The organism is Longibaculum muris (assembly GCF_004343035.1).
Classification (GTDB): Bacteria; Bacillota_I; Bacilli_A; order Erysipelotrichales; family Coprobacillaceae; genus Longibaculum; species Longibaculum muris.
In genome coordinates this window covers 1-57,671 of sequence record NZ_SMCQ01000011.1, presented here as the reverse complement: position 1 = coordinate 57,671, position 57,671 = coordinate 1, and the positions used below count along the sequence as shown (strand labels likewise).

56 protein-coding genes and 1 tRNA gene (1 of these 57 running past the window's edge) are annotated in these 57,671 nt (G+C 30.4%); 43 read left to right on the top strand and 14 right to left on the bottom strand.

What is annotated here, in order from left to right; genetic code table 11:
* Together EDD60_RS08710 and EDD60_RS08705 are read left to right on the top strand one after the other, a co-directional pair.
* A protein-coding gene (locus EDD60_RS08710) for a glycoside hydrolase family 1 protein (RefSeq protein WP_066449844.1) crosses the window boundary here: on the top strand, positions 1-60 show its final stretch. It extends 1,359 nt beyond the left edge of the window; only the last 60 of its 1,419 coding nucleotides appear in the window; its start codon lies beyond the left edge, outside the window; the stop codon is at positions 58-60.
* Positions 44-1,078, top strand: coding sequence for an NAD-dependent epimerase/dehydratase family protein (locus EDD60_RS08705; RefSeq protein WP_066449847.1), 1,035 nt, complete (start codon positions 44-46; stop codon positions 1,076-1,078). Before EDD60_RS08710 ends, EDD60_RS08705 begins: the two co-directional genes overlap by 17 nt.
* A gap of 6 nt (positions 1,079-1,084) precedes the next feature.
* On the opposite strand, the gene EDD60_RS08700 is transcribed toward EDD60_RS08705, so the two are convergent.
* The gene (locus EDD60_RS08700) at positions 1,085-2,116 is read right to left on the bottom strand and encodes a LacI family DNA-binding transcriptional regulator (RefSeq protein WP_066449855.1); all 1,032 of its coding nucleotides are present in this window, start codon (positions 2,114-2,116) and stop codon (positions 1,085-1,087) included.
* Positions 2,117-2,382: 266 nt separating this feature from the next.
* Between EDD60_RS08700 and EDD60_RS08695 the strand changes: the two genes are divergently transcribed.
* From EDD60_RS08695 to EDD60_RS08645, 11 genes are all read left to right on the top strand, one after another.
* Positions 2,383-3,795: a glycoside hydrolase family 1 protein gene (locus tag EDD60_RS08695; RefSeq protein WP_066449868.1), complete on the top strand. Its 1,413-nt coding sequence runs from the start codon at positions 2,383-2,385 to the stop codon at positions 3,793-3,795.
* Positions 3,796-3,861: 66 nt separating this feature from the next.
* Positions 3,862-4,512: a ribulose-phosphate 3-epimerase gene (locus EDD60_RS08690; protein WP_066449871.1), complete on the top strand. Its 651-nt coding sequence runs from the start codon at positions 3,862-3,864 to the stop codon at positions 4,510-4,512.
* 10 nt (positions 4,513-4,522) lie between these two features.
* Positions 4,523-5,977, top strand: coding sequence for a glycoside hydrolase family 1 protein (locus EDD60_RS08685; RefSeq protein WP_132226370.1), 1,455 nt, complete (start codon positions 4,523-4,525; stop codon positions 5,975-5,977).
* 12 nt (positions 5,978-5,989) lie between these two features.
* A complete protein-coding gene (locus tag EDD60_RS08680; protein WP_066449880.1) occupies positions 5,990-6,289 on the top strand; it encodes a PTS sugar transporter subunit IIB in 300 nt (99 codons plus the stop codon).
* Positions 6,290-6,300: 11 nt separating this feature from the next.
* Positions 6,301-7,248 carry a DUF7916 family protein gene (locus EDD60_RS08675; protein WP_066449887.1) on the top strand — a complete coding sequence of 316 codons (948 nt, stop codon included), beginning with the start codon at positions 6,301-6,303 and terminating at the stop codon, positions 7,246-7,248.
* Positions 7,249-7,265: 17 nt separating this feature from the next.
* On the top strand, positions 7,266-7,721 hold the full coding sequence (gene rpiB, locus EDD60_RS08670; protein ID WP_066449890.1) for a ribose 5-phosphate isomerase B: 456 nt from the start codon (positions 7,266-7,268) through the stop codon (positions 7,719-7,721).
* Complete coding sequence (locus EDD60_RS08665; RefSeq protein ID WP_132226369.1) at positions 7,718-8,371, top strand: DUF4867 family protein; 654 nt, start codon at positions 7,718-7,720, stop codon at positions 8,369-8,371. Before rpiB ends, EDD60_RS08665 begins: the two co-directional genes overlap by 4 nt.
* A 10-nt stretch (positions 8,372-8,381) precedes the next feature.
* Positions 8,382-9,086, top strand: a complete 705-nt coding sequence (gene deoC, locus EDD60_RS08660; RefSeq protein WP_066449896.1) for a deoxyribose-phosphate aldolase — start codon at positions 8,382-8,384, stop codon at positions 9,084-9,086.
* Entirely contained in the window at positions 9,079-10,434 is a 1,356-nt protein-coding gene (locus tag EDD60_RS08655; protein ID WP_132226368.1) for a glycoside hydrolase family 1 protein, read from the top strand. Before deoC ends, EDD60_RS08655 begins: the two co-directional genes overlap by 8 nt.
* 1 nt (position 10,435) lies before the next feature.
* Positions 10,436-11,407 (top strand): Gfo/Idh/MocA family protein, encoded by a 972-nt coding sequence (locus EDD60_RS08650; protein ID WP_132226374.1) that lies wholly within the window; start codon positions 10,436-10,438, stop codon positions 11,405-11,407.
* Positions 11,397-11,903, top strand: a complete 507-nt coding sequence (locus EDD60_RS08645; protein WP_066449899.1) for a VOC family protein — start codon at positions 11,397-11,399, stop codon at positions 11,901-11,903. Before EDD60_RS08650 ends, EDD60_RS08645 begins: the two co-directional genes overlap by 11 nt.
* Before the next feature lie 91 nt (positions 11,904-11,994).
* Here EDD60_RS08645 and EDD60_RS08640 read toward each other — a convergent pair whose 3' ends face one another.
* Together EDD60_RS08640 and EDD60_RS08635 are read right to left on the bottom strand one after the other, a co-directional pair.
* Complete coding sequence (locus tag EDD60_RS08640) at positions 11,995-13,086, bottom strand: glycoside hydrolase family 10 protein (protein ID WP_132226367.1); 1,092 nt, start codon at positions 13,084-13,086, stop codon at positions 11,995-11,997.
* 551 nt (positions 13,087-13,637) lie between these two features.
* Complete coding sequence (locus EDD60_RS08635; RefSeq protein ID WP_066449905.1) at positions 13,638-14,423, bottom strand: MurR/RpiR family transcriptional regulator; 786 nt, start codon at positions 14,421-14,423, stop codon at positions 13,638-13,640.
* A gap of 196 nt (positions 14,424-14,619) precedes the next feature.
* Here EDD60_RS08635 and EDD60_RS08630 point away from each other — a divergent pair, with 196 nt between their 5' ends.
* Genes EDD60_RS08630 through EDD60_RS08620 form a run of 3 tightly spaced genes read left to right on the top strand, consistent with a single transcriptional unit; the run spans position 14,620 to position 18,117 of the window.
* Positions 14,620-15,639, top strand: coding sequence for an oxidoreductase (locus EDD60_RS08630; protein WP_066449908.1), 1,020 nt, complete (start codon positions 14,620-14,622; stop codon positions 15,637-15,639).
* A 1-nt stretch (position 15,640) separates the two neighbouring features.
* On the top strand, positions 15,641-16,651 hold the full coding sequence (locus tag EDD60_RS08625) for a Gfo/Idh/MocA family protein (RefSeq protein ID WP_066449911.1): 1,011 nt from the start codon (positions 15,641-15,643) through the stop codon (positions 16,649-16,651).
* Positions 16,651-18,117, top strand: a complete 1,467-nt coding sequence (locus EDD60_RS08620; protein ID WP_132226366.1) for a glycoside hydrolase family 1 protein — start codon at positions 16,651-16,653, stop codon at positions 18,115-18,117. The genes EDD60_RS08625 and EDD60_RS08620 overlap by 1 nt, the downstream gene beginning before the upstream one ends.
* A gap of 27 nt (positions 18,118-18,144) precedes the next feature.
* Here EDD60_RS08620 and EDD60_RS08615 read toward each other — a convergent pair whose 3' ends face one another.
* From EDD60_RS08615 to EDD60_RS08585, 7 genes are all read right to left on the bottom strand, one after another.
* The gene (locus EDD60_RS08615) at positions 18,145-19,128 is read right to left on the bottom strand and encodes an exosporium glycoprotein BclB-related protein (protein ID WP_066449915.1); all 984 of its coding nucleotides are present in this window, start codon (positions 19,126-19,128) and stop codon (positions 18,145-18,147) included.
* 86 nt (positions 19,129-19,214) lie between these two features.
* On the bottom strand, positions 19,215-19,718 hold the full coding sequence (locus EDD60_RS08610; RefSeq protein ID WP_066449918.1) for a hypothetical protein: 504 nt from the start codon (positions 19,716-19,718) through the stop codon (positions 19,215-19,217).
* Between the two features lie 62 nt (positions 19,719-19,780).
* Positions 19,781-20,962, bottom strand: coding sequence for a collagen-like domain-containing protein (locus EDD60_RS16585; RefSeq protein WP_276330911.1), 1,182 nt, complete (start codon positions 20,960-20,962; stop codon positions 19,781-19,783).
* A 69-nt stretch (positions 20,963-21,031) separates the two neighbouring features.
* Positions 21,032-22,108 carry a glycosyltransferase family 2 protein gene (locus EDD60_RS08600; RefSeq protein WP_066449921.1) on the bottom strand — a complete coding sequence of 359 codons (1,077 nt, stop codon included), beginning with the start codon at positions 22,106-22,108 and terminating at the stop codon, positions 21,032-21,034.
* A gap of 71 nt (positions 22,109-22,179) precedes the next feature.
* Complete coding sequence (locus EDD60_RS08595) at positions 22,180-22,809, bottom strand: ATP-binding cassette domain-containing protein (RefSeq protein WP_066449924.1); 630 nt, start codon at positions 22,807-22,809, stop codon at positions 22,180-22,182.
* Between the two features lie 3 nt (positions 22,810-22,812).
* The gene (locus tag EDD60_RS08590; RefSeq protein ID WP_066449927.1) at positions 22,813-24,792 is read right to left on the bottom strand and encodes a hypothetical protein; all 1,980 of its coding nucleotides are present in this window, start codon (positions 24,790-24,792) and stop codon (positions 22,813-22,815) included.
* A 106-nt stretch (positions 24,793-24,898) separates the two neighbouring features.
* Positions 24,899-25,339 (bottom strand): hypothetical protein, encoded by a 441-nt coding sequence (locus EDD60_RS08585; protein WP_066449929.1) that lies wholly within the window; start codon positions 25,337-25,339, stop codon positions 24,899-24,901.
* 682 nt (positions 25,340-26,021) lie between these two features.
* Here EDD60_RS08585 and EDD60_RS08575 point away from each other — a divergent pair.
* Positions 26,022-26,339, top strand: a complete 318-nt coding sequence (locus EDD60_RS08575; RefSeq protein ID WP_066449935.1) for a PadR family transcriptional regulator — start codon at positions 26,022-26,024, stop codon at positions 26,337-26,339.
* A gap of 992 nt (positions 26,340-27,331) precedes the next feature.
* Here the strand turns inward: EDD60_RS08575 and EDD60_RS08570 are convergent.
* The 3 genes from EDD60_RS08570 to EDD60_RS08560 all read right to left on the bottom strand — a co-directional run bounded on the left by EDD60_RS08570 (position 27,332) and on the right by EDD60_RS08560 (position 29,670).
* Positions 27,332-27,706 carry a DUF6120 family protein gene (locus EDD60_RS08570; protein WP_066449937.1) on the bottom strand — a complete coding sequence of 125 codons (375 nt, stop codon included), beginning with the start codon at positions 27,704-27,706 and terminating at the stop codon, positions 27,332-27,334.
* The gene (locus EDD60_RS08565) at positions 27,699-28,028 is read right to left on the bottom strand and encodes a PadR family transcriptional regulator (RefSeq protein WP_066449940.1); all 330 of its coding nucleotides are present in this window, start codon (positions 28,026-28,028) and stop codon (positions 27,699-27,701) included. Before EDD60_RS08565 ends, EDD60_RS08570 begins: the two co-directional genes overlap by 8 nt.
* Positions 28,029-29,594: 1,566 nt before the next feature.
* A tRNA-His gene (locus EDD60_RS08560) sits at positions 29,595-29,670 on the bottom strand.
* Positions 29,671-29,852: 182 nt separating this feature from the next.
* Here EDD60_RS08560 and EDD60_RS08555 point away from each other — a divergent pair.
* From EDD60_RS08555 to EDD60_RS08540, 4 genes are read left to right on the top strand one after another with little or no spacing between them, the layout of a single operon-like run.
* On the top strand, positions 29,853-30,167 hold the full coding sequence (locus EDD60_RS08555; RefSeq protein WP_066449945.1) for a PadR family transcriptional regulator: 315 nt from the start codon (positions 29,853-29,855) through the stop codon (positions 30,165-30,167).
* A 58-nt stretch (positions 30,168-30,225) separates the two neighbouring features.
* On the top strand, positions 30,226-30,927 hold the full coding sequence (locus EDD60_RS08550; RefSeq protein ID WP_066449948.1) for a DUF2812 domain-containing protein: 702 nt from the start codon (positions 30,226-30,228) through the stop codon (positions 30,925-30,927).
* Between the two features lie 22 nt (positions 30,928-30,949).
* Positions 30,950-32,182, top strand: coding sequence for a DUF2812 domain-containing protein (locus tag EDD60_RS08545; protein WP_066449956.1), 1,233 nt, complete (start codon positions 30,950-30,952; stop codon positions 32,180-32,182).
* Positions 32,182-32,631, top strand: coding sequence for an S-ribosylhomocysteine lyase (locus EDD60_RS08540; RefSeq protein WP_066449959.1), 450 nt, complete (start codon positions 32,182-32,184; stop codon positions 32,629-32,631). Before EDD60_RS08545 ends, EDD60_RS08540 begins: the two co-directional genes overlap by 1 nt.
* Before the next feature lie 20 nt (positions 32,632-32,651).
* On the opposite strand, the gene nrdD is transcribed toward EDD60_RS08540, so the two are convergent.
* Positions 32,652-32,936 (bottom strand): anaerobic ribonucleoside-triphosphate reductase, encoded by a 285-nt coding sequence (gene nrdD / locus EDD60_RS08535; protein WP_066449960.1) that lies wholly within the window; start codon positions 32,934-32,936, stop codon positions 32,652-32,654.
* Positions 32,937-33,048: 112 nt separating this feature from the next.
* On the opposite strand from nrdD, the gene EDD60_RS08530 reads away from it, so the two are divergent.
* From EDD60_RS08530 to EDD60_RS08425, 22 genes are all read left to right on the top strand, one after another.
* Positions 33,049-33,840 (top strand): zinc ribbon domain-containing protein, encoded by a 792-nt coding sequence (locus tag EDD60_RS08530; protein ID WP_066449963.1) that lies wholly within the window; start codon positions 33,049-33,051, stop codon positions 33,838-33,840.
* Positions 33,841-34,036: 196 nt separating this feature from the next.
* The gene (dapF, locus tag EDD60_RS08525; RefSeq protein ID WP_066449966.1) at positions 34,037-34,879 is read left to right on the top strand and encodes a diaminopimelate epimerase; all 843 of its coding nucleotides are present in this window, start codon (positions 34,037-34,039) and stop codon (positions 34,877-34,879) included.
* Positions 34,872-35,576 carry a 2,3,4,5-tetrahydropyridine-2,6-dicarboxylate N-acetyltransferase gene (gene dapD, locus EDD60_RS08520; RefSeq protein WP_066449971.1) on the top strand — a complete coding sequence of 235 codons (705 nt, stop codon included), beginning with the start codon at positions 34,872-34,874 and terminating at the stop codon, positions 35,574-35,576. The genes dapF and dapD overlap by 8 nt, the downstream gene beginning before the upstream one ends.
* A 2-nt stretch (positions 35,577-35,578) precedes the next feature.
* Positions 35,579-36,697 carry a M20 metallopeptidase family protein gene (locus tag EDD60_RS08515; protein ID WP_066450024.1) on the top strand — a complete coding sequence of 373 codons (1,119 nt, stop codon included), beginning with the start codon at positions 35,579-35,581 and terminating at the stop codon, positions 36,695-36,697.
* 2 nt (positions 36,698-36,699) lie between these two features.
* Complete coding sequence (locus tag EDD60_RS08510) at positions 36,700-37,884, top strand: aspartate aminotransferase family protein (protein WP_066449974.1); 1,185 nt, start codon at positions 36,700-36,702, stop codon at positions 37,882-37,884.
* Between the two features lie 52 nt (positions 37,885-37,936).
* The gene (locus EDD60_RS08505) at positions 37,937-39,955 is read left to right on the top strand and encodes a cysteine peptidase family C39 domain-containing protein (RefSeq protein ID WP_066449981.1); all 2,019 of its coding nucleotides are present in this window, start codon (positions 37,937-37,939) and stop codon (positions 39,953-39,955) included.
* Positions 39,956-39,973: 18 nt separating this feature from the next.
* Positions 39,974-40,435 (top strand): rRNA maturation RNase YbeY, encoded by a 462-nt coding sequence (gene ybeY / locus EDD60_RS08500; RefSeq protein WP_066450026.1) that lies wholly within the window; start codon positions 39,974-39,976, stop codon positions 40,433-40,435.
* A gap of 3 nt (positions 40,436-40,438) precedes the next feature.
* Positions 40,439-40,834 carry a cytidine deaminase gene (cdd, locus tag EDD60_RS08495; RefSeq protein ID WP_066449983.1) on the top strand — a complete coding sequence of 132 codons (396 nt, stop codon included), beginning with the start codon at positions 40,439-40,441 and terminating at the stop codon, positions 40,832-40,834.
* Positions 40,831-41,724, top strand: a complete 894-nt coding sequence (gene era, locus EDD60_RS08490; RefSeq protein WP_066449985.1) for a GTPase Era — start codon at positions 40,831-40,833, stop codon at positions 41,722-41,724. Before cdd ends, era begins: the two co-directional genes overlap by 4 nt.
* Positions 41,708-42,445 carry a DNA repair protein RecO gene (recO, locus tag EDD60_RS08485; RefSeq protein ID WP_066449988.1) on the top strand — a complete coding sequence of 246 codons (738 nt, stop codon included), beginning with the start codon at positions 41,708-41,710 and terminating at the stop codon, positions 42,443-42,445. The genes era and recO overlap by 17 nt, the downstream gene beginning before the upstream one ends.
* 70 nt (positions 42,446-42,515) lie before the next feature.
* On the top strand, positions 42,516-44,330 hold the full coding sequence (locus tag EDD60_RS08480) for a YgiQ family radical SAM protein (protein ID WP_066449991.1): 1,815 nt from the start codon (positions 42,516-42,518) through the stop codon (positions 44,328-44,330).
* Positions 44,331-44,332: 2 nt separating this feature from the next.
* Entirely contained in the window at positions 44,333-45,250 is a 918-nt protein-coding gene (locus EDD60_RS08475; RefSeq protein WP_066449996.1) for an alpha/beta fold hydrolase, read from the top strand.
* 145 nt (positions 45,251-45,395) lie between these two features.
* The gene (locus EDD60_RS08470) at positions 45,396-46,772 is read left to right on the top strand and encodes a glycine--tRNA ligase (RefSeq protein ID WP_066449998.1); all 1,377 of its coding nucleotides are present in this window, start codon (positions 45,396-45,398) and stop codon (positions 46,770-46,772) included.
* Between the two features lie 16 nt (positions 46,773-46,788).
* On the top strand, positions 46,789-48,546 hold the full coding sequence (gene dnaG, locus EDD60_RS08465; protein WP_066450001.1) for a DNA primase: 1,758 nt from the start codon (positions 46,789-46,791) through the stop codon (positions 48,544-48,546).
* Positions 48,543-49,829 carry an RNA polymerase sigma factor RpoD gene (gene rpoD / locus EDD60_RS08460; protein WP_066450002.1) on the top strand — a complete coding sequence of 429 codons (1,287 nt, stop codon included), beginning with the start codon at positions 48,543-48,545 and terminating at the stop codon, positions 49,827-49,829. The genes dnaG and rpoD overlap by 4 nt, the downstream gene beginning before the upstream one ends.
* Before the next feature lies 1 nt (position 49,830).
* Entirely contained in the window at positions 49,831-50,514 is a 684-nt protein-coding gene (locus EDD60_RS08455; RefSeq protein ID WP_132226365.1) for a tRNA (adenine(22)-N(1))-methyltransferase, read from the top strand.
* Positions 50,504-51,250, top strand: coding sequence for a Nif3-like dinuclear metal center hexameric protein (locus EDD60_RS08450; protein ID WP_132226364.1), 747 nt, complete (start codon positions 50,504-50,506; stop codon positions 51,248-51,250). The genes EDD60_RS08455 and EDD60_RS08450 overlap by 11 nt, the downstream gene beginning before the upstream one ends.
* A 16-nt stretch (positions 51,251-51,266) precedes the next feature.
* Complete coding sequence (locus tag EDD60_RS08445; protein WP_318026104.1) at positions 51,267-51,710, top strand: NUDIX hydrolase; 444 nt, start codon at positions 51,267-51,269, stop codon at positions 51,708-51,710.
* Between the two features lie 111 nt (positions 51,711-51,821).
* On the top strand, positions 51,822-52,280 hold the full coding sequence (locus EDD60_RS08440) for a helix-turn-helix transcriptional regulator (protein WP_066450007.1): 459 nt from the start codon (positions 51,822-51,824) through the stop codon (positions 52,278-52,280).
* A complete protein-coding gene (locus EDD60_RS08435; RefSeq protein ID WP_066450011.1) occupies positions 52,273-52,578 on the top strand; it encodes a hypothetical protein in 306 nt (101 codons plus the stop codon). Before EDD60_RS08440 ends, EDD60_RS08435 begins: the two co-directional genes overlap by 8 nt.
* Before the next feature lie 214 nt (positions 52,579-52,792).
* Positions 52,793-55,705: a discoidin domain-containing protein gene (locus tag EDD60_RS08430; protein ID WP_132226363.1), complete on the top strand. Its 2,913-nt coding sequence runs from the start codon at positions 52,793-52,795 to the stop codon at positions 55,703-55,705.
* A gap of 156 nt (positions 55,706-55,861) precedes the next feature.
* Positions 55,862-57,496, top strand: a complete 1,635-nt coding sequence (locus EDD60_RS08425; protein WP_102135713.1) for a GH25 family lysozyme — start codon at positions 55,862-55,864, stop codon at positions 57,494-57,496.
* Positions 57,497-57,671 lie beyond the last annotated feature (175 nt).

Genomic DNA, 57,671 nt, shown 5'->3' with positions numbered 1-57,671 from the left:
TGGTATCAAAAAGTTATCAAAACAAATGGAGAAGATCTAAAAAATGATATTGAATACTAAAACATTAAAAGTTTTATTAATTGGTGGTACAGGAACAATCTCAATGCCAATTTGTGAGAAATTAGCTATAGATCCTTCTATTGATTTATATGTACTTAATAGAGGACATAAACCATTACCAACAGGGGCTACCCAAATTATTTGTGATTTTAATGATACTGAACAATTACAAGATGTTTTAAAACAGTATAGTTTTGATATTGTATGTAATTTCATTATCTATAAACCACAACAAGCTATTCAACAAATAGAATTATTTAGAGGCAAAATACAACAATACATCTTTATTTCAACCGTTGCTACTTATAATCACGAAACAGCCATATGTATTGATGAAACTCAAGAACAAAACAATATTTACTCACAATATGGACAAGATAAAACCAAATGTGAACAATTATTTTTTAAAGCTTATCAGCAATTTGGTTTTCCCATAACGATTGTCCGTCCTTCACAAACTTATGGATATGATCGCATTCCACTAAGTGTAAAAGGTAAAAGCTGTTGGAGTGTTGTTGAGCGTATTTTAAATGATCAACCAGTTATTGTGCATGGTGATGGTAAGAGTACATGGCATTGTACTCATACATTTGATTTCGCTGATAACTTTATCCAATTGATAAATAATGAAAAAACAATTGGCCAAGCCTATCATAATATTAATCCAAGATTTGTGACATGGGATATGATTTATCATGAGTTATATCGCTTGTTGAATAAACAGCCACATATAGTGCATATTCCTAGTGATTTATTAGCGATGTCACAAAAATATGATCATACTACAGCTTTTTTAGGAGATAAACAATATTCTTGTTGTTATGATATGAGTAAAATAAAAAGAGATATTGATCATTTTGATCATCATATCTCAATTGAAAAAGGTTTAGCAATGTATTTAAAATATATGGATGCACATCCTGAATTAAAAATAAAAGATGATGAATATAATGAATGGTGTAACCATCTCATTGATATTTATCATCAAGTAGAAAAAACAGTCAAAGATAATTTATAAGACCCATCATTCTGGGTCTTTTTGAGTTGAATCACGTTGAATCACTTCAACCGGTAATATAAAACGTCTTTCTTCCATTTGAATTTCTTTATCATTCATTAAGTTTAATAATAAACTTGAAGCTTTTTGCGCTAATCCAACTGTATCTTGGCGAATTGTTGATAAGGAAGGATGACATGAATGAGATATAGAAATATCATCAAAACCAATAACTTTGACATCATGAGGAACATTAATATGATTTTCACTTAATGCGACCATAACTCCATAAGCACGCCAGTCATTTGTTGCAAAGACACCATCAAAAGGAATCTTAGATTTAATCAATTGATTCATAGCTTCTCTGGAACCTTCATAGTTAGCTGAAGAAGGATCAAGTAATATTTGTAATTCTTTATATTCTGTTAATCCATAATCTTTTAAAGCTTGACGATATCCTTCTAAACGTTGTTTGTTCACTGATAATGTTTTATTTCTAGAAACAATTGCAATCTTCTTGCAGCCTTTTTTTATCAATTCTTCAGTCGCTAGATAACCACCACTATAATGATTAGATTCAACATAATAAACATTATTATGATCTTTAGGCTTTCTATCAATACAAACAATGGGAATATTACGTGTAATAACATCCGTAGGAATTTCTTCAATTCCTGAAATACACATAATTCCATCAACCAATTTTGAATCTAAAGATTTAAAATAAGCAATTTCTTTTTGTTCATCTTGCGAAGTATTACATATAAAAACCGAATAATTCTTTTCAAAGAAATACTTTTCAATCTCTAAAACCAAATGTGAAAACCATTCATTATCAATATTAGGAACAATCAATCCAACTGTCTTTGATTTAGACATCCTTAAACTCTTAGCTGCCATATTGGTTGTATAACCATACTTATCAATAATATCTTGTACTTTTTTTCTCGTTTCTTCAGAAAAACGCCCATTATTATTAATGACTCTTGAAACAGTAGCTACTGAAACATTAGCTAATTTGGCAATTTCTTTAATCGAGATGCTTCTTTTTTTATCCATAAAATTCACTCCTATCTTTATTATATAGGTTTTTAGCAATATTTTCAAATCATTTTGTGGAAACGATTACTCATATTGTGTATAATAGTGGTAGAGTCATTTGACTCGATAAAAAATAATCTTTGCGATAACGTTTACTCAATAAAGACAGTAGTCTATATATGCTTGTCTTAACAATGGCACAAGGTGTGCCATTCACTTGTGTGGAAACGATTACCCACATGCTTTACAATAAAGCTATAAGATAACAGAAAGAAGGAAACAAAATGGCAAGCAAATTACCTCATACCTTTATGTGGGGAAGTTCGACAAATGCACAACAATTTGAAGGTGCTTGGAATGAAGATGGAAAAGGGGTATCTATTAGTGATACACGTATTTTAAAAAATGGTTATTCCAACTTTCATATAGCGAGTGATCATTATCATCATTTAGAAGAAGATTTAGATTTGTATCAAGAAATGGGATTTAATATTTATCGTTTTTCTATTGCTTGGACAAGAATTTATCCAACTGGTGAAGAAGAAACACCAAATCAAGCAGGTTTAGCATTTTATGATCGTATGGTGGATGGTTTGATTAAGCGTGGAATCACTCCAGTAGCCACTTTATATGCATATGATTTACCTCAAGCTTTAATGGATAAATATCGCGGATTCTTAGATCGAAAAGTGATTGATTTATATATCAAATATGTCAAGACAATCTTTGAACATTTTAAAGGTAGAATTAAATATTATACACCATTTAATGAACCAAATTTATTTCATCTCGATCAAGAATATATTATGGGTGATCCACATCTCACCGATAAAGAAACCTGGCAAGTTGAACATCATTTAACATTGGCTTATGCACGATGTGTCAATGCCTGTCATAAAATTGATCCAGATGCAAAAATTGGACCTAATTGTGCAACTGGCATGGTTTATCCAGCAACATGTAATCCAAAGGATGTAAGAGCTGCAGTTCATCAAATGTATATGACAAACTGGGCATATTTAGATATTTATTGTCGTGGTAGATATCCAAAATACTTCTTAAATTATTTAAAGAGTATTGACTGTATGCCGGATATGCAACCAGGTGATTTAGAATTAATTGCTTCAGTTCAACCTGACTTGATTTCAACAACTTATTATTCAACAAGTGTTGTTAAAGCCCATGAAGATGATGAAGTTTTAAAAGCAGCACCAGCACCAAAAGAAGTTCAAGAAGCTCTTGTACAATATCGTGCAGGTAACTTAAATCCTTATTGTGATGAAACAGAATGGGGATGGATTATTGATCCAGATGGTTTCTATTATCAATTAATGGAAATATATCATCGATATCAATTACCAATCTTAATTCTAGAAAATGGTATGGGAGCAACCGAAGAATTAGATGAAAATCATAAAGTTTATGATGATTATCGTATTGAATATTTAGCAAGACATATTGCCTGTATGAAAGAAGCCGTTGAAGATGGTGTAGATTTATTAGGCTATTTAACTTGGTCTGCTACTGACTTGCATTCAACAAGAGAAGGATTTGTTAAGCGTTATGGATTTATTTATGTTGACCGTTATGAACATACAATTAAATCTATGAAACGTTATCCAAAAAAATCATTTTATTGGTATAAGAAAGTTATTGCTAGTCATGGAGAGGACTTAGAAAACAATGTTGAATATTAGAAATAAAGGTGAAAACCTTTATTTCTTAAAACTTTGAGTAATCGTTTAACTAGGGGAGGAAAATAAATGGAAAAGTTATTATGCCCATCAATGATGTGTGCAAATTTTGGAAATTTAGAATTAGAAGTGAAAATGTTGGAAGAAGGAGGCGTTGATATTTTTCATCTGGATGTGATGGATGGAAGTTTTGTACCTAACTTTGGAATGGGATTGCAGGATATTGAATATATCGTGAGTCATACTTCAAAGCCATGTGATGTTCATCTTATGGTTAATAAAGCGAGTGATTATATTCAAAAATTTGCTGATATTGGGGTTCAGATTATTTATGTACATCCAGAAAATGATCCTCATATTACACGGACATTACAAATGATTAGAGATGCTCATGTTCATCCTGGTTTAGCCATTAATCCAGGAACATCAATTGAAACCATTCAAGAAGCATTGAATCTTGTCGATTATGTGATGGTGATGAGTGTTAATCCAGGGTTTGCTGGTCAAAAGTATTTAAACTTTGTTGATCATAAATTTAAACAGCTTTGTCAAATGAAAGAACAATATGGTTTTAAAGTTATGATTGATGGAGCTTGTTCACCTGAAAGAATTCAAACATTATCACAAATAGGTGTAGATGGTTTTATTTTAGGAACTTCAGCATTATTTGGAAAAGCAAAAAGTTATCAAGAAATATGTCAAGAGTTAAGACAATTATAGGAGGTTAACAATGATTAATAACGATAAATTTTTATGGGGTGGTTCAATCAGTGCTGCTCAATGTGAAGGGGCTTGGGATGAAGATGGAAAGAGTCCTGTACAAGTTGATTTCGGTGATCCTGGAACAACTTATGATCGAAGATATATTCATTATTTAAATGCCGATGGTTCAAGAGGAAAGATGCGTCAATTTGATCTTCTTCCTAAAGGTGCTAAATATGTTTTATTTGATGATGTGAGATATACGAATCATGTAGGTATTGATTTCTATCATCGTTATAAAGAAGATATTGCAATGCTTGCTGAGATGGGATTTACAACTTTTAATACAACTATTTCATGGGCAAGAATTTTCCCACATGGGGTTGAAGGTGGAGTCAATCAAGCAGGGGTTGAATTTTATCGTAATGTTTTTAAAGAATGTCAAAAATACGGGATGGATCCTGTGATCACTTTATACAAATATGATGAACCAGTTTATTTTGAAGAAACTTATGGTGGTTGGACAAATCGTGAAATGATTCATCAATTTGTTGAATTTGCTAAAGTATGTTTTAAAGAATATAAAGATTATGTCAATAAATGGTTAACTTTTAATGAAATTAATATCTTGCTTCATTTTGAAGGAAAAGGTGGTAAACAAGTTGCTTTTGAATCACTTCATCATCAAATGGTTGCTTCAGCAAAAGCTGTTATTGCAGCTCATGAAATTGATGAAAATATCAGTGTAGGATGTATGATTGCTGGTTATTGTTCATATCCATATACTTGTGATCCAAAAGATGTTCTCGCAAATTATAAGGCTTTCCAAGATAAATTTGGATATTGTGCAGATACAATGGTTCGTGGTTATTATCCTGTATATGCTTCAAGATTATGGAAACAAAATAATGTGACTTTAAATATCACAAAAGATGATGAAGAAGCTTTAAAAGCTGGTAAAGCTGATTTCTTAGCTTATTCATATTATATGTCTAATGTTGTCACAACTCATCAAAATGAAGGTGAATCATTGGATGGAGCTGGAACTTCTGAAAATCTTAAAAATCCTTATTTAAAAGCATCTGATTGGGGATGGCAAATTGATCCTATTGGTTATGAATATTTCTTGCACTTCTTAAATGATCGTTATCAAGTTCCTTTATTTGATGTTGAAAATGGATTAGGAGCTTTTGATAAGGTTGAAGAAGATGGAACAATTCATGATGATTATCGTATTGATTATTTAAGAAGTCATATTCAAAGCTTAATGAAAGCAAGAGAAGAAGGCGTTAATATTTTTGGTTATACAACATGGGCTCCTATTGATTTGGTTTCATTTACAACAGGACAAATGGATAAAAGATATGGATTTATTTATGTTGATATGAATGATCAAGGAGAAGGTGATTTGCATAGGGTGAGAAAAGATTCGTTTTATTGGTATAAAAAAGTCATTGCTTCAGATGGTAAAGATTTAGATTAGGAGGAATAAATAATGAATATTTTATTAGTATGTGCTGCTGGAATGTCAACAAGTTTACTTGTTAATCGTATGAATGAAGCAGCCAAAAAGGAAGGTATTGATGTTCATATTGAAGCTCATCCAGTTAGTTCAGTTGCTTCATTTGGGGATGCGGCAGATGTGATTTTATTAGGGCCACAAGTCCGTTTTGAATTAAAAAATGTTATAAAGATGTATCCAGATAAACCTGTGGAAGTAATCAATATGCAAGATTATGGAATGATGAATGGTCAAAAGGTTCTAGATCGTGCAAAAGCATTGTTAAATAAATAGGAGGCTAGCTTATGAAATTAGATTATCGTATTACAAGATTGATTACTGCTAAAGCAAGTGAAGTAGCCAAATATACACCAATGCAATTAAAGGAATCGATTTTAAAATCTGAAGGTCGTGTTATCATGGGACAAACATATCTTAATAATCCGATTTTAATAAATGGGTGTACAAGTACTGAGTTAATGTTTGCTTTTGGTGGCGATATGGTTATGTTAAATGGTTTTCATTTTGATAATCCTGAAGGGGCTAATGGTATGCAAGGTTTATCATTGAAAGAATTAAAGGCTTTGGTGAGTGAAAAACCAGTAGGAATTTATATGGGATGTCCTAAAGCAGATGATCAGGAATTGGCAATGGATCCTAAAAAGGCTGAAATGAGAAGTATGATGTACTCTAAAGAAAATGTTTTAAAAGCAAAAGAGTTAGGGGCTTCATTCATTGTTTTAGGAGGAAATCCAGGAAGTGGAACGTCAATTAAGGATGTCATTTTGGCAACTAAAGAAGCAAGAGAAATTCTTGGTGAAGATATGCTCATCTTTGCTGGAAAATGGGAAGATGGGATTGTTGAAAAAGTGTTAGGAGATCCATTAGCTGATTATGATGCGAAAGAAGTTATTAAAGAATTAATTGATGTAGGGGCTGATGTGATTGATTTACCAGCTCCTGGTTCAAGACATGGAATTACTGTTGAAATGATTCGTGAACTCACAGAATTTACTCATCGTTATAAACCTGGAACATTGGTTATGTGCTTTCTTGATAGTAATGTGGAAATTGCTGACCAAGATACAATTCGTCAAATTGCTATTTTGATGAAACAAACCGGGGCAGATATTCATGCGATTGGTGATGGTGGTTTTGGTGGTGGAACTTGGCCAGAAAACATTTATCAATTAGCTATTACAATGAAGGGAAAAGCTTATACTTGGGCAAAGATGGCAACCCCAAAAAGATAGATAGGAGAGAGATAAGAATGAAAATAGGAATTGGAAATGATCATGTAGCAGTAGAATATAAAAAAGAAATTACACGTTACATTGAAGAAAAATATGGTTATGAAGTTTTGAATTATGGAACAGATAGTACTGAGCGTTTTAATTATCCAATTGCTGGTGAAGCAGTTGCAAATGCAGTTGTCAGTGGTGAAGTGGATAAAGGAATTGTTATTTGTGGGACTGGTGTAGGAATTTCATTAGCTGCAAATAAAGTCAATGGGATTCGTTGTGTGACTTGTAGTGAACCTTATTCAGCGAAGCTTTCAAGAGAACATAATAATACAAACATGTTAGCTTTTGGTGCTAGAGTTGTTGGTATTGAATTAGCTAAGATGATTGTTGATGCCTGGCTAAGCGGTGAATATGAAGGTGGTAGACATCAAGTCAGAATTGATATGCTTAAAGAAATTGAAGAAAGACAAAAAAATAAGTGAGTTTAAAACAACTCCAAGAATTGAATAAAGCATATCAGATTCACAGTGTACAAGATGAAAGCTTTAAAACTTATGGAAAAATCATTAAAGAAGATGTTCAAGATGCAATCGCTTATGTATTAGCAAATGTCCATCCTCCCAAAATTGGAAATTGTTATGAACCAAGCGTTCAAGTTATTGAAGAATATTCTTCTATTCAAAGATTAAGCCAGAAAGTTTATGGATATATGGATGTTATGGCTGGCGTTGTAGCTGGGCATAATGATGTCTTAAATGGCATTGAATATCATCAGGGCAGCGAAACAATTGTCGCTGTCACTGATTATGTTCTGGTTGTTGGACATTTATGGGATATGTTAGATGATACATATGATTCTTCATTATGTGAAATCTTTTATGTCCCACAAGGAACAATTATAGAATTATGGAGTACAACGTTGCATTACACACCAATATGTGTAAGTGATGAAGGTTTTTTAACAATTTGTTTATTGTTAAGAGGAACTGGTGATAAGCTGTTAAAAAGAGGAGGAATCTTAAAAAAGAAAAACAAATGGTTTATTGCTCATTATGATAATAAAGAAAAAGTTGATTTAGGAGATTATCCTGGATTAATCGGAAAAATGATACAAATAAAATATAAAAAATGAGGTATGACAAATGACAAATAAACAAGACTTTTCTAAAGAAGTGTTGGCTGGTTATTTGGATCATGCAGTCTTAGATCCAAGTTTTACACGCACACAATTAAAAGACAATATTATGATTGGTGTAGACTATGGATGCAAAAGTGTTTGTGTCAATCCTGATGCGATTGAAATTGCTAAGGATTGTATTCAAGGATCACATACGTTACTTTGTGTCGTATGTGATTTTCCTTTTGGATCAAGTCATACACCATCAAAGTTAGCGCAAGCACAAGCGATTATTGATCAAGGGGATATTTTTGAAATTGATATGGTCGCAAATTATGGCAAAATTAAAGGTGGAGAATATGATGATGTCATTGATGAAATTAAGCAAATGAGTCAATTATGTCATCAAAATCATGTTGGATTAAAGGTCATTGTAGAAACTGATGCCTTGACTCAAGAAGAAATCAAACAAGCAGTTCGTTGTTGTATTTTAGGTCAAGCTGATTTTATTAAAACGTCAACAGGTTATTTTAAAGGGGAACATAATGTTGGAGCTTCTTTAGAAGTGATTGATTTGATTATGAAAGAAGCTCAGGGGAAGATTAAAGTCAAAGCATCAGGTTGTGTTCGCAGTAAAGAAAGATTAATTGATTTAATCAATTTAGGTATTGATAGAGCCGGAGTTGGATGTTCTTCAACAAAGAAGATCCTTGATGAAGCCTATGAATAAGAATTTTTTATGGGGAAGTTCAATCAGTGGAGGACAATGCGAGGGAGGCTTTTCTAGTCGTAAAGAAACTGTTGTTGATATTATTCCACAAGGGCGAGAAACGCGTTTTCAATATTTAGATCAACCCGGGATATATTTAAATCGACCTGAAGGTTTTTATCCTTCTCAAGCTGGGGTAGAATTTTATGAAAATTATCAAGAAGATATTGCTTTGTTTGCTAAAATGGGATTAAAAGCATTACGGTTTTCTATTCTTTGGTCACGTATCTTTTTAGATGAAAAGATGGAAGTGAATGAAGAAGGTTTAATGTTTTATGATCATGTGATTGATGAGTTATTGAAATATGGAATAGAACCTATTATTACGACAATCCATTTTGATATGCCTCTATGGGTGGTTGAAAAATATAATGGTTTTTCTAATCGTCAAACTGTTGACTTGTATCAAAAGTATGTTGAAACCATTGTCAATCGTTATCATGATCGCGTTAAATATTGGATTTCATTTTGTGAAATCAATGTGATGAATCATGCTTTATATATGGTTGGTGGAGCAATCTTAAAACCAACAGACAATCGTGAACAGGTTTTACATCTTTGTGCTTATTATAAATTATTAGCCAATGCTATATTGGTTAAAACATGTCATGATATCGATTCAACATTAAAAGTCGGATGTGAAGTTGCCGGGACACCTTGTTATCCATTGACATCTTTACCAATAGATTATGCTTTAATGATTCAAAATGAAAGAAGTAATAATCGTTATACTGATGTTATGGTTAAAGGAAAATTCCCATACTATTTTCTAAAAGAAATGCAGGATTATCAAATTGATATGCGACCTGAAGATTTACAATTTTTAAAAGAAAATACTTTAGATTTTATTGCTGTCTCATATTATAAAAGTTCACTAGCAAGCCATGAAGATGTCCAAACAAATCCTTGTTTAGATAAAACCGCATTTGGCTGGACAATTGATCCTCAAGGTTTTCGAATTATGTTAAACAACATGTATGAACGTTATGAAGTTCCAATCATGGTGGTAGAAAATGGATTAGGAACATATGATACACTTGAAAATGGACAAATTCATGATGATTATCGTATTGAATATTTACAAAAGCATATTGAACAAATGGAATTAGCTATACAAGATGGAGTTGAAATTATTGGTTATTTAACATGGTCTGCAATGGATGTTGTTTCAACAAGTGAAGGTATGATGTCAAAACGATATGGTTTTATTTATGTTGATCGTCAAGATGATGGAACTGGAAGCTTAAAACGAATCCCGAAAGATTCATTTTATTGGTATCAAAAATTAATTCAAGAAAAGGGTGAGTAAAATGATTCATTGGGGAATTATTGGCGCTGGCAATATTGCTCGTAGATTTATAAAGGGCTTGTCTTATAGCCAAAATGGGAAACTTTATGCAGTTGCTTCCCATACTGCCACTAAAAGAGCAGAATTGAAAGCTTTATATCCAGAAATTGTGACGTATGATGATTATGAACAATTATTAGATGACCCACAAGTTGACGCTGTTTATATTGCCATATGGCATAAAGAACATTATGAGTGGGCGAGACGGGCTATCTTAAAACATAAAGCCGTACTGTGTGAAAAACCAGCCACTTTATCATCAATTCAAATGCAAGACTTAGCATCACTTGCAAAAGAAAATCAGACTTTCTTTATGGAAGCAATGAAAACAAGATTTATTCCACTTGTCTTAGAATTAAAAAAACAACTTGATGAAGGGCTTATTGGTGACATATTAAGAATTGAAAACCGTTTTTGTTATGACATAACAAATGCTTCACAAACAAGATATTTATTTGATCAGGAACAAGGTGGGATTCTTAATGATGTAGGTAGCTATAATATTGCAAGTATTCTTGATTATATTGATAGTCCAGTTCAATCAATTGAATCGTCTGTGCAATATATGCAAGGTGTTGATTGTCATGATCAAATTACAATTACCTTTACAAGTGGTCAAGTTGGTTATTTGGAAATAGCTATGGATGAGAATCTTTCACCATTAATGACTATCTATGGTTCAAAAGGAAAAATAACATGTATGCCTTTCTATCGTCCAACACAAGCAACAATAGAATTAAATAATCAAGAAGCTTATCACATTCATAAAGATTATATATTTGATGATTTTTATACTGAAATAGAAGAAGTTCATCAATGTCTTAAAAATCATCAATATGAAAGTCAACGTATGAGTCTTAAAGATTCTATTGATTGTGCAATGCTTATAGAAAAAATAAAACAAACATTTAAGGAGGAAAATCATGAAATTTAATGAAGTTATGCATCTTTCTTTTTATACTGATCAAATGGATAAAATGCGAGATTTCTATGAAAATAAATTAGGTTTAAAAGCTAAAATCATTATGCGATATGCTGCTTATAAAGGAAAAAAAGAAAGAGGAGCATGGGCAGCACGTGCAGAAACGAATCCCGATGATATTGCATATATTTTTATTGAATTAGCTCCGGGTCAATATCTAGAACTTTTTCCTAAAGGTGATGGACAATTAGAACATGAAAAACCGGATACAAGATTAGGATATTCACATTTTGCTTTGATGGTTGATGATATATTTGAAGCAAGAGAAGAATTGGTCAAAGCAGGTGTAGAGATTGATATAGAACCAAATAAAGGACAATCAGAAACATGGCAGATGTGGATTCATGATCCAGATGGGAATAAGTTTGAAATTATGCAATATACAGAAAAATCACTTCAACATAGAGGAAACATTGCTGAAGATGAAGCAAAATATGGTCATTTATAATTTGAGAAAAATATTAAAAAGTCAGGGAAATCCTGACTTTTTATATAAAAATTTATTTATGTTTGTTCATCAATATATTAAAATTGATATTTTATAAACTTTCTTTAATATCTTTATTCATCAATAAACAATTCCAGCAACAGACTAAACTATCAAAGTATTTTGTGAAGAAAGTTTTGTTTTCAATAAATCTTTCTTTATTGGTGCTACAAATATGTTCAATTGGATTGATTTCAATACCAGGATAAACATCACATTTGGCTTTCTTTAAGAAATGACATTGCTTTTCTAAAGAGGTTAAAGAAATAGGAGCTAAATCAAAATATGAAGAATTTTTAAAATATTGTTTATAGGCATCATATTCATATTGCATACCTGCTGGAGCTGTTGTAAAACGATAAAACATTGGTTTTAAAAAGTCAGCTTTTTTAGATAACTCATAAATATTTTGACCACAATGATAAGCAAAGAATGGAGCATATATATCTAAACCAACTTTTAAATCTTGTGAATGGAAATAGTCACAAAGATTTCCTATAAATTCAGTAATAATATGTGCTCTTGTTTGATAAAATAAATCAACTGTTGCATCTTTGAATATATAGCGTCCATATTCATCATATTGACCATCTAATAACTTATCATCATGTTTCATAAATAAATCTTTAAGATAATCTAAATCAATACCATATTTCTTATACTCATTTTCACAACTTTCACAAAAACAACCAAAACCTTCTTCATATCCATTCGCAAAAGATGGATAGCGTATTTTATCTAAGAAGATACCATCAAAATCTAATTTAGAAATGTATTCTTGATATAAATCACAAACATGATTATAATTTCTTAAATCCGTAGGGCATAAAAATGAAAAACTTTCATCCTCAATGACTTGAACATTCTGTCCTTTTTGCCCTGTATAATTTGTTATTGTCTTGCTTTCTTTTATTAAATCTATTTCTGATAATACAGGTAACCAGAAATAACAAGCAATGTTCTTGCTGTGGAAAAAATCTAAAATAGATTGATTCAATGATTGATTTAAATGCCAACCAAATATGACAGCTTTAATTTTTTTCTTTGTTAAAATATTTTCAACTTTATTTTTGATTTGTCTAAAGTCAGTATGAGCATTTTGAAATGATCCGCTGTGAATCTGTAAAATATAGGATGGTTCCATAATTGTCCTCTTTTCTTTGTTGTTTATAAATTTATTATAGGATGTTTAATGATAATTTTAAAGAGAAACAAGAGATTATAAAATATTTATAAGTAAATAATGAAAATATTATTCTTGTTTCAAAATCCAAAATATGCTATGATATCTTTGCAAATGAAGTCACTGCTGAGAACATAGTCCTCAACAGGAAAAAGTCAGGAGATGTGACCTCCTGACTTTTCATTTTGCTTATTATCAGTTATGTCTACTATCAAGCCACTTGCAAAGAAAATATAAGACAATCCCTGCTGCGATAGAGACGATAAATGAAGTCAAAGCTTCAATAAACATAATCCTCACCTCCTTTTAAGGGAGGAACTGATAACGCACTTATTATAACATAGGATAAAAGGGTATGGGTCTCAATTTTGTCTCATTATTGTCTTATGAAAATGTAAAAAAATGAGATATATTCAATGTTTTTATGAGACATATCTGATAATTTGATGAGAATGATAAAAAGTTTTCGATATAAAAAAATCAGGAATTGAAATCCTGATTTTGAGTCTAAACTATGTTTTTTCTAATTTGTCTTTTTTTATCATTAAAATTGTTATAAGAGTATCTAAAACATAGTGAATAGATAAACCATATAACATAATACTGCTAGGTAAATGATGAAGTGATGCATCAATATATAAACTTTCATTACAAATTAATGAAAGGGTTGGATCGATAACACCAGTAATCGCAATGACACGAGAACGTCTTTTTCTTAAATAATAAGCAGCATCTACCATAGTTTGATTTTTCCCTGAGTGACTAACAACAAAAGATAAAACATCCTGGGATTGAAAAGTATCAACATAATGTTGACTTAAAGTATTAAAAGCTTGTGCACGAATACCCAAAGCATTTAATTTTAAACAAGCAGATTGAACTTCAGAATAATTATTATCATTTGCATAAAAATCAATTTGTTTAGCCTGTAACATATAATTAATCGTTCTTACAAATGATGCTTTTTGCATCATATTTTTTGTTTCATGAAAAACCTGTTGATATATTTGTGGTAATATTTCTATCACATCATTAATTGAACTCTCTTGATTAAGACGTGAAGAAATATTTTTTTGATGTAACATATATTCTTGAACATAAGTTAATTGAAAATCATGATATCCTTGAAATCCTAGTTTTTTAACAAAACGAATAATTGTTGGAGAACTTACATAGGTTAGTTGTGCAAGTTCTTTAGCATTATGTTCTAATAGACAATCAGGGTGGTCTTGAATATATTGAACAATGACTTTTTCTTGAGCGGTTAATGGTGTTGTTTCAAATAATGTTTTTATCATTTTATCACTTCCTTAATCCTATTCTATCAAAAATAATATCTTTATGAAATTAAATTTCAATTATAGAAAATAGAGAAAATGAAATCGAATTTCAGTTTCAACTGTAATCTATGAAATCAAATTACAAACTCCTTCATCTTTATATAAACTCTATTCTCTTTTATATAAAATAGAGTTATCAAAGGAGGAATTAGAAATGTTAGTAGTTGCTTATATTGGATTTGGTAATAGTGTGTGTCGTTACCATTTACCATATGTTGAAAGAAGAAAAGACACAATTAAAGTCAAATATATCTATCGTCGAGAAGAAGATAGAGTTGGTGATGAAGAAAGAGAAACATGGTATCCAGATATCACATTCACCACTGATATCAATCAAGTCATGAATGATGAAGAAGTGAATTTAATTGTTGTGAATACCCCTGATCAATTCCATGTCTCTTATACAAAACAAGCTTTAGAACATGGTAAAAATGTATTGTGTGAAAAACCATTTGCTATGACTGCAAAAGAAGCTAAAGAAGTTTTTGATTTAGCAAAAGAAAAAGGTTTAGTAGCAATGGCTAATCAAAATAGACGTTATGATGCTGATATGCGTACTGTTCGTAAAGTCATTGAATCAGGGGTTTTAGGTGATATTGTTGAATTTGAATCTCATTATGATTATTATCGTCCAAGTATTGCATCACGAAAAGGTTTTGGAATCTTATATGGATTAGCTGTTCATCCGATTGATCAAATAATCGGTCAGTTTGGTAAACCAAAGAAAATAGTATATGATTGTCGAAGTATTGATAATCCAGGTGTATCTGATGATTATTATGATATTGATTTTTTCTATGATTCGATGAAAGCAATTGTTAAAACAAGTTATTATGTAAAATTAGATTATCCAAGATTTATTATTCATGGTAAAAAAGGAAGTTTCTTAATGCCTGCTTTAGGACATCAAAGTGCTTTAAAACCAAAACCAGGACCTATTGAAATTAGTTTTGAACCATTACCTGAAGATAAATGGGGAACTTTATCTTATATTGATGATGAAGGAAATGATATTACTAAAAAAGTTCCTACTGAAATAGGAGATTATGGTATTATTTATGATAACTTATATGATGTTATTTTTAATGGTGGAGAAAAGATTGTCAAAGATGAAGAAGTCATTAAGGTACTAGAAATCATTGAAGAAGCAACAAAAGTTGCTAAGGAGGCATAAGATGAAAGTTGGAATTGCTGGAGCTGGGATGATTGTTAATGATTTATTTCGTTTTATTCATGAAGTCGAAAATATTGAATTAGAAGCAATTGCATCAACCCCACGTTCTTTAGATAAAGTGAAAAAAATGGCTGAAGAACAAGGAATTAAGAAGTATTATAGTTGTTATGATGAATTGTTAGAAGATGATGAAGTAGAAGTGATGTATATTGCTTCACCTAATCATTTACATTATGAAATGTGTAAAAAAGCTTTAGAAAAAGGAAAGCATGTGATTTGTGAAAAACCATTTACATCACATGTTGCAGAATTAAAAGAATTAGCTAAACTAGCAAAAGAAAAACAACTTATTTTATTAGAAGCTATTTCTACACAATATTTACCTAATGTCCTTAAAATAAAAGAATTATTAAATGAAATTGGACAAGTTAAAATTGTATCAGCAAACTATTCACAATATTCATCACGTTATAATGCTTTTAAAGAAGGAAATATCTTACCTGCTTTTGATTATACAAAATCAGGTGGAGCATTAATGGATTTAAATATTTATAATATTCATTTATTAGTCGCTTTATTTGGAGCTCCAAAAACTGTTCAATATCAAGCAAATATTGAAAAGAACATTGATACATCAGGAATAATAACTTTAGATTATGGAACGTTTAAAGCGGTTTTAATTGGAGCTAAAGATTGTAAAGCACCAATTATGACAAGTATACAAGGTGATCAAGGATGTATTGTTTTAGATACACCAGCTAATAATGCTTCACGTTTTAAAGTTTTAAAAAATGATCAAAGTGAAATGGAATACAATGAACAAAATGGGAAGCATCGTATGTATTTTGAATTTGTAGAATTTGTTAAAATTATTGAACAAAAAGATTATCAAAGAGCTGAAGAAATGATGGAAAAGAGTTTGATTGCTATGGAAATAGCAACAAAGGCAAGACAATCAGCGGGTGTTGTTTTTGCTGCTGATAAAAATATAAAAGAAGGAGAGGAAGAATAATGGGATTTCCTAATAATTTTTTATGGGGTGGTTCAATCAGTGCTGCTCAAATTGAAGGAGCATGGAATGAAGGAGGAAAATCACCGGTTGCAGTAGATTATTGTACAGCAGGTAGTACAACAGGGATGAGAGAAATTTGGTATTTAGATAAAAATGGTCAAAGAGCTCATCAACGTTGGGAAGCAGTTGGCGTATTACCACAAGGAGCTAAATATCAATTGTTTGATGATTTGCATTATACAAATCATGTTGCAAGTGATTTTTATCATCATTATAAAGAAGATATAGCTTTAATGGCTGAAATGGGGTATACAACATTTAATACATCTATATCATGGGCAAGAATTTATCCTTATGGTATAAAAGGTGGTATTAATCAAGAAGGTGTTGATTTTTATCGAAATGTATTTGAAGAATGTCGTAAATATGGAATGGATCCTGTCATTACTTTATATAAATATGATGAGCCTGTTTCTTTAAATGAACAATATGGTGGATGGACAAATCGTAAAATGATAGATGAGTTTGTTGAATTTGCGAGAGTATGTTTTAGTGAGTATAAAGATTTGGTAAATAAATGGATGACATTTAATGAAATTAATATCATTATGCCAGGTGATGATACACCAAAAGATATTGCTCAAAGAAATCTTATTTATTTACATCATCAATTAGTTGCTGCAGCTAAAGCAACAATTGTTGCACATGAAATGGATGCGAATTTGAAAGTTGGTGCAATGATTTGTGGAAATATGGCATATCCTTTAACACCGGATCCTAAGGATGCATTTGCAAGATATAAAAAGTTCCAAGATTTCTTCTGTTATAGTGCTGATACTCAAGTAAGAGGAGAATATCCATCTTTTGCTCAAAGAGTATGGAAAGAATGGGATATTGATTTAAATATAAGTGTTGAAGATAAAGCTATTTTAAAAGCTGGAAAAGCAGATTTTTTAGGCTTCTCATATTATGCTTCAGGTGTTGTGACAACACATACAACAGATGAAAATGATATAACAGGAGGAAATGTATTAGGAACAGTTAAGAATCCATATCTTGAAGCTAATGCTTGGGGATGGCAAATTGATCCATTAGGTTTTAAACATTTCTTGCATATCATTAATGATCGATATCAAGTTCCATTATTTGATGTTGAAAATGGTATAGGTCTTATTGAAAAAGAAGATGAAGATGGTATTTGTCATGATCCAGCTAGAATTGATTATCATCGTCGTCATATTCAAGCTATGAAAGAAGCTGTTGAAGAAGGTGTTAACTTATTTGGTTATACAACTTGGGGATGTATTGATCTGGTTTCTGCTGGGACAGGACAAATGGATAAAAAATATGGATTTATTTATGTAGATATGGATGATCAAGGGCATGGAGATTTACATCGTTCAAGAAAAGATTCATTCTATTGGTATAAGAAAGTTATCGCTTCTAATGGAGAAGATTTAGATTAAGGAAAAACCAGAATTTCTTCTGGTTTTTTAATTTGCTTCAACAGAAACACCACCACTTGCATATCCAACAATATTGTTAGTTAAACTTACTCCAGATGCAGTTGCTGTTAAAACAAGCATTAATCGTGTTTGTGCATTGAATGGAATATTTAAATTTGTTAATAAACCTTTTGCTATTGTGCCAGTTAAGAGTGTACCAGTTAAAGTTGGAGTCAATGTGACTTCTGTTCCTGGAATAGCTGTCATAATATTATTAGATGCTGCAGATTCATATAATTGAGCTTTGATTGTGAGATTAGTACCAACAAGAGATAAAGGTGTTGTTGTTGAGAAGAAAACATCAATAGCCGTAATTGTACCAGCACGAGGCATGATGAAAGCAAAATTTGATGGAGCTCCACAAGGATTTGTTAAATCAATAATATTTCCAGAAATAAATAAACCAGAAGCTGAATTTCCAAATCCAACAAAAGCTGCACTACCTGCTACCCCGCCAGTTGTTGTTGTTAAAATGACAGGTGTTCCAGATGCAAATGGAATGATTGTAGAACTACCATTACCAGCTGGACCAGTAGGACCAGTCGCACCAGTGGCTCCGGTTGCACCTGTGATGCCAATACCAGTCGCTCCGGTAGCTCCAGTGGCTCCGGTTGCTCCAGTTGGACCGGTATTTCCAGTGGCTCCAGTAGGGCCAGGAATACCATTAGCTCCGGTTGGACCGGTTGGACCAGTTGCGCCAGTCATACCAGTTATACCTGTATTTCCTTGGATTCCTTGTGGACCCATTGGTCCCATCATTCCTGGTTGTCCAGGAATACCTTGAATCCCTTGAGGACCAGTTGGACCAGTCGGACCAGTTACCAAACTTCCACAATTAACAGTAACTGGAGGACAACAACGACATTTTGGACACCAAGTGCATTGACATGACGTACGAGAAGTACAATTATTTTGTGGTTGACATTGCACTGTATTCATATTTTGACCATGATTGTAATATGAGTTATTCATAGTTTCACCTCCTTTATCATAATATATGTGAATAGAAAAAATGAGACTATGGGATTAACCCTTATCTTGTGAATAAAACATTATTTTTAGGAACGCTCTAATTTTAAAATTGTCAAAGTGAGTTGTCCTTCAGTGTGCGTTGTATTAGAACTGAATGTTAATGTGAATGTGGTTGTTGTTGGAACTTCAATAATAATAGATTGACTACCCCATGCAGATGAACGAGCTGTATTGATATTGGCATAAATACCAAACTCAATATGCGATGCTCCATTGTATGATGGTGTAATTTGTATATAACCTGGATTAGTTAATAAGGCACTAACAGAGTATTGAATTTGATAAAAGCCTGGTTGTAATTGAATAGTTGTTGTATTTAATGGGGTAATATTTCCGGTTATATCAGCAACATCTTGATAAAGATTCATAGGTGCATTATTTGTGAAAATTGTTGCGTAATTAGCAAAACTTGCAAATGATTGATTAGCTAGACCACCACTAGGACCAGTTGGACCTGTAGGACCTGTTATACCAGAAAGACAATTAATATTGATAGGACGACAACATTGACAAAGATGCTCTTGCTCCATAATTTCACCTCCTTTGTTTCTAAAAAAGAACTATAATCAATAGGTTATAGTTCTTTAGAAAGTTATCGAGTAATAATTTCAGCTTTACAAGTAGAAATAAAAGTTGGATTACTGTTATTACCATTAGCTAAAACAACAATACCATACTCATCTCTTAAAACAGTTCCTTGTCCAACTGTCTGTCCACCAGCATTAATACTAACATTTGTTGTTCCAACAGGAAGATAACTACGGATTGCAGCTTCACAATTGGCTTCACAAGTATCAGGTGTAGGAGTAGGTGCAGGTAAATAGACAATGCCATTGTTATAGGCTGCACTTGTTATTCTTATTGAAGCAATGTGACAAATAGAAATAGCTTCTTGAGGAACACCTTGAGTATTTGTTAATTGCAATAAACCAGCTTCTGGATTTGAATCAGGTCCAGGTAATAAAGAATCTAAACGTCCACTTGCATTATTTCCACTTTCCATTGCAATAACTACACTATCATTTGGATAAAGTTGAATTAACTGTTGTAAAACATTACGCATTTGTTGCACACAAGCACAACTAGTACTAATACTTGTAGGACCTGTTGCGCCAGTTGCCCCAGTCGCTCCGGTAGGGCCAGTAGGTCCAGTCGCACCCGTTGCTCCAGTAGGACCAGTTGCACCAGTAATACTGATACCAGTCGCTCCAGTAGGACCGGTAGCTCCCGTCGCACCCGTTGCCCCTGTAATGCTAATGCCAGTCGCCCCGGTTGCCCCGGTAGGTCCAGTGGCTCCGGTTGGACCAGTAGGACCAATGACTCCCGTTGCCCCAGTAATACTAATACCTGTTGGACCAGTTGCCCCAGTAGGGCCAGTCGCACCCGTGGCTCCAGTAGGACCTGTTGCACCGGTGATGCCAATACCTGTCGCACCTGTTACTCCAGTAGGTCCAGTGGCTCCGGTTGGACCAGTAGGACCAATGACTCCCGTTGCTCCTGTAATACTAATACCTGTTGGACCAGTTGCACCAGTAGGACCAGTAGCTCCGGTTGGACCAGTGATACCATTAGCACCTGTCGTACCCGTGGCTCCAGTAGGACCTGTTACCCCAGTTGCTCCAGTGGGACCAGTAGGGCCGGTCTCACAATTAATTGTTATTGGTTGACAGCATTGAGAATCTGAACAATAATCACATGGATTATTACATAAATTTTGATAATTACATACATTGTGATTAAAATCATCGAACATATTATCAAACGTGTTATTCATAGATTCACCTCCTTTTGTTGATATAATTCAAATTATGCTTATATGAAAAAAAGGCTTATAGAAATAGCCTTATTTTTCATTGATTTTTTCAAAATAATGTTTGTTGTGTAAATAAGATGGATCATTTGGCTTACATTGACCAGCCATATCATTATAAAATTTAGCAGTTTTATAATCTTTGATGGCATCATAACATAAACATAATTGCATATAGGGAATATAATCATAACAATCAGGAGAAATAAAGGCACCTGATTCATCATTTCTTTGACATGATAAAGCAGTAGCATACCAGAAAATAGCCTGTTCATAACATTTTAATTCATAAAAATATTGACCTAAATCACAGCATACTTCAGCACGAGGAACATCATAGCAAAGACTATTTAATAACCAGCTAACAGCTTGCTGCATATCATTTTTTTGATAATAACAATAACCTAAAAATTGACAGGCAGAAATATTATTTTCTCGCCAACCCTGATGAGTATTTAAAAATCTTTTAAATTCACTAATGGCTTCATCATAATATTCATGATAATAGAGTTCTCTAGCATAATAGAACATTTCTCTTGGAGAAAAAATAACACCATCTTTTAATTTGTTTTTAAAAATCATTAAATTACGATGAGGATTTGCAGCTTTTAACTTTTTGTGGGTAATGGCAATATCACTATAAATCACTTTTCCTCTAGGACTAATAACTTCATGAACAAATCCTTCCCAATAAAATTGATCTTTTCTTTTCAACAATCTTTCACGATAATAAGTAAAAATTGGTTTCCCATTATTGTCAAAATGAGTATTATAACGCATCATAACAACAGAAGTATCTAAAGAAAGAGTTTCTTTAAGTTTCATAAACTCTTTTTGATCTTCTTCTAAAATCACATCATCAGCATCTAACCACATACAATAATCTTTAGTAGCTTTGGAAAAAGAATAATTTCTAGCTTTAGAAAAATCATCACACCATTCAAAATCATAAATCTTGTTTGTATAAGAAGAAGCTATTTCTTTAGTAGAATCAGTAGAACCTGTATCAACAATAATAATTTCATCAGCAATACCTTGCACAGATTTTAATGCTCTCCCTAAAACATCTTCTTCATTTTTAACAATCATACATACACTTATAGTTATCATATATTTCACCAATATAATATATGTATGAATATAAAAAAAGTGATTGTTGTAACAACCACTTAATCTGTGTATCATGTTAATTCAATGACTTCATCACATTGATGAACAATTGATAAATCATGTGTCGCCACAATCACAATTTTCCCTTCCTCAGCAAATTCTTTTAATGCTTCAAGCACTAATTTTTTATTCTTTTCATCAAGGTTTCCTGTTGGCTCATCAGCTAAAATGACATCAGCAGGCTTTAAATACAATCTTGCTAGAGCAACTCTTTGTTGTTGGCCACCTGAAAGACAATAAACCTTTTCTTTTTCATAACCTTCTAAGCCAACTTTCTTAAGACTATCTTTGATAAGCTGTTCTTTATGTGAAGAACGAACATGTTTTAAAGCAATTTTTAGATTATTTAAAACAGTATCAGTTTCAATTAATGCATAGTTTTGAAATAAATAATTAATTTTATTTCTTAAATACCATAAGGTCTTTTTATGATGAGAATTAATATTTACATGATCATAACAAATACTACCATGAGTTGGATCGTCTAATAAACCAATCATATTTAATAACGTTGACTTACCACTTCCACTTTCGCCAATAATGGCATAAATCTTACCGGCTTTAAAAGTATAATGAAAATCTTTAAAAACTATTTTTTGTGAATAAACCTTATCTAAATTCTTTATACATATTTCGTTCATGAGTTATTCCTCCCAAAGTAGAGTAGATATTTTTCGATGATATAGATATCCATAAATCAAAAGATGAATAATCATATCAATGAATAGTAGTATGAATAAGAAAGTCAATGGTTGATATTGTTGAATAATAAAATATAAGAAACTCAGTGCATAAACGGATATACTTTCAACAAAGATAGGATAGGTTAATTCAATAAAAGAGTATCCATGCATTTTCTTAATTGCAAAATCTTTACGATAGATATTGTAGTATAAATAAAAATATTCAAAAACTAAACCACCTAAGAAAATAAAGAAACACATTGCTATTTCTAAATCATTTTTAATAAGTGAAGGTAAAAGCATTGTTTCTTGTTTAAGTGTATCTTCTAAACTTTTCATTAATAATGTATTTTCAAAAGGAGTGTTTTTTAATAAATCGTTTATTTTATTTTCACTAAGAGGAATATAAAGACCTCCATAAGGTTTGCGATTACTTTGTTTGGAATCAATAAAAATACAAGTGGGTTGATGAATAGTTTCTTGATTATACTGTCCATCCAAATATTTAATATATTTTTGATTTGATGCAATGGCAATTTTCTCAATTGAATCATTTGGGCTTATTAAGAAATCTTCTTCGTGAATAGTATTATATATATCTTCTGGTACAAAGAGATATTTCTTTTGATTATCTATTTGCATAGTTATTTGATGACCTAATGGATCTATAAGTGGACACAATGAAAGATAGTTAGCGTTTGTTCTTATGAGTGTTCCCGAAGTATAGTATAGAGGTTCTTTCGTATAATATATGGCTTTATTCTTTTCAAGAAGATCATAAGCATCCTGATATATTTTAGTAACTTTATTTGTTTTTCCATCATATGATTCAAGATATTGAGAATCCTGGTACTCAAATTTCATACTATAGATATGTTGATAATTTTCTATGCCATTAAATTGTTCTTTCATATATCGATGAGTATTTATATTATTTTCAATTGCAAGACAATGACTTGTTAGAGGAGGTAGTAATATAATAAGACTTAACAATTTAATAAAGAAGTGACCTCGTAAAAGAATTTTATTTATATTTTTCTTTTTTAATAAAATTGCACTATGTTGACATTTTTGAATAAAAATATAAATAAAGAAAATACTAAAAATGCCTAACCATTGAATACCTAGATATTTTAAACAATCAATAATAAAAGGTATTGTTCTTACATTAATCTGTTGAATTCTTATTAAAAATAAAATAACTAAAGATAAAATAGAAATTCCTATTCCTTGAACAAATGTTATTCCATATAATTCAAAATACATTTCTAAAGTAGAATAACCATGAAGATAATAAACGGTATTTTTATAACTATTCTTGGAAATCCAAATAGCTAAAAACGTGGCAAATAAAATAAATGAAAATAAGATTAAAATTTTCATTTCTGGATTCAAAAAATAAGATGCATGTGGTTCTTTTTCAAAATCATTAAATTGTTCAATATATGATGAATATTTTTGGTTAAGTGAATCAATGAAATGAGATAAATCTTTTTTGGTAGAAGCATAAAAATCATAAGTACCAATGCAATATCTATTATTAATTAAATATGAAAATGGTTTAATATCTACTAAAATATCATGATTTAAAATAAAAAGTTCTGATTGATTTTTTTGATAATTAGAATAAAAATTTTTCGTATTTAATGAAGAAAAATCTATTTTATCTTTAATCGCAAGATTTGTGATTGTAGATAAATCCTCGTGAGTATAAATATGATTAATATAGCAATTATTTTTAATATCTATACTTTGTTTAACTATTGTTATATGATCTTCATCAGCTAATTGTTTTAAATCGTAAATAAACTGTTGATTATGTTTATAGATATTTGATGTAAAAGTAATAGATTGCAATGGTTTATCTGCCATGATTTCAAAATTTTCAATGACATCTTGAATATCCTGTTCTTTATAAATATCTATAAATGAATAAAACATTAAAATACTACTTAAGATAATGAAGAAAAAGAATATTTTTTTCATATGCTTATTTTGGTATATGATATGTATTTATTTTTGAATTTATATACCTTTTCCTTTCCATTTAATAACCCTGATCTCTAATTTCCCAGTTATTTCCCTTTTTAACAAGTATCCAATTATAATTATTATATGTAGTATGAGAAGTTAAAGGACTCTCGCTTGAAAGACTACCTGTTTTAAAATTAGAAAAAATAACGATAACATTTTCAACTTTATATTCTTTAGCCCATTCCGTTTGCTGTTTTATAGCAGCATCCTCATCATACCAAAGATCAGTCAAGGTACAATTATTAAAATCTGTAGATTCAAATTGTTTAACAATAACATCTATAGCGTTTTTAATTTCTTCTTTTGTATACACATTTGACTTTCCAATTTGTTTGTTAACATTGCCTACATTAGGTTTTGAATGACATGCAATCAAACAAAAAGACATAACAATAATTAATAAAAGTCTACAAAATACATTTCCTAAAAATTTATTTTCATTAAAGTATGACATATAAACCACTTAACCTTTCTCAGTTATTTTTAGTACTGCTTACTTTTTCACAATAATTACTTGTGTGTTGAACATTAGTAATATTGTAATATCCTGCAGTTGTTTTTCTTCTTTATTTATTTCGTGATCTTCACAAACTGTAAAAAATTGATTTAAGATCATATTATCTTTGTTTGTATTTTTATCGTTTTCTAAACAATATAAATTTTTAAAATACACTTTCCAATTGTCTTTGCTAAGTGTTTCAAGTTGAGCAATTGAAGAAATTGATGACAGAATATCAGCTTCATAATTCACAGTGTCTATGAAAGCTAGATTGTAGTTTTGAAATTACCAAAACAATGGATTATTTGTACCTTGAATTATTAAAACCTCTCTCTCAGTAAGATGAATAATTTCAGATAACTCTTATTTTTCTTATTTTGAATAGAATCTGTAGCAAAAATACTGGTTGGATATAAAACTATCATAATTATTATTGCTAAAAAATACGCATTAATTTTATACTTATAGTTTTTTCGCCTTAATCTTCAATATTTTTATAACCTCCTTCACTCCTTTTGTATAGCGCTTACATCTTATCTTTATTGTATCATTCATATTACACGTGTCAACAATTACTTTTTTGCTCTATGTATTGAAGTTAATATTATATTTGATTTAATGAGTTTGGGAGGTAAGTATGTCTAGACCATCAAATAATTTTTTTAAATTAGAAATGTTATTGTTAAAAATTATAAAACAACAAGATTGTTATGGTTATCAAATCACTCAATTACTTGCTAAACTTTCAAATGATAAAATACAAATTAAAGAAGGAACTTTGTATCCAATCTTATATAGATTAGTAGATGAAGGATATATAAGTGATCAAAAAGTTTTGGTTGGTAAGAGATTAACACGTGTGTATTATCATATTGAGTCTAAAGGGGAAGAATATCTTGAAACTATTTATAATATCAACAATATTATGTTGTGGGAGGGAAATTTAAATGGATAAAGTCATTAAGAAATATCTAAGAAATTGTAAACATTTTTTGTTAGCATTGGTGTAATTTTGATTAATGCATTATCTTTAATTTGTTACTTGGAATACAAAACAATTGAAGAAGCTAAAGAACAAAATATTATAACTAAAGAAATTACAATAGAACAAAATTAAGGAGAACAGTTATTATTTTCTAAATACTAACTACATATTTGCTTATGAAACAAAATCAATAGAAAATACTTTTATAGAAGAAGTTTTTGAAGATGAATCATATATTGAAATAACCGTTGAATAAGATTGTCTAATTACTAGAGCCACTACAACGAGCAAAAGTAAGACTAGTGCTTTTAAAGATTCAAATGGCAAAGCAATATACATTTTTAGGTATCTGCACTAATACTGTTGATAGAACTTTAAAATTAACTTGTAGTTCATCTGGTAAATTGTCTTAATAAAATATTCAAATAGTATTCTTAATTATAATTTTGGTATAAGTTAAAAATGAAGATTATATCTCATATATTAAAGAGTTAATCTCTTATATGGAGTGGTTGATGAGATCATGTCAATGCATAAAAGATGATAAAAAACACTGTATTTAAGTCATTTTAAAAGTATATCTTTGTATAAATTTATATACTAAGACATACTTTTTTATCATTTTTGGTGTTATTTTGGTGGGAATTTTTATAACTTTACTTTTAAGAAAGTTTCCCTGAAGCAGTACATGCTAATTTGACTGCTCGATTTATTGTTTTTAGAACATTTCAATCTTGATGATATTGTTTGGCAGTAACACTAGCTAATGCAGTTGTACCACTTTTTGAAGATTTTGCATTATTTTATTCAATCGTTACTTCAATATAACTTCCATCATGAAATTGTTCTTCTATATAAGTATACAAATTGATATTATCTAACACATTTACATTTGAAATAGACATCATTGCAGTTATACTCATTAATAATACAATAATTTTTTAAAAAAATCTTTTCTCTTTTTATTCTATGATTTCAATTGATTCTTCAAAATAACTATTATTACTATCTTTGACTTCCTCATATGTCTTTTGATATATATAAGCTCTAAATGAAAAGAATAATGTACATATAATCAAAAATAATATAAAAATGGTTCTTAATGTTCTAACAAACTTTGCTTTCTTAATTAATTCATAAATATCTTCTTGATTATAATAATTCATAATGACTTCTTGTGGTGAACCCAATCTTTCAACGATTTCATCATAGTTTAATTCATGACTTCCATCATCGATATTATCTTTTAACTTATTAAGATATTTTCTTTCTTTTTTTCCACAATATGCAAATAAATATTGGCATTCTTTAAAGTAACGTTTTATATCTTTATTCATATTCTCCCTCCATTAAATCACTAATTACATTAACCATGTCTTTATATTCACTATAAATTTTATCAAGGTATTCTTTTCCAGAGGGTTCCAAATGATAATAAACTCTTGTCATTTTTTTACCAACCAACTTTTTTTTGCTTGTTATAAATCCAATTTCCTCAAATTTGTAAAGAATAGGATACATGGTCCCTTCTTTAACATTAATTTTTCCATGCGTTCTTTCTTTTAGGGTATGTGTAATCTCATAACCGTAACAATCTTTTTCATCTAGAATTTTTAAATACAACATCTCTAACCGAAAGAAATTATTTTTTTTAGACATGATGACACCTCTTTTGTAAAATTCTAACAAATATCACTTTCTAATTCAATATGGATATTTAGTTTCTCTATATATTAATTTTTTTGACACTCAAAATTTACCTTGATTCGTTACATGTATCAGGAATGTGATAATAACTTAAGAAGAAGCATAAAATTACACCTAATTGATCATAAAAACACAATAGAATTTTCATCATATACCTCATGACCAATAAAGTAATAGTTATATAAATTAACTAAATAATGATTTTTTATCTTATTTTAATGAGAAATACCAAGATATTGAAATATATTTTTTACTTAAAAATACTGTTGATTCATTCTATAATCAACAGTAAAAATTTATTTTATAATAATCTCTTTTTCATTTTTATGTATTGATTTAATGCATAGTTTCATCCATATGATTTTCAATATAATGTTCGAAAAACAAATAAATAAAGATAAATAGAATCCAAAAGATGTCATATCCAGAGAAAATGTTAGACTAATATATCCTGTTATAGTTAAATAGTGCCAAGTAAAGAATTTATATATCTCTAGTAAGAAAACACAGATAGATGCAATCAAAGATATTATATGAAATTTCTTCGATAAAGAAAATACAGAAAACCATGTACCAATATAAAAGAAAAACAACCAAACAATAAATATATGGAGATCCACACCTCTTAAAGTTATTAAATCTCCATCACTAAACCAAGTAAGAAAAAAAGATAAAAATAGTAGAATTTCTACGATAATCAATAATACTTTAAATCGTATTTTCATCATGCAAACCTCCTTCTATGTAATCGCTTAATTATTTATATCTAAATGTTATCATCGTTAAATATATATGTCAACAATATATATTTAATCTATATATTAAAAAATTAAGAATAATTTTAATTACTTAGATTTTCTATGCTTAAGCTATTTATTATATAGTGATAAGCGATTCATGAAGAATTGATACTTGTAAGATGTAAATAAGATATAGGTTATTTAATTATTTGTATAATAAAGGTTTCATAGCTGAAACCAATGTCGTCAATTTAATGACATTACAATGGAGAGAATATTTGATTAAATTCAAAATTCCCTCTTTTTTCTTTTTTAACCAAAAAATGATACTTATCATTTTTAATGCTTTTTTGATTTTTTAAGTTATAATTTTCTTAGAAAGAGATGTCTATACTACTTTAACTGGCCTTTCTTAAAAAGTCTTTTTTAGTTTTTTGATAACTGGATTTCGTCTGTCATCAACTCTATATTTGAGTGTTGTTGGTTTCTTGATATAGACATCCCACCTTTCATATTTAACAATTTTGCAGGATTAACTTTTAATAACTGTATTAGATTATTTATATTTGTCTGATATTTATACTTTTCAGTATGATTGATGATATTACCAATTCATGGATCGATATTGAAAATTTTACCATTATCAATGCTTTTGAAGATGGTATCAAATTAGGTTGAGAGTTAGGTAAACTTATAAAATAAAAAAATTGGTGGATTTTCGGTGGATATATATTTTGATATAATAAAAACTCCTATTTCTAGGAGTTAATAACTTATATGGGGCGGTTGATGAGAATCGAACTCACGAATGCCGGAGCCACAATCCGGTGCGTTAACCACTTCGCCACAACCGCCATATTGACCCAACTCAATTAGGCAAGATAGATTATATAAGATTTGATAACTTTTGTAAAGAGTTTTTTTGAAATTTGTTGAAAATTTTATAATCTTCATTTGAAGAAGTTTATTGACAATAAAATGAAATATGTTATATTGATATTAGATATATCGAATATCAATATAATGAGGTGATTTTATGGCAAGAAAGGAATTTGAAACTCTAACACCACAAATGTTTTATATTCTTCTATCATTATATCAGCCAAGGCATGGTTATGAAATTATGCAGGAGGTTGCAACTATAACAAATAATGAAATTCAAATAGGTGCTGGAACACTTTATACCTTGCTGCCACGTTTTGAAAAAGAAGGATATATTGAGTTAGAAGATATTTCTAAACAAAAGAAAACATATGTTATTACTAAAAAAGGGAAAGAAAAACTTTTATTGGAAAAAGAAAGAATGCTCCAACAAATTCGTTTATTGGAGGATGTGAGTCATGAAATATAAATATACTTTGGCAGGTGAAAATGTTGTATTAGAAGATTAATTTATAGAGTATTTAGATATGATGTCAAAGCGAGGTTGGAAGTTAAAGTCGATTGGATATTTCTTATTTAAGTTTGAAAAGTGTTTTCAGCCTTGTAAATATCAAATGGATTATAATGAATTAAATGAAGAATATTTATCTGTTTTAAAAGAAGCAGGATATGAGTATGTTGGAGCACATGGTATTGGCGGGAATGTTTTTGTGAGTGAAAATATCAATGCATTAGATTTGCATACAGATGAAAATCTTCATCGTAAGGTTATTTTAGAAAAATATAGTCAGTCAGATATTGTTATGAATTTGATTTTTGGATTGTATTTTGCATTAAAATTTTATGGTATGAGTGGAAATATTGATGAATTGATTAAAGGGGCATATTTATGTTTAAGTTTAGGATTTGTTATTGAGGCTATAGCTATATCTTTTATGCGTATTTATATGAATCATAAATCAAAGTTTCTTTTGAAATCATATCAAATAATGACTATAATGACACGGTTTATAAAACCTATTTTTGTGATGGTTTTATTGTATGCTTCGTTTTATGTATGGCGTTTATCGTTTCAGATTATTATGTTTTTAAGTTTGTTTTTTATGATTTCAATAGGGTATTATTATTTTTCAAATAAATTATTAAAGAGGACTTTATTAAGTCAAATAAAGGATATTATTTTATTGAGTTTATTCATTTATGTTGTGATTTTTTTAGTTGTTTTATAAAAGATATGAGGAGGAGTGAAGTATGAAGTATAAATATAAGTTTGTTTCTAATTATTATGTTTATGAAGATGATTTGTTAGAAGAATTTAGGCAGATGTCATTAAAAGGCTATAGTTTAAAAGAAGTGGGTTATTTCTTTTATAAGTTTGAAAGAGATGATCATATTTATAAATATCAATTTGATTATCAAACACCTAGTGAAGAATATTTAGAGACAATCAAAGCGTTAGGATATGAATATTTAGGAAAGACAAGAAATTTGCATATTTATCGTCATAGAGATGAGAATGCTGTTGATTTGCATACTGATGAGCGAACTCATCGTTTATTATTACTTGATCATTATGGAATACCTTTACAAGTGAGTGTTTTTACATTGTTTGTTATTGGAATGTTTACAGTTAATATGAATCGTTCACTTGTACAATGGAATATTCATGATTTTTATGTTCACTATCAAACTTATTTTTTGATCATTATGGCTTTTCTTTTTTCAGTAACTTGTTTATGTGTAGGAGGAAGTTCTGTTCTTTTAGATAAGATTCAAGAAACTCATCAAAGTCAATATATAAAAATTCGTCAAATATGTTGTATTTTAGAAAGAATATTCTTCTCTCTAACAATTGGACTTGGATTTATTTTACCATTCTTTAATTTAAGAGGAATGTATTTTGTATTTGCTATGGCTTTTCTTGTTGGGGTAGTGCTTATTTACAAAGTGATGCATTCACACTTTAAAAAGCCTTATCAATTAGGTATTCTTTTATATGTAGCCTGTATTTTTCTTACTCAAGGGTTAAAAGACTTACAACAGGATGCTCTTTTACCGGTTCAGGAATATTATTCATATGGAGAATATCAAGAAATTTCAAAAGAAACTAATCCTTTTATGATTTATTATACAATTAATGATTTAGATCATTCTTATTTTGAAGAAAAATATCTTTGTAAAAACGATCACGTTAAGGAAAGATTAATGCAATATTTGATTATTGAATCAGAACAACTTGATAGAACCCAAGAACAATTCGATCGACCCCAATCACAACCAGTTGAATTTTCTTTCCCGACACGACTTTCTTATCAACAAGCATTACAAAAATTTAAACAAGCCAAAGTTGGAAATGTGACTTATTATCGTTTGAATCATATTGTTATTGCATATTTAGATAAGACTGTTGTAAGATATGCTATAGAGGATGAAGAAGATATTATGAAATTCATTCAATTTACTTTTAATGAAGGAGAAAAATAATGGAAAGAATTACAAGCTTTAGTGTTGATCATACACAATTGAAAAAAGGAGTTTATATTTCAAGAGTAGATGGTGAATTAACGACTTTTGATATTCGTATGTGTGAGCCTAATGTGGATGAACCATTAGATCCAAAGGCTGCTCATACCATTGAACATATTGGAGCAACTTTACTTAGAAATGGTCCTTATAAAGATAAAGTGATTTATTTTGGACCAATGGGATGTATGACAGGATTCTATTTAATTACAAAAGATTTAGATTTAAAAACAATTCATCATCTTGTTAAAGATGTTTTCCAACAAATCGCAACATGGCAACAAGCTATTCCTGGCGCAAAAAAAGAAGAATGTGGAAATTATACTTACATGGATTTAGCAAAAGCCAAAGCCTCTGCTGAGTTTTTCATTAACCATCCATGGGAACATGAATATCATTATCTCAAATAAAAAAAGTCATACGACTTTTTTTATTTGACTGCATGTTTGACACGATCTCTTTCTTCAGCTCTTTTGGCATCATTAAAACGGTCTAAAGTTCCAACTAAATAACCAGTAATACGACGAATCCTTTCAAAAGGAGTGGGAATAAGGTGATAATGCATATCAACATAATCACCATCAATGTTCAGCTTTAATGAAGATAATGTTTCATTTTTAAATTTGTCTTTTAAATAATGAATATAAGCAAGAATCTCCTGATCATCCATTTCTCCATTGCTAACTTCTACATCAACATCTTCTAATCTTTTCATGAAATCACCTTCTTAATTCTATTATAAAAATTTTTAACAAAATAACAATCAATATGCACGAATGATTCATAATATGATAAAATAAAAAGAGATAAATAGAGAGGGGTATAATATGCACAAGAAATTAAAGTTATTATTTTTAGGACTAATGGTATGTTTATTGACTGGATGTATGAAAATGAATATTTATACTGAAGTGAAATCAGATAAAACAATGAAAATGAATATAGAGTATCTGATTGATGAAACAACTTTTCAAGGAAGTGAAATCACTGCCCAGGATTGGTTGAATGAAATGAAAGATAATTATTTGAAAGACAAACAAAAAGACATGACATTTCAACCAATTGATAAAACAATTGATGGTAAAAAGTGGGTTGGGTTTAAGATAACTACAGATGATCAAAAACAATCAAAATATTTAACTGAAAAAGATATTGATGGAACAAAATCTATTGTTTTTACAATTCCTATGAATCAAGTGAGTCATCAATTAGGGAATAGTCTTGGTGGGGTTCCACAAAATAGTTCATTAGATGATTTAAAGGCAAAAGGTGTAGAAATGAATTTAACCGTGAAAATGCCAGCTAAAGCATCTTCTAATATTGGAACAGTTGATGGTAGAGAAGTTAAGATTGATTTATTAGAAGCATCAGTTAATGGATTGGATGGAGATATTGTGATTTCATCAGCAGCTTCTGGTGGTATAGATATGACATTGATTTTTACTGGTTTAGGGATTGTATTGATTGTTGTGATTGTAGTGGTATTGATGAAGAAAAAGAAAGCACCAATCAATGAAGAATTGATTGAATCGCATGACATAAAATATTGTCCAAATTGTGGACAAGAGGTTGGCGATGAAAGAATTTGTTCAAATTGTGGATATGAATTGAAAAAATAACGGTCTGAGGACCGTTTTTTAAATATGATAATGTATAATCATAATTATTAAGGCTATTAATAAGATAGATAATACTTCATTGATTCTTTTAAGCATATATTTCATAGTCTCACCACTATATTATATGCAAAATATGAAAAATACTTTTCATTGTGATAAAAAAATGTTATCATTGTGAAAAAGTTGAGGTGATATGATGTTGAAATTTACAAAGATGCAGGGAATAGGCAATGATTATATTTATTTTGATGGTATCCATCAAAATGTTCCAATGAATAAAACATTTATTCAAAGAATTAGTGATCGTCATTATGGGATTGGCAGTGATGGTATGATTGTTATTTTGCCTTCTTCACATTGTGATTTTAAGATGCGAATGTTTAATCTTGATGGAAGTGAAGCAAAAATGTGTGGCAATGGTATTCGTTGTTTTTCTAAGTTTGTTTATGACCATCATCTAACAGATAAAACTTATCTAGAGATTGAAACTCTTGGGGGAATCAAGAAAGTTTGGTTAACTCTGGATAATCAGGAAGTGACAATGGTCAAAGTTGATATGGGAAAGCCTATTTTAGAGACCAAAGATATTCCATGTTTGTTTGATAAAAAGACAATGATTAATGAAGCAATTGAAATCAATGGCAATATTTATCATTTAACAAGTCTATCAATGGGAAACCCACATACAGTTATGTTTGTTGATAATCTTGATTTTGATATCAAAAAAATAGGCCCATTCCTAGAAAAACATGATATGTTTCCTGAATCTGTCAATACTGAATTTGTACAAGTTGTTGACCGACAACATCTCAAAATGCGTGTATGGGAACGTGGTTCAGGTGAGACAAAAGCTTGTGGAACAGGGGCTTGTGCTTGTATGTATGCCAGTTATTTATTAGGTTTATGTGATCGGGATGTCTTTGTTGATTTGTTAGGCGGAAGATTACATATTACATATGAAGATGGTCATATATTTATGGAAGGTGAAGCAAAACGTATTTTTGAAGGTATTATTAACGAGGAGGATTTTTATGTGTAGAACAGCTGAAGAAATTATTCAATATATTAGTCAAGCAAAAAAACAAACAATTGTGAAGGTGTATATCAATGGTGAGAATTTACCAGATGATCCATCTTTACAAGTTTTTGGTACAAAGACAAGTCGTATTTTGGTAGGAGATTTAGAACATATCAAGAAATATTTAAAAGCAAATCAAAACCAAATTACTGATACATATTTACAACAAGATCATCGTAATAGTGCTATACCAATGTTAGATTTAACTCATATCAATGCGCGTATTGAACCAGGCGCAATGATTCGTGATAATGTGACAATTGGTGATCATGCAGTTATTATGATGGGAGCTATTATCAATATAGGTGCCACTATTGGTGAAGGGACAATGATTGATATGGGAGCTATTTTAGGTGGCCGTGCTCAAGTTGGTAAGAATTGCCATATTGGTGCAGGTGCAGTGTTAGCAGGTGTTATTGAACCCCCAAGTGCTTCACCTGTCATTATTGAGGATGATGTTTTAATTGGTGCAAATGCAGTGGTTGTTGAGGGTGTTCATATTGGTAAAGGAGCAGTTGTTGGAGCTGGAAGTATTGTTTTAAATGATGTCCCAGCAAATGCTGTAGTGGCAGGGAATCCAGCGCGTATTATTAAACATGAAAAAAATGATGCAACGAAAGAAAAAACTCAATTAATGGAAGATTTAAGAAATCTATAATGATGGATGATTTAACAAGATGGCGTAGAGAGTTGCATCAGATTCCTGAACTAGGCTTATCAGAATATCGTACAGCTGCTTATATTAGAAAAGAACTCACACAAATGGGTTATCAATATGAAACAATTGTCGATACAGGAACGATTGTATATATTGATCATCATCAACCAACAACACTTGCTTTTCGTAGTGATATTGATGCTTTAGCAATAAATGAAAAAAATGATGTTGATTTTAAAAGTCAACATTCTGGAATGATGCATGCTTGTGGACATGATGGACATATGAGTGTTCTTTTAGGACTAGCCAAACGTTTAAAAAATTCACAAGATCATTTTGCTTATAACATTTTATTGATTTTTCAACCTGCTGAAGAATCACCAGGAGCAGCTGCCCAAATTGTGGAAAGTGGATTATTTGATCGATACCATGTCAAAGCAATTTTTGGAATGCATTTAATGCCATTTATTGAAGAAGGTAAGATTGCTTGCAAAAGTGGTGCGCTTATGGCAATGTGTGGAGAAATGGATGTTTCTATTCATGGTAAAAGTGCTCATGCTGGATTGGCTGAAGAAGGTATTGATAGTATAGTGATTGCAAGTCAGGCAATGAATCAATATCAGGCTATTTTAAGTCGTCGTATGCATTGTTTTGATCCAGTTGTTTTAAATATTGGAGAAATATCTGGGGGAACGGCACGCAATAGTGTAGCGAGTTTAACACAAATGCATGGAACAGTACGTTGTTATGATGAGAAAGTCTTTCATGAGCTTGTTGGGATGATTGATGATTTACATCAAGGTCTAGAAAAAACCTATGGATGTCAAATTGAATGGTCATGTCCACCCCTTTATCCACCTGTCATTAATGATGAAGGACTTTATCAAAAATTTGTATCTTTAGTTAATCATGATTATATTGAATTAAAAGAACCTCTTATGTTATCAGAAGATTTTGCTTTTTATCAAAAAGCAATACCCGGCATCTTTTTCTTTTTAGGTACCAAATGTCAGGTGTATCAAAGTGGTTTACATACAGAAACTTTTAATTTTCATGAAAATATCTTAACAATTGCCCTTGATTTGTATTATACTATTGCTAAAGATATAAAGGGGGTTTAAAAATGGATTTATATACAAGAGGGGAAAATGCTTTTTTAAAAGCTTATGGTCGATATGATGTTATTTTAGAAAAAGGTGAAGGGGTTTATCTCTATGATACCAATGGAAAAAAGTATTTAGATTTTTATTCAGGGATAGGAGTCAATTCCTTTGGACATAATTATCGTCCTTATGTAGAAGCTTTACAAAAACAAATTGAAACATTAACGCATGTTTCTAATTATTTCTATACTTCACAAGCTATAGAAGCAGCTGAAAAAGTTAAAGCTGCAACGAAGTTATCAGGTGTCTTTTTTGCAAATTCAGGAGCTGAAGCCGTAGAAGGTGCTTTGAAACTAGCAAGAAAATATTATTATTTAAAACATGGAAAAGCTGATAGTGAAATTATTTCATTTCAACATTCTTTCCATGGAAGAACAACAGGAGCTGTCAAGTTAACTGGCAATCTACATTATCAAGAAGCCTTTGGACCATTGATTGAAGGAGTTCATTATGCAACGCTCAATGATTTATCCAGTGTCGAACAATTGATTAATGAAAAAACATCAGCAATTATTGTTGAACCATTACAAGGTGAAGGTGGTTTATATCCATGTCATCAGGATTTTATGCAAGGTTTAAGAAAACTATGTGATGAACATGATATTTGTTTAATCTTAGATGAAGTACAATGTGGAATGGGACGTACTGGAACAATCATGACTTATTTTCAATATGGGATTTTACCAGATATTGTATGTCTTGCTAAAGGAATTGGTTGTGGTGTCCCAGTTGGAGCTTTTGTAGCTAATGAGAAATTTGCGAAAGCCATGCAACCAGGTGATCATGGAAGTACTTATGGTGGGAACCCATTTGTTTGTATGGCAGTGAAAACAGTTTTTGAAATCATTGAAAAAGAAAATATGATTGCCCATGTTCAAGATATTTCTGAATATTTGATTGAAAGATTAGAAGAAGTGGTTGATGAATTTGATCAAGTTGAAGGGTATCGTGGACTTGGTTTGATGCAAGGTCTAATCTTTAAAAGTGATGTGAAGCCAGTAGTAAAGGCTTTGTTAGATGAAGGTGTAATTGTTGTGACTGCAGGTGAAAATGTATTGAGAATGTTACCACCTTTTATCATTGAAAAGCAACATGTTGATGAATTTATTGAAAAATTAAAAAAAGTTTTAAAAAGTTGTCAATAAAAAAAGAAAAATCCCCTACTTGAAGCGTATATAGAAGTAAGGGGGTTTTTATATGCGCAAATATCAAGTAGAATTACAAGACGAAGAAAAAGCATGTGGAGCTTATTGTATTTTAATGATTTTAAAATATTATGGCTTCAATGAGGAAATCAAGGAAATCAAAAAGAAAGCAAGATTAAATCAAAATGGAATTAGTATAAAGGGTATGATTGAATGCTTAAAGGCTTATCAAATAGAAGCTTTAGCCTATCACTGCTCATTAGATGATTTAAAGAATGAAGGCAAATTACCATGTATTTTGTATATGATTTATGAGGGTGTTGGACATTTTGTTGTTTTGTTTGAAATAGCTAATGAGGAATATATTGTAGGTGACCCAGCAAGGGGTTTAATAACTCTTTATCCTGAAGAAATGCAAGAACATTATGCCAATTGTTTGATTATGATTAAACATGTGGGGAGAGTTCCACAATTAAGTTATCAAAGCTATTCAAGCTTTTTAAAAGATACTTTTAAATCTTATCAAAAACATATGATCTCATTGATATTAAAAGGTGTATGGATATCTTTATTAGGTTACATAAGTAGTTATTTCTTTCAAATTGTGATTGATGATATTGCTCAACAAACACATGTCTTTTATATGATTATTTTAAGTGTGAGTTATGGGCTTATTGAAATAATCAAAACAAAGCTAGAAAATCAAAAGAATAAAGAATCCATTCATCTTCAAAGAGCCTTAGATGAGGATTATGTCTTTACATCTTCAATGAATATGTTAAAACAACCTTATTCATTCTTTTATCAAGATAAAGGAGCAATTCAAAGTCAATTATTAAGTTTATTTGATTTAAGTGAAATGAGTTTAGCTTTCTTTGAAAGATTATTTTTAGATGGATTATCATTTATAGTGTTTTTACTTGGAATGGTGTTTTTAAATGTTCAGATGACTTTACTTGTTATTGTTATGTTAGTTATTGTTGCTTGGGTAAGTTATCGTTATTTATCAGCTTTACAAAAAGTTAATCAAAGTTATTTAGAAGCGCATTTCATTTATCAGCATCATGTCTTAGAACTGATTGAAAATCAATTTCTCATCAAACGATTTTGTTTACATCAAAAAGAAAGAGAAAGAAGTTATCATATTTATTTAGATGAAGCGTTGTTAAAAGAAAAACAAGCTTTAGGTTTTAATCAATTACAGATTCATATTCAATATATCATTTATATCTTTTATACTTTCATTCTTATTCTAGGTTTTTATAGTTTTCATTATCAGCATATGACAATTGGTCAATTAATGATGTTTTATATGCTTGTTTCATATTGTATTCAGCCAGTATTGAATATGGTCACAATGCTTGCTCAATATAAACAAGTAAGTTTGATTTTTGAAAAATACAAAGCTTTTCTATTAGAAAAAGAAGTAGAAAAGCAATGGATTGAACAACCGATTACTTCCATTGTTTTAGATAATGTGAGTTATGCCTATGGATATCAATTACCAATTATTGAACATTTAGATTTAACGATTGATCATCATCTTTTAATAAAAGGAAAAACAGGTTCTGGTAAATCAACTTTATTAAGATTATTATTAGGAGTTGATTTAGATTATGGTGGGGATATTTATATTAATGGAATTGAACTAAGAAATATTCAGCTTGAATCTTTATATCAACATTTGGGATATGTTAATGAAACACCAACTTTTTTACATATGAGTTTATTTGATAATTTCTTATGTGAAGATGAAAAGAAAGTGAAAAAATATTTAAGGGCTTTTGGAATGAAAGATTTAATTGAGATGTTTCATCTTGTGTTGAGTGAAGATGGTTCACCTTTATCACTTGGACAAAGACAGGTTGTTGCTTTGGTGCGTTTGCTTTGTCAAACGTATGATGTGTTGATATTAGATGAAGCTTTTTCCCATATGGATAGTACATTAGCTAATAAAATCATGAAGTATTTGTTGAAAAACGATGAAGGAAAGATTTATATTATGGTGAATCATCAAACAAAGTTAGTGAACAAGAATGTTGGTTGTGTTATAATGGGAAAGGAAAGATGAGAAGGTGAAAATGATATGATGACAATTGATTTTGTATATGAAGATGAAAACAATTTATGTGAAGAAAGTTATGAAGAACAATTTTTAAAGATTATTGAAACAACATTAAAACATTTGAAAATAGAAGATGATGTGGAATTATCATGTGTGATTATTGATGATAAGAAGATACACGAAATCAATCGTGATTATCGTCAGATTGATCGTTCTACAGATGTTATTAGTTTTGCATTAGAAGATAGTGATCAATTTTATGTTGAAGGGATGCCTAGAAGCTTAGGAGATATTTTTATTTCTTATGATCATGCACTTGTTCAAGCAAAAGAATATGAACATTCATTAAAAAGGGAAATGTGTTTCTTGTTTACCCATGGCTTACTTCACTTATTAGGTTATGATCATATGAATGAAGCAGATGAAAAGGAAATGACAGGATTACAAAAAGAGATTTTAAATCAATTAGGGATAGAAAGAAGGTAAATCATGGATTATCAAAAATTAGTAGATGAAGCATTTATTGCAAGTCGCAATGCTTATGTGCCTTATTCTTCATTTCGTGTGGGAGCATGTCTATTATTAAAGAATGGTGAAATGATTCATGGTACAAATATTGAAAATGCTGCTTATGGTTCAACGATGTGTGCAGAAAGAAATGCTGTATTTCAAGCTTATTGCAAGGGATATCGTAAAGATGATATTGAAGCTCTAGCCATTGTTGGTGATTGTACACCTTTGATTTCTCCTTGTGGAGCTTGTCGACAAGTTTTAGCTGAATTACTTGATCCATATACACCAATTATTTTAGGCTGCAAAGAATATTATGAAGTGACAAATATGCATGAATTATTGCCACGTGCATTTACAGGAGAAAGCTTATGACATTTAAATCAGGATTTGTGAGTATTGTTGGTCGACCAAATGTTGGAAAATCAACTTTATTAAATCATATATTACAAACAAAACTAGCAATTACCTCAGCTACAGCACAAACAACTCGTAATACCATTCAAGGTATTTATACTGATGATGAAGCGCAAATTATTTTTATGGATACGCCTGGTATCCATAAACCTCAAGATGGTCTAGGGTCATTTATGAATACAAATGCACTTAATAGTATTTATGGAGTTGATTTGGTTTTATTTATTGCTCCTGCTGATGAAAAGATTGGTAAAGGTGATCGTTTTATTGTTGAGAGATTAAAAGAAGCTGATGGACCGGTTTATTTGGTTTTAAATAAGATTGATTTATTAAGTAAGGATCAATTGATTGAAAAATTAAATGAATGGAAAGAATTATTTGATTTTAAAGAAATCATTCCAATTAGTGCTGTTGAAGGAGATAATATTGATCATTTAATCACAACAATTAAAAATGATTTAGAAGAAGGGGTTATGTATTATCCTAAAGACCATATCACTGATCATCCCGAAAGATTCATTATGGCAGAATTTATTCGTGAAAAGATTCTTTATTTTACCCATGAAGAAGTTCCACATAGTGTAGCGATTGTTATTGAAAAGATGGAAGAAGATGACAATGGAGTTCATATTATGGCAGCGATTGTTGTTGATCGTCCTAGTCAAAAAGCCATTATTATTGGTAAACAAGGGAGCATGATTAAAAAGATTAGACAAAATGCCAGACGAGAAATGAAACGTTTTTTACAGACCAGTGTTGATTTAGAACTTTTTGTAAAAGTAGAGAAAGATTGGCGTAATAAACAAAAGTATCTCAGGGAGTTTGGATACGATGAAAACGACTATTAATGAAGTCGTTGTAGAAGGATTGATTTTAAAGACAACTCCTTATAAGGAAAATGATATGATTTTGCATGTTTATACTCGTGAATATGGCAAAATTGGAATCATTGCTAGAGGAGTAAGAAAAATGACAAGTAAAAATGCCAGAGCAACCCAACAAATGATGTTAAGTGAATTCACAATTCATTTAAAAAAAGGTTTGAGTGTGTTGATGAAAGCTTCACCTTTGGATTATTTAAGACATATTGAAGAAAATCTGGAAAGTGAGATTGTGGCAAATTATATATTGGAATATTTTTATCGTTATATTGAAGAAAATAATCCAATTGAAAAGGAATTTGATATTCTCTATGATTCTTTAAAGAAGCTTGATCAAGGTTATCCACCTTTGCTTGTCTATTTATTATTTAATGTTTTTATTCTTGATCACAATGGGGTTTCTTTAGATGTTGATGGATGTGTGATTTGTGGTTCATCTAAGGTTGTCTCTATTTCTTTAACTGATGGTGGTTTTCTATGTGAAGAACATTTATCAAATCATACAGTCTTTGATAAAGCAGTTTTAAAAGGTTTTCGTCATATTCATAAGATTCCTCTTGAACATATTGATCAATTACATTTATCAAATGAAGTGATAAGACAATTGATTCCTTTAATGGAACAGTTTATCGAAGAATATACTGGAGTTATTTTAAAAACTTCGACATTTATTCAACAAATTGTGTAGATTTCTACACAATTTTATTTTGCTTACACATATTTTGGTGTATAATAAGTGCATATCAAAGGGAGGCATTATGGGACAATTTTTACCAACAACAAGAGAAGAAATGTTAGAAAGAGGTTGGGAACAACCTGATTTTGTATATATTAGTGGGGATGCTTATGTTGATCATCCTTCATTTGGTGCGGCTATCATTACAAGAACTTTAGAAAGCCGTGGTTTTAAGGTCTGTTTTTTAGCACAACCAGACTGGCATCATTTAGATGATTTTAAAAGATTTGGGAAACCTAGACTTGGATTTTTGATTTCTAGTGGTAATATTGATTCAATGGTCAATCATTATAGTGTTTCAAAACGTCGTCGCAAAAAGGATAGTTATTCAAATAATGGTGAAATGAATCATCGACCAGATCGTGCAGTTATTGTTTATAGTCAAAAGGTTCGTGAAGCGTATAAAGATGCAACCATTTTAATTGGTGGAATTGAAGCAAGTTTAAGACGATTAGGACATTATGATTATTGGGATGATAAGGTGAGAAAATCTATTTTAGTTGATGCTGATGCTGATTTATTGATGTATGGGATGGGTGAAAATAGTATTGTTGAGATTGCTGAAGCACTTGATGCTGGAATTGAAGCAAAATATTTAACTTATTTAGATGGAACAGTTTTTAAGACAAAGGATTTATCAATAATTCCAGATGATTATATTATGTTGCCATCTTTTGAAGCAATTATCAAAAGCAAGAAAGAATATGCGAAATCCTTTGGAATTCAATATCAAAATACTGATCATTTTAATGCCAAGACATTAGTTGAACCATATAATGGTTTCTACATTGTTCAAAATCGACCAAATCGTCCATTAACACAAATCGAATTTGATGATACATATGCTTTGCCTTATCAAAGAACCTATCATCCAATGTATGATTATATACCAGCTATTGAAGAAGTTCGTTTTTCTTTGATTAGTAATCGTGGATGTTTTGGGGCATGTAATTTCTGTGCGCTTAATTTTCATCAAGGACGTATTATTCAAACTCGTTCTCATGAATCGTTAATCGATGAAGCTAAAGTGATGATTCAAGATCCTGATTTTAAAGGATATATTCATGATGTTGGGGGACCAACAGCAAATTTCCGTCAACCTAGTTGTGATAAACAAGCAACACATGGAGCGTGTCCATCCAAACAATGTTTATGGCCACAGCCTTGCCGTAATTTAAAAGTTGATCATAGCGATTATTTGTCTTTATTAAAGAAGTTAAGATCGTTGGATGGCGTGAAAAAGGTATTTGTAAGATCGGGAATTCGATATGATTATTTGATGTATGATCAAGATGATACTTTCTTTAAAGAATTGGTTAAAAATCATATTAGTGGACAATTGAAAGTAGCTCCAGAGCATATTAGTGATCAAGTTTTAGATAAGATGGGAAAACCTCATCGTCAATTATATGAGAAATTTGTTGATAAATATCAACGTTTAAATAAAGAAATGGGGATGAATCAATTCCTTGTTCCATATTTAATGTCCTCTCATCCTGGAAGTGACTTAAATAGTGCTATTGAATTGGCTGAATATTTAAGGGATATTCATCATCAGCCAGAACAAGTTCAAGATTTCTATCCAACTCCTGGAACCCTTTCTACAGCAATGTATTATACTGGTTTAGATCCACGTGATATGTCACCAGTCTATGTTGCAAAAACGCCAAAAGAAAAGGCGATGCAACGTGCTTTGATGCAATATCGCAATCCAAAAAATTATCATCTTGTCTATGAAGCATTAATTCAAGCAAAAAGACAAGACTTAATTGGTTTTGATAAAAAGTCATTGATTAAACCCAAAGGACAATATCGTCCCTTAAAAAGGAGGTCATAGTTATGAAACGTAGTGCAACTTATGTATCTTGTATGCATGTCCATGTGCGTTATTATGTCTACGAGCCGAAAGTTGTTTTGCGTGTGAAAGGTATTGTTCAAATACATCATGGACTAGGCGAACATGCCGATAATTATGATCATTTTGCTTCTTATTTATTGGGTCAAGGATTTGTTGTGGTAGTAAGTGATTTTGCTGGTCATGGAACGTCTTTGATTGATTTTGAACAAGGTTATTTTGGCGAACATGATGGCCCAGAAAATTTAGTCAAAGATATGCATCACTTACAACAAATTATGCGTCGCAATTATCCTGATGTTCCTTATTTTATGTTAGGAACAGACTTGGGTTCAGTCTTGATTCGTAAGTATGTAAGTGAGTATGGCGATTTTATTGAAGGTGTTTTGTTGTTAGGGACACCGGCTAAAGTGGAATATAGATATATTAAAAGAGCTTATTTACGTTTGTTAAAAACGTTGAAAGGACCGCTTTATAAAGCAACTAGTTATTTTCACTCATTCCATCGTTTGCATAATCGTCGTATTGATAATTCTGATAGTGAAATTGATTGGTTAACAAGTGATGAAAAAGAAAAAGAAAAATTCTTGGAAGATCCAATGACACATTTTACTTATACTGTTCAGGGATATCGCGATATTATTAAAGTGATGGAAGAAGTCAATACAAATGAATCTATTTCTAAGATTCCTGAATATTTATCAATTTATATTGGTATTGGTGAATATGATCCAATGTGTCGGAATATTGAAAAATTAGTTAATAAATATAAAAGTATTCCGATTAGAGATTTGACTTTAAAAATCTTTGCTCAAAAAAGACATGCCTTGTTATTTGAACAAGGCAGAAACGAAGTTTATTTAGATATTTTGCATTGGTTAAATGAAAGAACGTATTTATAGGATACCCTTATAGTTGGTTGACAAATAACCACTATGAGGGTATAACTATAACGATATATCTTATGATAAGGGTAATATTGACTTAGCTCATGCTGAGTCTTTCATTATTTAGTAAGACTAAAAATCAAATTAAAGGGGTATAAATATGGCAAACAAAGATATGGAAAAATTAATTGCACATGCAAAAAGTTCAGGTTTTGTATATCAAGGTTCTGAAATTTATAACGGTTTAGCAAACACTTGGGATTATGGTCCATTAGGTGTTGAAATGAAAAACAATATTAAAAGATTATGGTGGAAAAGATTTATTCAAGAATCACCTTATAATGTCGGATTGGATTCTGCTATATTTATGAATCCTCGTGTTTGGGAAGCAAGTGGACATGTTGGTGGATTTAGTGATCCATTGACAGAATGTAAACATTGTCATACTCGTCATCGTGTTGATAAATTGATTGAAGATTTCGATCCTAATGTTCATTGTGAAGGTTGGGAACCTGAAGAAATGATGAAATATATTAGAGAAAATCATATTCAATGTCCAGATTGTGGAGAAGAAGATTTTACTGATATTCGTGAATTTGAATTGATGTTTAAAACATCAATGGGAGTTGTTAAGGATGCTAAGAATGATATTTATTTACGTCCTGAAACTGCTCAAGGAATTTTTGTGAATTTTAAAAATATTCAAAGAACATCTCGTAAGAAAGTTCCTTTTGGAATTGGTCAAATTGGGAAATCTTTTAGAAATGAAATTACTCCTGGTAACTTCATCTTTAGAACAAGAGAATTTGAACAAATGGAATTGGAATTCTTCTGTAAACCAGATACTGATTTAGAATGGTTTAGTTATTGGAAAGAAGGATGTATGCAATTCTTACTAGATTTAGGATTAACTAAAGATAATTTACATTTTAGAGATCATGCATTAGAGGAATTATCTTTCTATTCTAAAGCAACAAGTGATATTGAATATTTATATCCTGCACCTTTAGGTTGGGGTGAATTATGGGGTATTGCTGATCGTACTGATTATGATTTATCAAGACATCAACAATATTCTAAAAAGAGCTTAGAATATCTTGATCCTGAAACAAATCAAAAATATATTCCATATGTTATTGAACCATCTGTAGGAGCTGATCGTTTGTTCTTAGCTATCTTAGCGGATGCATATGATGAAGAACAATTAGAAAATGATACACGTTTAGTGATGCATTTGCATCCAGCTGTTGCACCAGTGAAAGCAGCGATTTTACCATTAACGAAAAAACAAAGTGATAAAGCTATGGAAGTTTATAGCATGCTTGCTAAGGAATTTAATGTAGAATTTGATGTTGCTGGACAAATTGGAAAACGTTATCGTCGTCAAGATGCCATTGGGACACCTTATTGTATTACTATTGATTTTGATACAGATACAGATCAATCAGTAACCCTTCGTGATCGTGATACAATGGAACAAATTCGTTTACCAATTGATGAATTAGTTCATTATATTGGAGAAAAAGTTAAATTTTAGTTGAAGGAGGACATATATGGCACGACTTTCACAAGAAAAAATCAATGAAATTAGACAAAGTGTTGATATCGTTGATGTTATTGGGGAATATCTTCCCTTGGAAAAGAGTGGAAGAAACTATAAAGCCTTATGTCCTTTTCATGATGATAAAAATCCTTCAATGTCAGTATCGCCAGACAAACAGATTTTCATGTGTTTTGTTTGTCATACGGGAGGTAATGTTTTTACCTTCTTACAAGAATACTTGAAGATATCATACATTGAAGCTGTGAAAAAAGTTGCCGAAATGGGGCATATTGATTTAAGTGAATATCATCTAGAAGTCGAAAAAAGACCAGAAAAGAAAGAACATGTTGCACTTTATCAAATGCACCAAGAAGCACAGAAGATTTATAGTTATTATTTAAATACAAAACTTGGATTAGAAGCTAAGATTTATCTATTAAATCGTCATTTTACTGATGAATTAATCAAAGAATTTCAAATTGGTTATGCACCAATTGATCCTGTTTTGCATACTGCCTTTACTAAGCTAGAATATAGTGAAATAGATATGGTGAAATCTGGTCTTGTGATTGAATCGAATAATCATTTTGATCGTTTCAATGATCGTATTATGTTTCCTTTATTTAATCAGCAGGGGCAAGTTGTTGGTTTTAGTGGACGTATTTATAAACCGACGCAAACTGATAGTAAGTATATGAACTCGCCAGAGTCAGATATCTTTATTAAAGGACAAACGCTTTATCATTATCATCAATGTCGTGAAGCTGTGAAAAAAGCTGGATTTGTTTATTTATTAGAAGGTTTTATGGATGTTATTGCGATGTATAAAGCAGGTATTGAAAATACTGTTGCTATTATGGGTACCGCCTTAACAAAAGGACATATTCAAGCATTGCGTCGTTTAACAAATCATATTTATCTTTGTTTAGATGGTGATCATGCTGGACAAGTGGCAATGAGTAAAGCAGCTAGAGAGTTGGAAGAAGCTGGCTTTAAGGTTCAAATTATTATTTTACCTGATGGTCATGACCCTGATGAAATTTATGAAGAACATGGGCAATCAGGACTTGAAGAAGCGTTACGTAAAACGATGAAACCGATTGAGTTTTTGATGGATTTTGAATACCAGCTGGTTGATTCTTTGAATTACGATGATCGTAAAAATTACTTAGAAAAAATGTGTTTTGAAATCACGCAGATTAAAGATGATATTGATCGTGATTATTATATGCATGTTTTGTCACAAAAATCAGGTTTTTCTTATGATATCATTCAACAGCGAGTTGCTGGTATGAAGCCTAGAGCTGAAGAAGAATATGTTCATCGAGAAGTTAAAAAAACAATTCAAATTATTGATAAATACAATAAGGCAGAACATGATTTATTGTTTTATATGCTAAATAGTAAAGATGTTACTTTAAAATATGAAGCAAAAGCAGGCTTTATGTATAATGATCAGTATCGTATTATTGCTTCTTATATTGTTGACTATTATCGTCATCATAATCATTTAGAAGTGGCTGATTTAATTAATGGTATACATAAGGAAGAATTAATCCAAACTGTAGTGGAAATATCGCAAGCGAAGCTACCAATACAGTATGAGGAAAAAGCAATTGATGATTATATTAAAACAATTGCAGCTAATGCTAGAAAAATGAAGAAGGAACAGTTATTAGAACAGTTTAATTATATATTAGATCCGAGTCAGAAAGCTCAGATTTTAAGTGAAATTGTGAAGTTAGAGAATGAAAAGGAGTCATTATGAAAAAAGAAACAAAGAAAAAAGCAGCACCAGTCACATTTGAAGATTTAAAGAATTTAATTAAGGAAACAGCTGATGCTTTAGGTGGAACTTTATCTCAAGATGATTTAGATGCTTTTTTAACAAAGTATGATCTAGATGATGAATCAGCTGAAGAATTATTAGAATTTATTACTGATAGTCATATTGTGATTGAAGATGGATTAGATGCTCTTGAAATTGATGATGAGGAGCTATTAAAAGGAGTCGCAGGAGATCTTGATGATTTAGAAGGTTTAGAATCATTAGAAGGACTAGAAGATTTAGAGGATTTAGAAGGTTTAGACGTTGATCTTGGTGGCGATGTTCCAGATTTAGATTTCGTTGGTGATTTTGACATGATGACAAGCGATACAGCGACTTTATATAGTGATCATGATGATGACGATGATAATCAATTAGGAAGCAATGTTAAAATCAATGATCCTGTTAAGATGTATTTAAAAGAAATTGGTCGTGTTGAATTATTAAGTCATGATGAAGAAATTGATTTGGCAAAGAGAATCCTTGTTGGTGATGAGGAAGCGAAAAAGAAATTGGCAGCTGCCAACTTACGTTTGGTTGTTTCTATTGCTAAAAGATATGTTGGTAGAGGAATGTTGTTCTTGGATTTAATTCAAGAAGGAAATATGGGGTTAATCAAAGCTGTTGAAAAGTTTGATTATACAAAAGGATTTAAATTCTCTACATATGCAACATGGTGGATTCGTCAAGCTATTACACGTGCAATTGCCGATCAAGCAAGAACAATTCGTATTCCTGTTCATATGGTTGAAACGATTAATAAGTTAACACGTGTTCAAAGACAATTGATTCAAGAATTAGGGAGAGAACCTTCAGCTGAAGAAATTTCTGAAAAAATGGATGGTATGACACCTGAAAAAGTACGTGAAATTCAAAAAATCTCATTAGAACCAGTTTCATTAGAAACACCTATTGGTGAAGAAGATGATTCTCATTTAGGAGATTTCATTGAAGATGAAGGAGCTATGTCACCTGATGATTATGCTGCAAATGAATTATTAAAAGATGAATTAAATGAAGTTTTATTAGAATTAACAGACCGTGAAGAAAAAGTTTTACGATTAAGATTTGGTTTAGATGATGGACGTACAAGAACTCTTGAAGAAGTTGGAAAAGAATTTAACGTAACACGTGAACGTATTCGTCAAATTGAAGCAAAAGCTTTAAGAAAGTTAAAACACCCATCACGTTCAAAACGTTTAAAGGATTTCTTAGATCGTTAATATGAAACTATCAAAAAGATTACAGGCTATTGCTGATTTAATCACAAAATATAAACAAGGGGAAATACTTGCCGATATAGGAACTGATCATGCTTATTTACCAGTGTATTTGGTAGAAGAAGGTGTGATAGAAAAAGCGTATGCATGTGATATCGCAAGTGGACCTATTAACGCATCAATAGAAACAATACAATTACATCAATTAGAAAAACAAGTCATACCACTTCTAGGAAGTGGTATGAACCCTATTATTGATAAAAATATTGATATGATTAGTATATGTGGTATGGGTGGAAAGTTAACTGTAGATATTTTAGATGAAAACAAGGAGTTTTTGGATCATCATCGTTTTATTCTTCAATCCAATGTTGGATTAGAAATTTTGCGTGAATATTTAACAAATCAAAACATGGTTATTCTTGATGAGGGAATTGTGAAAGATGCGAATCATATTTATGAGATTATTGTTTGTGAAAAAACAAGTGAAAAACAGGAATATGATGAAAAAGACTTTTATTTTGGACCATGTTTAAGAAAAAATAAAAATGGTTTATTTTATGAAAAATGGTATCGACAATTAGAAATACAAAAAAATATATTAAAATCATTGGATGAAAATCATCCACGAGCAATTGAAGTGAAACATATGATAGAGTTGATAGAAGGTGAAATTAATGCAAGCTAAAGATATTATTGAAATAATGGAAAAACATTATCCTTTATCATTACAAGAAGAATGGGATAAATGTGGTTTACAAATAGGCGATATACATACAGATGTGAATAAAATCATGATATCACTCAATGCTGACAATGCAACACTAGATGAAGCTATTGAAAATGGTTGTCAAATGTTAATTACCCATCATCCTTTCTTATTAGATCCTATCATTAGTATTGATAAAGATGATTTTATGGGACAATTTATTTATAAAGCAATTGAAAATCATATTGTTGTTTATAGTTCACATACAGCTTTAGATAATGTTTCAATGAATCAATGGTTGATTGAAGCTTTAGGTGTTCATGATATTGAGATAGGTGATGAAAGTGGGATAACACGTATGGCTACTTTAAATCAACCAATGAGTTTTGATGAATTTATCAATCATGTTCAACGTGTTTATCATTTAGAACATTTTAAATATGCTGGATATGTTGATAAAATTGAAAAAGTCGCAATATGTGGTGGTAGTGGGGCTGATTTTATTGATCAATTCTATGGTCAAGTTGATGCTTATTTAACTGGAGATAGTAAATATCGTCATGCGAAAAATGCGGTTGATCATGGTATTGTTTTAGTTGATATCAATCATCATGTAGAAAATATTATGGTTACAAAACTTAAAGAGTTGTTAGAAAAGGAAGTGAATGTAGATATCATAACAGGTTCATCACCTGATTATTATATCTATCGTTAATATGATTTTAACAACAATGTGTTATTTAAAACGTAATCATCAAACATTATTACTTCATCGTATCAAAAAGCAAAAAGATATTAATGAGGGAAAATGGATTGGTGTTGGGGGAAAGTTTGAAGCTGGTGAAAGTCCTCAAGAGTGTATGAAAAGAGAAATCTTTGAAGAAACTGGACTGACTGCTCATTCTTTAAAGTTACATGGATTTGTTTCATTTCCAGGATTATATTATGGAGAAGATGAAGGCATGTTTATTTTTACTTGTGAGGATTTTAGTGGTGAATTACATGAATGTGATGAAGGTGTCTTGAAATGGATTGATGATCAAGATATTGATAAGCTTCCAATGTGGGAAGGAGATTATCATTTCTTTGAGTGGATTGAAGATAATGATTTTCATAGTGCTAAAATTGTTTATCAAGATGATCATGTTGTTGAATATCAAGAAGAAGTTTACTAGTTATAGACTGGTAAACTTCTTTTGTTAAAGAAATTAGCAAAATTTCCAAATGATTTTGCTAGTCAAAAAGTGTTATTATCGATACAATAATTGATAGAAGGGGTGATATTTATGCTTGGAGAAAATTTAATGAAATTAAGAAAAAAACATGGACTGAGTCAACAGGCTGTTGCAGATTTATTAAATGTCAGTCGTCAAACAATATCAAATTGGGAATTAAATCAAGGAGCACCAACGATTGATAAGGCCAAAGAATTGGCAAAGCTTTATCATGTGAGCTTAGATGATTTAACGGAAAATGAGGTAGAAGTCATTAGTTCAAAACAAAAAGATACACATATTCTTTATGGTTTAATAGGTAAGATATGTAAGATTGATTGTAAAGAATCTTCCTTATATTTAGATTCACCATCAAAGGATCAATTTCTCGTGTTAGATGTTAATGAACAATGGCTAAAGGTGAAATATCAAAGGAGAAAAGGAATTTCTTTAAAGAAGGAATATGTGATTAAGCTGATTGATTTAAATGATATTAATGGTTTTGAGATTGTGGGTGAAAATGATGAGTGAGTTTTTATTGATTGTTATTATTGGAATGTTGGTTTATATTATTTATGATCGGGAAAATGAAAAGAAGCCAAAGAATGATAAACATATTGTTGAGGATATTTTACCTGAAATGATTGGTAAAATGTGTGAAATTGATTTTAAGCAATGGCTTATTTATGTGGCTGATGATAATTCAATTCAGGGAGTTATTAAAGATGTTGATGATGATTGGGTTATGGTTGAAGTTATAAAAAAAGGCCAATCTAACTATAAAGTCATTCGAAAGTCACTGATTGCTGGAATTAAAGAGATTCAATAGATTGTTAAGAATCATCCTTTTTTCTTGAAATAAATAAGTTATGACATTATAATTATATAAAGATGTGTAATAAGAATGTGATTTTTTGTGTTTTGATAATAATGCCATACGATGCCAAATTAATTTATTATAAAAGAGGAGGGTGAAATTATATAATGAAGATAATGATGGGTATTGTTGGTTTATTAAATAATGAAAAAGGAGAAAAGGAAGGATGAAATTTTTTAAGAGGTTAATATGTTTTTTGATATCAGCATTATTTCTTATGAATATCGTTGCTCCAATGAGGGTATATGCTGCTGATTCTAAGGATGTAAATTCTTATATTAGTGAGTTGATTGCATATTATCGAGATTATCAAAATGATGCAGAGACAGATATTATAAGAACGCTTGAGGAAATTAAAAAAATTGATGAAACAAAGTATGAATCATGGAAACAAATTATGGATTTCTGGAATGAAGTAAATCAAAAAAATTTTGTGAATACAAGTGTACTTCCAGATGGACTACCTAATGATGATAGTCTATGTATTATTGTTTTAGGGTTTGCATTAAACTCTGACGGAACTATGAAACAAGAATTGATTAATAGATTACAAGTTGGATTGGATAGTGCGAAAAAATATCCAAATTCATATATTGCTGTGACTGGAGGAGGTACTGCAGCAAATAATCCAAATGTTACAGAAGGCGGATTAATGGGACAATGGTTGCTAGATCATGGACTTGATGAAAAACGTTTAATAGTTGAAAATAAAGCACCTGATACGGTAGGAAATGCAAAAAACACATATAAGATTTTGAATACAAACTACCCACAAGTAAAATCACTTGCAATGGTAACAAGTGATTATCATGTACCACGTGGTTCAGTTATTTTCTTTACTCAATGTCTTTTGTCAGCATACGAAGCAGGAAATAAACCCTTACAAATGATATCTAATGCTGGTTGCATTACTGGTTCAAGTGGTTATGAATCTATATCACTCCAAGCAAGTGGGGTATCTTCTGTTGCAGGCGTAAGTGCTGCGGGAAAATTAGAACTCTCAAAACTAAATGGTTTGATTATTTCTCAAGAATCACCATATGTTGCTAATAAAGATTTAAAATTAAAAGTTGAGGCACAATATAACTCTCGTTTTTCACGTGATGTTAGTCATTTAATAAAAGTGACTCATTTTGACCCTACAAAAGGTCCAGAACAAATAATTACTTTATCTTATAAAGAAAATGGGATTGAAATTGTAACTGATTTTCAATTAAGTGAGATAAGTAAAGAGGTATGTGATAATACCTATCTTAAAGATTATGTAACAGAAATAGAAAAAATGGAATTAGGCATTTATACAAAGGAATCTGTAAATGCTTTAATTAATGCTATTCAAAAATCAAAAGAAATCTTAAATTCAGGGAATAGTGCATCAAAAGAAGAAATTGATCTTGCTTATCAACAATTAAACAAAGCAGTTAATGAATTAGTGGAATTAGTAAATATTGCATATAAAATGAATGTTGATGCTAATTGTAATCAAAAAAATGCATATAAAATTAATGATGGTGTAAAGAATACAAGCAATTATTGGGCAAGTGAAAATAATGGTAATGTAGCTAGTAAAGATGCAGAATTTATTATAGATTTGGATGGAGTGTATAATCTTGAACATATAGTTGTTTATCCATATTGGGGTGGACAAAGAATTTATCAATATGAGCTGTATGGTAGTGATGATAAAATATCATGGGTTAAAATTGGTGAAAATATATCTGAGAATTATGCAACCCAAAATGGATTTAATCATGAAATAAATACAGATAAAAGCTTTTCCTATATTAAACTTAAAGGAATTAAAACAATGGTTGTTGGTAGACCAGATATTAATAATATTCATATTGTTGAATTAGAAGTGTTTGGTCAAGAAAAAAATAATCTTGCTTATTTAAAACCAGTAACATCTAGTTCAACAGATAATAGCGCTTCATCTTCTTCTAATAGTAAAAATATACAAGTCGTTGATGGAAATCGTCAAACTTATTGGGATGCTGGAGTATATTCTAAGAATCCATGGATTATAGTAGATTTGCAAGATGTTTATTTATTAGATAAATTAAACGTAATTACTTATTGGGCTAGAAATGATAGATATTATTATTATGATATTTATACAAGTATTGATGGAGAAGACTATAAACCTCTTTATTCAAAAACAGAAGGAACAGAAAAATCAACTATTTTTGGTGAAAATATTGATATCAGTCATCAAGAAACATATGCTAGATATGTTAAGCTTATAGGAAAATATGATTCAGCTAATGCATCTTTCCATCTCAATCAATTGAGAGTATATGGTAAAGAAGTTATTAAAGAAGCTGATTATACAATGGTTGATGAAGTTATTGCAAAGGCTAATCAATTAAATAGAGAACAATATACTCAAACAAGTTTATCAAAATTAGATCAAGCTATTGATGAAGTTGTTAGAAATAAAAAGATTTATGAACAAGAAGTTGTGGATGGATATGTAGTTTTGATTGAAAAAGCTCTTAATGAATTGCAATATAAGAGTGCTGACTATAGTCAAGTTGAAATGGCTATTAAAAAGGCTAATGATATCAATAGAAATCTATATACTAAAGATAGTTTAAAAATCTTAGATCAAGCAATCAATGCTGTAGAAAAGAATTTAAATATTACTAAACAAGAAGAAGTCAATATAATGGCTAACACAATTGAAAAAGCTCTTAATGAATTGCAGTATAAGAGTGCTGACTATAGTCAAGTTGAAACGGCTATTAAAAAGGCTAATGATATCAATAGAAATCTTTATACCGAAGATAGTTTAAAAATCTTAGATCAAGCAATCAATGCTGTAGAAAAAGATTTAAATATAACTAAACAAAAAGAAGTCGATGCAATGGCCGATGCAATTGAAAAAGCAATAGCTACTTTAACAAAGAAAGAAATTCCTGATATTAATGTTAATCCTGTAGTACCAATAAACCCAGATGTATCAAATAATAATGTAGAAACAAATGACAATACGACAATAGCATTTTATATTGGAACAATAATTATAACAGTTTTAGCTACAGGTGTAGTATTGGTTAAGAAAAGAGAAGAATATTAAAGACAAGAAAATATTTTTGGAGTGAGTAGTGGAGCAGTAATGCTCCATTATTCATTTAAATAATTTCTTTTATTCTTAAAACTGACAATGAGTCGTTTGTTATATCTTCTTTTTTGTATGATTATAAGTTATAATAACAAAGAGGAGGGAAATCATGTGTATAATGTGAATCAAAAAAGAAAATGGATAATAATTGTTGGAGTGGTGATTGTTTTTGTTGCTGTAGGGATTTTCTTTTTTTATAAAAGTATAAGTCATGAGGATAATACGAGTGATAAAAAAGATAATTCTCAAATCATTGAAACAAATCAAGTAGGTGATGCGTCTATTGATCCAGAGAATATTGATGAACAAGAAGAAGGGACAAGTATTAATTCTAGTCAATTAAATGTTCAACAAGGAAAAAGTAATGGAATAGATATTTCTAAATGGCAAGGAAAAATAGATTGGAATAAAGTTAAGAAAAGTCAAATTGATTTTGCTTATATTAGAATTGGTTATCGTGGTGAAAATGGTGTTATTTATAAAGATGATAATGCTGATTATAATATTCAACAAGCTCAAAAAGCGGGAATATTGGTTGGTGTGTATTTTTATTCTACAGCCATCAATCAAAAAGAAGCTATTGAAGAAGCAAAATGGACATTAAAATGTATTGAAGGATATAGCATTTCTTATCCTGTTGTTTATGATTGTGAAGGTTATAAACATGCTTCTAGTCGTACATATAAATTAGGCGTTAAAGAACGTACTGCAAATGCTCTATCATTCTTAAATACAATTTCAAAAGCAGGTTATGAAACAATGTTTTATACTTCTTTAAGTGATATTGAAACACATTGGGATATGAAAGATATTCAGGGCAAACATAAAATATGGATTGCTCAATATTCAACAAAGATATATCCACAAAAAGCAAAACCTGATTATAGTGGACAATGTGATGCCTGGCAATATACAAATAAAGGTCAAGTTAATGGTATTGAAGGTAATGTAGATATGGTTGTTTGTTATTTTGAAAACAAAAAAGCACAACCTAAAAATAAAAATGCTGATGTACCTAAAGCTTCTGTTCCATTAACAGATCAAGATAAAATTTATTCATCTGTCAATGAGAAAGTAACAGCTAAAAGTGAAACAAATTTAAGAACACTTGCTACAACAAAAAGTAATATTGTAACAACTTTGAAAAATGGTGAAACTGTTACACGTATTGGTATTGGCTCAAATGGATGGTCTAAACTTCGTTATAAAAATAAGAGAGTCTATGCAATAACGAGTTATTTAACAACTGATTTATCAGTGAAACAAGAAGAAAAAGAAGATATTGTTAATGGTCAAAAGTTTGAAGCTAAAAAAGACAAAGTAACTGCTAAGGATCAAGTTAATTTACGTGCTTCTCCATCAACATCAGGTAAAGTTGTAGGAACATTGAATAGTGGTGATTTTCTTGAAAGAGTCGCAATTAGTCAAAATGGTTGGTCAAGACTTCAATATAAGGGTCAAGTTGTTTATGCTATTACAAGTTACCTTTCAAATGAAGTTATTCAAAAACCACAACAAGATGAACCAACACAAGATGATGGTTTTACGACTGTCAATGAAAAAGTGACAGCAAAATCAGAAACAAATTTACGTGATAAGCCATCAGTTGATACTTCTAAAGTAGTTTATACATTAAAAAATGGAGAATATGTTAAACGTATAGGTATTCATAGTAATGGTTGGTCAAAATTAGAATATAATGGTCAAATTGTTTATGCAATATCATCATATCTAGTGAATGAATAAAGGTTTACTTTTGTAGTGAGCCTTTTTTGCTTTAAGCAATTGATAAATGTTTGCTTTGTGCTATAATAAGAGTGTATCAAAAACTTTTTCAACTTTTTTGCCTTAAAAAGAAGAAAAATGAGACTTTGCAAGCGTATATATAAGTATAGGGGTTATATTTCCTTAGAGTTTCTCA

Excerpts from the sequence above, each read along its gene's own strand:
- EDD60_RS08590 (WP_066449927.1), bottom strand. The coding sequence starts at position 24,792 with ATGTTTTATTCATTTATAGATATTTATAAAGAACAGGATATTCAAGAT.
- EDD60_RS08450 (WP_132226364.1), top strand. The coding sequence starts at position 50,504 with ATGCAAGCTAAAGATATTATTGAAATAATGGAAAAACATTATCCTTTA.
- EDD60_RS08455 (WP_132226365.1), top strand. The coding sequence starts at position 49,831 with ATGAAACTATCAAAAAGATTACAGGCTATTGCTGATTTAATCACAAAA.
- dnaG (WP_066450001.1), top strand. The coding sequence starts at position 46,789 with ATGGCACGACTTTCACAAGAAAAAATCAATGAAATTAGACAAAGTGTT.
- EDD60_RS08545 (WP_066449956.1), top strand. The coding sequence starts at position 30,950 with ATGAAGTATAAATATAAGTTTGTTTCTAATTATTATGTTTATGAAGAT.
- EDD60_RS08585 (WP_066449929.1), bottom strand. The coding sequence starts at position 25,339 with ATGTCATACTTTAATGAAAATAAATTTTTAGGAAATGTATTTTGTAGA.
- recO (WP_066449988.1), top strand. The coding sequence starts at position 41,708 with ATGAAAACGACTATTAATGAAGTCGTTGTAGAAGGATTGATTTTAAAG.
- dapD (WP_066449971.1), top strand. The coding sequence starts at position 34,872 with ATGTGTAGAACAGCTGAAGAAATTATTCAATATATTAGTCAAGCAAAA.
- EDD60_RS08430 (WP_132226363.1), top strand. The coding sequence starts at position 52,793 with ATGAAATTTTTTAAGAGGTTAATATGTTTTTTGATATCAGCATTATTT.
- EDD60_RS08515 (WP_066450024.1), top strand. The coding sequence starts at position 35,579 with ATGGATGATTTAACAAGATGGCGTAGAGAGTTGCATCAGATTCCTGAA.
- EDD60_RS08540 (WP_066449959.1), top strand. The coding sequence starts at position 32,182 with ATGGAAAGAATTACAAGCTTTAGTGTTGATCATACACAATTGAAAAAA.
- nrdD (WP_066449960.1), bottom strand. The coding sequence starts at position 32,936 with ATGAAAAGATTAGAAGATGTTGATGTAGAAGTTAGCAATGGAGAAATG.
- EDD60_RS08600 (WP_066449921.1), bottom strand. The coding sequence starts at position 22,108 with ATGATAACTATAAGTGTATGTATGATTGTTAAAAATGAAGAAGATGTT.
- EDD60_RS08705 (WP_066449847.1), top strand. The coding sequence starts at position 44 with ATGATATTGAATACTAAAACATTAAAAGTTTTATTAATTGGTGGTACA.
- dapF (WP_066449966.1), top strand. The coding sequence starts at position 34,037 with ATGTTGAAATTTACAAAGATGCAGGGAATAGGCAATGATTATATTTAT.
- EDD60_RS08570 (WP_066449937.1), bottom strand. The coding sequence starts at position 27,706 with ATGAATAAAGATATAAAACGTTACTTTAAAGAATGCCAATATTTATTT.
- EDD60_RS08480 (WP_066449991.1), top strand. The coding sequence starts at position 42,516 with ATGGGACAATTTTTACCAACAACAAGAGAAGAAATGTTAGAAAGAGGT.
- cdd (WP_066449983.1), top strand. The coding sequence starts at position 40,439 with ATGGATTATCAAAAATTAGTAGATGAAGCATTTATTGCAAGTCGCAAT.
- EDD60_RS08575 (WP_066449935.1), top strand. The coding sequence starts at position 26,022 with ATGTCTAGACCATCAAATAATTTTTTTAAATTAGAAATGTTATTGTTA.
- EDD60_RS08550 (WP_066449948.1), top strand. The coding sequence starts at position 30,226 with ATGATGTCAAAGCGAGGTTGGAAGTTAAAGTCGATTGGATATTTCTTA.
- EDD60_RS08565 (WP_066449940.1), bottom strand. The coding sequence starts at position 28,028 with ATGTCTAAAAAAAATAATTTCTTTCGGTTAGAGATGTTGTATTTAAAA.
- EDD60_RS08615 (WP_066449915.1), bottom strand. The coding sequence starts at position 19,128 with ATGAATAACTCATATTACAATCATGGTCAAAATATGAATACAGTGCAA.
- EDD60_RS08555 (WP_066449945.1), top strand. The coding sequence starts at position 29,853 with ATGGCAAGAAAGGAATTTGAAACTCTAACACCACAAATGTTTTATATT.
- EDD60_RS08640 (WP_132226367.1), bottom strand. The coding sequence starts at position 13,086 with ATGGAACCATCCTATATTTTACAGATTCACAGCGGATCATTTCAAAAT.
- EDD60_RS08445 (WP_318026104.1), top strand. The coding sequence starts at position 51,267 with ATGTGTTATTTAAAACGTAATCATCAAACATTATTACTTCATCGTATC.
- EDD60_RS08625 (WP_066449911.1), top strand. The coding sequence starts at position 15,641 with ATGAAAGTTGGAATTGCTGGAGCTGGGATGATTGTTAATGATTTATTT.
- EDD60_RS08470 (WP_066449998.1), top strand. The coding sequence starts at position 45,396 with ATGGCAAACAAAGATATGGAAAAATTAATTGCACATGCAAAAAGTTCA.
- EDD60_RS08655 (WP_132226368.1), top strand. The coding sequence starts at position 9,079 with ATGAATAAGAATTTTTTATGGGGAAGTTCAATCAGTGGAGGACAATGC.
- EDD60_RS16585 (WP_276330911.1), bottom strand. The coding sequence starts at position 20,962 with ATGAATAACACGTTTGATAATATGTTCGATGATTTTAATCACAATGTA.
- EDD60_RS08530 (WP_066449963.1), top strand. The coding sequence starts at position 33,049 with ATGCACAAGAAATTAAAGTTATTATTTTTAGGACTAATGGTATGTTTA.
- EDD60_RS08700 (WP_066449855.1), bottom strand. The coding sequence starts at position 2,116 with ATGGATAAAAAAAGAAGCATCTCGATTAAAGAAATTGCCAAATTAGCT.
- EDD60_RS08595 (WP_066449924.1), bottom strand. The coding sequence starts at position 22,809 with ATGAACGAAATATGTATAAAGAATTTAGATAAGGTTTATTCACAAAAA.
- EDD60_RS08435 (WP_066450011.1), top strand. The coding sequence starts at position 52,273 with ATGAGTGAGTTTTTATTGATTGTTATTATTGGAATGTTGGTTTATATT.
- EDD60_RS08505 (WP_066449981.1), top strand. The coding sequence starts at position 37,937 with ATGCGCAAATATCAAGTAGAATTACAAGACGAAGAAAAAGCATGTGGA.
- rpiB (WP_066449890.1), top strand. The coding sequence starts at position 7,266 with ATGAAAATAGGAATTGGAAATGATCATGTAGCAGTAGAATATAAAAAA.
- EDD60_RS08635 (WP_066449905.1), bottom strand. The coding sequence starts at position 14,423 with ATGATAAAAACATTATTTGAAACAACACCATTAACCGCTCAAGAAAAA.
- EDD60_RS08510 (WP_066449974.1), top strand. The coding sequence starts at position 36,700 with ATGGATTTATATACAAGAGGGGAAAATGCTTTTTTAAAAGCTTATGGT.
- rpoD (WP_066450002.1), top strand. The coding sequence starts at position 48,543 with ATGAAAAAAGAAACAAAGAAAAAAGCAGCACCAGTCACATTTGAAGAT.
- ybeY (WP_066450026.1), top strand. The coding sequence starts at position 39,974 with ATGACAATTGATTTTGTATATGAAGATGAAAACAATTTATGTGAAGAA.
- EDD60_RS08475 (WP_066449996.1), top strand. The coding sequence starts at position 44,333 with ATGAAACGTAGTGCAACTTATGTATCTTGTATGCATGTCCATGTGCGT.
- era (WP_066449985.1), top strand. The coding sequence starts at position 40,831 with ATGACATTTAAATCAGGATTTGTGAGTATTGTTGGTCGACCAAATGTT.
- EDD60_RS08680 (WP_066449880.1), top strand. The coding sequence starts at position 5,990 with ATGAATATTTTATTAGTATGTGCTGCTGGAATGTCAACAAGTTTACTT.
- EDD60_RS08695 (WP_066449868.1), top strand. The coding sequence starts at position 2,383 with ATGGCAAGCAAATTACCTCATACCTTTATGTGGGGAAGTTCGACAAAT.
- EDD60_RS08685 (WP_132226370.1), top strand. The coding sequence starts at position 4,523 with ATGATTAATAACGATAAATTTTTATGGGGTGGTTCAATCAGTGCTGCT.
- EDD60_RS08675 (WP_066449887.1), top strand. The coding sequence starts at position 6,301 with ATGAAATTAGATTATCGTATTACAAGATTGATTACTGCTAAAGCAAGT.
- EDD60_RS08620 (WP_132226366.1), top strand. The coding sequence starts at position 16,651 with ATGGGATTTCCTAATAATTTTTTATGGGGTGGTTCAATCAGTGCTGCT.
- EDD60_RS08690 (WP_066449871.1), top strand. The coding sequence starts at position 3,862 with ATGGAAAAGTTATTATGCCCATCAATGATGTGTGCAAATTTTGGAAAT.
- EDD60_RS08610 (WP_066449918.1), bottom strand. The coding sequence starts at position 19,718 with ATGGAGCAAGAGCATCTTTGTCAATGTTGTCGTCCTATCAATATTAAT.
- EDD60_RS08630 (WP_066449908.1), top strand. The coding sequence starts at position 14,620 with ATGTTAGTAGTTGCTTATATTGGATTTGGTAATAGTGTGTGTCGTTAC.
- EDD60_RS08440 (WP_066450007.1), top strand. The coding sequence starts at position 51,822 with ATGCTTGGAGAAAATTTAATGAAATTAAGAAAAAAACATGGACTGAGT.
- deoC (WP_066449896.1), top strand. The coding sequence starts at position 8,382 with ATGACAAATAAACAAGACTTTTCTAAAGAAGTGTTGGCTGGTTATTTG.
- EDD60_RS08650 (WP_132226374.1), top strand. The coding sequence starts at position 10,436 with ATGATTCATTGGGGAATTATTGGCGCTGGCAATATTGCTCGTAGATTT.
- EDD60_RS08645 (WP_066449899.1), top strand. The coding sequence starts at position 11,397 with ATGAAATTTAATGAAGTTATGCATCTTTCTTTTTATACTGATCAAATG.